This window comes from Paenibacillus algorifonticola, from assembly GCF_050481745.1.
GTDB classification, from domain to species: Bacteria; Bacillota; Bacilli; order Paenibacillales; family Paenibacillaceae; genus Pristimantibacillus; species Pristimantibacillus algorifonticola_A.
Genome location: NZ_JBCNGR010000042.1, coordinates 1 through 57,671 on the forward strand (window position 1 = coordinate 1; position 57,671 = coordinate 57,671).

At 50.3% G+C, this 57,671-nt stretch carries 51 protein-coding genes and 2 pseudogenes (1 of these 53 running past the window's edge); 13 read left to right on the forward strand and 40 right to left on the reverse strand.

From position 1 onward, the window contains the following. Nucleotides 1–81: 81 nt before the first annotated feature. The 4 genes from ABEW34_RS28070 to cymR are packed head-to-tail and all read right to left on the reverse strand — an operon-like array spanning nt 82 to nt 2,431. A complete protein-coding gene (locus ABEW34_RS28070) occupies nt 82–279 on the reverse strand; it encodes a hypothetical protein (RefSeq protein ID WP_046234401.1) in 198 nt (65 codons plus the stop codon). A gap of 3 nt (nt 280–282) precedes the next feature. After that, the gene (locus tag ABEW34_RS28075; protein WP_430163917.1) at nt 283–828 is read right to left on the reverse strand and encodes a PRC-barrel domain-containing protein; all 546 of its coding nucleotides are present in this window, start codon (nt 826–828) and stop codon (nt 283–285) included. A 15-nt stretch (nt 829–843) separates the two neighbouring features. After that, a complete protein-coding gene (locus ABEW34_RS28080; RefSeq protein WP_430163920.1) occupies nt 844–1,989 on the reverse strand; it encodes a cysteine desulfurase family protein in 1,146 nt (381 codons plus the stop codon). A gap of 22 nt (nt 1,990–2,011) precedes the next feature. Next, the gene (gene cymR, locus ABEW34_RS28085) at nt 2,012–2,431 is read right to left on the reverse strand and encodes a cysteine metabolism transcriptional regulator CymR (RefSeq protein WP_430163923.1); all 420 of its coding nucleotides are present in this window, start codon (nt 2,429–2,431) and stop codon (nt 2,012–2,014) included. Nucleotides 2,432–2,649: 218 nt separating this feature from the next. On the opposite strand from cymR, the gene mnmA reads away from it, so the two are divergent. Continuing rightward, entirely contained in the window at nt 2,650–3,786 is a 1,137-nt protein-coding gene (gene mnmA, locus ABEW34_RS28090) for a tRNA 2-thiouridine(34) synthase MnmA (RefSeq protein WP_430163925.1), read from the forward strand. Between the two features lie 157 nt (nt 3,787–3,943). Here the strand turns inward: mnmA and ABEW34_RS28095 are convergent, their stop codons facing one another. Then, complete coding sequence (locus tag ABEW34_RS28095) at nt 3,944–5,320, reverse strand: hemolysin family protein (RefSeq protein ID WP_430163928.1); 1,377 nt, start codon at nt 5,318–5,320, stop codon at nt 3,944–3,946. Between the two features lie 268 nt (nt 5,321–5,588). Between ABEW34_RS28095 and ABEW34_RS28100 the strand changes: the two genes are divergently transcribed. Both ABEW34_RS28100 and ABEW34_RS28105 read left to right on the forward strand, forming a co-directional pair. Then, on the forward strand, nt 5,589–6,203 hold the full coding sequence (locus ABEW34_RS28100; RefSeq protein WP_430163931.1) for a copper resistance CopC family protein: 615 nt from the start codon (nt 5,589–5,591) through the stop codon (nt 6,201–6,203). After that, nucleotides 6,200–7,285, forward strand: a complete 1,086-nt coding sequence (locus tag ABEW34_RS28105; RefSeq protein ID WP_430163933.1) for a copper resistance D family protein — start codon at nt 6,200–6,202, stop codon at nt 7,283–7,285. Before ABEW34_RS28100 ends, ABEW34_RS28105 begins: the two co-directional genes overlap by 4 nt. Before the next feature lie 96 nt (nt 7,286–7,381). Here the strand turns inward: ABEW34_RS28105 and ABEW34_RS28110 are convergent, their stop codons facing one another. The 7 genes and pseudogenes from ABEW34_RS28110 to ABEW34_RS28140 form a co-directional block, all read right to left on the reverse strand. Next, nucleotides 7,382–8,287, reverse strand: a complete 906-nt coding sequence (locus tag ABEW34_RS28110; RefSeq protein ID WP_430163936.1) for a fumarylacetoacetate hydrolase family protein — start codon at nt 8,285–8,287, stop codon at nt 7,382–7,384. Between the two features lie 27 nt (nt 8,288–8,314). Beyond that, nucleotides 8,315–8,878 (reverse strand): DUF4362 domain-containing protein, encoded by a 564-nt coding sequence (locus ABEW34_RS28115; RefSeq protein ID WP_430163939.1) that lies wholly within the window; start codon nt 8,876–8,878, stop codon nt 8,315–8,317. A gap of 64 nt (nt 8,879–8,942) precedes the next feature. Further along, nucleotides 8,943–9,238: pseudogene (locus tag ABEW34_RS28120) on the reverse strand (hypothetical protein); the annotation flags it as partial. Between the two features lie 848 nt (nt 9,239–10,086). Next, nucleotides 10,087–11,406, reverse strand: coding sequence for a replication-associated recombination protein A (locus tag ABEW34_RS28125; RefSeq protein ID WP_430163941.1), 1,320 nt, complete (start codon nt 11,404–11,406; stop codon nt 10,087–10,089). Between the two features lie 169 nt (nt 11,407–11,575). Continuing rightward, a pseudogene (locus ABEW34_RS28130) lies at nt 11,576–11,779 on the reverse strand (cupin domain-containing protein); the annotation flags it as partial. A gap of 436 nt (nt 11,780–12,215) precedes the next feature. Further along, nucleotides 12,216–14,765 (reverse strand): glycoside hydrolase family 95 protein, encoded by a 2,550-nt coding sequence (locus ABEW34_RS28135; RefSeq protein ID WP_430163944.1) that lies wholly within the window; start codon nt 14,763–14,765, stop codon nt 12,216–12,218. Between the two features lie 139 nt (nt 14,766–14,904). Continuing rightward, nucleotides 14,905–15,993, reverse strand: a complete 1,089-nt coding sequence (locus ABEW34_RS28140; protein ID WP_430163947.1) for a Gfo/Idh/MocA family protein — start codon at nt 15,991–15,993, stop codon at nt 14,905–14,907. Between the two features lie 310 nt (nt 15,994–16,303). Here ABEW34_RS28140 and ABEW34_RS28145 point away from each other — a divergent pair, with 310 nt between their 5' ends. Together ABEW34_RS28145 and ABEW34_RS28150 are read left to right on the forward strand one after the other, a co-directional pair. Next, a complete protein-coding gene (locus ABEW34_RS28145; protein WP_430163949.1) occupies nt 16,304–17,980 on the forward strand; it encodes a hypothetical protein in 1,677 nt (558 codons plus the stop codon). A gap of 285 nt (nt 17,981–18,265) precedes the next feature. After that, entirely contained in the window at nt 18,266–18,919 is a 654-nt protein-coding gene (locus ABEW34_RS28150; protein ID WP_430163951.1) for a FusB/FusC family EF-G-binding protein, read from the forward strand. Between the two features lie 176 nt (nt 18,920–19,095). Here ABEW34_RS28150 and ABEW34_RS28155 read toward each other — a convergent pair whose 3' ends face one another. From ABEW34_RS28155 to ABEW34_RS28175, 5 genes are all read right to left on the reverse strand, one after another. Then, nucleotides 19,096–20,463, reverse strand: coding sequence for an alpha-L-fucosidase (locus ABEW34_RS28155; RefSeq protein ID WP_430163953.1), 1,368 nt, complete (start codon nt 20,461–20,463; stop codon nt 19,096–19,098). A gap of 76 nt (nt 20,464–20,539) precedes the next feature. Beyond that, on the reverse strand, nt 20,540–21,382 hold the full coding sequence (locus tag ABEW34_RS28160) for an AraC family transcriptional regulator (protein WP_430163956.1): 843 nt from the start codon (nt 21,380–21,382) through the stop codon (nt 20,540–20,542). 74 nt (nt 21,383–21,456) lie between these two features. Beyond that, complete coding sequence (locus ABEW34_RS28165) at nt 21,457–22,278, reverse strand: carbohydrate ABC transporter permease (protein ID WP_430163958.1); 822 nt, start codon at nt 22,276–22,278, stop codon at nt 21,457–21,459. Then, a complete protein-coding gene (locus ABEW34_RS28170) occupies nt 22,275–23,150 on the reverse strand; it encodes a carbohydrate ABC transporter permease (protein ID WP_099521248.1) in 876 nt (291 codons plus the stop codon). The genes ABEW34_RS28165 and ABEW34_RS28170 overlap by 4 nt, the downstream gene beginning before the upstream one ends. 54 nt (nt 23,151–23,204) lie before the next feature. Continuing rightward, on the reverse strand, nt 23,205–24,611 hold the full coding sequence (locus ABEW34_RS28175) for an ABC transporter substrate-binding protein (protein ID WP_430163961.1): 1,407 nt from the start codon (nt 24,609–24,611) through the stop codon (nt 23,205–23,207). 184 nt (nt 24,612–24,795) lie between these two features. Between ABEW34_RS28175 and ABEW34_RS28180 the strand changes: the two genes are divergently transcribed. Further along, nucleotides 24,796–26,739 (forward strand): sensor histidine kinase, encoded by a 1,944-nt coding sequence (locus ABEW34_RS28180; RefSeq protein ID WP_430163964.1) that lies wholly within the window; start codon nt 24,796–24,798, stop codon nt 26,737–26,739. 24 nt (nt 26,740–26,763) lie between these two features. Continuing rightward, nucleotides 26,764–27,522, forward strand: coding sequence for a response regulator transcription factor (locus ABEW34_RS28185; RefSeq protein WP_430163967.1), 759 nt, complete (start codon nt 26,764–26,766; stop codon nt 27,520–27,522). 123 nt (nt 27,523–27,645) lie between these two features. Here the strand turns inward: ABEW34_RS28185 and ABEW34_RS28190 are convergent, their stop codons facing one another. The 4 genes from ABEW34_RS28190 to ABEW34_RS28205 all read right to left on the reverse strand — a co-directional run bounded on the left by ABEW34_RS28190 (nt 27,646) and on the right by ABEW34_RS28205 (nt 32,570). Beyond that, entirely contained in the window at nt 27,646–28,401 is a 756-nt protein-coding gene (locus tag ABEW34_RS28190; protein ID WP_430163970.1) for a tRNA threonylcarbamoyladenosine dehydratase, read from the reverse strand. 76 nt (nt 28,402–28,477) lie between these two features. Continuing rightward, nucleotides 28,478–30,289, reverse strand: a complete 1,812-nt coding sequence (gene aspS / locus ABEW34_RS28195; RefSeq protein WP_430163972.1) for an aspartate--tRNA ligase — start codon at nt 30,287–30,289, stop codon at nt 28,478–28,480. Between the two features lie 90 nt (nt 30,290–30,379). Further along, the gene (gene hisS, locus ABEW34_RS28200) at nt 30,380–31,630 is read right to left on the reverse strand and encodes a histidine--tRNA ligase (RefSeq protein ID WP_056039987.1); all 1,251 of its coding nucleotides are present in this window, start codon (nt 31,628–31,630) and stop codon (nt 30,380–30,382) included. Between the two features lie 697 nt (nt 31,631–32,327). Beyond that, a complete protein-coding gene (locus tag ABEW34_RS28205; RefSeq protein WP_430163975.1) occupies nt 32,328–32,570 on the reverse strand; it encodes a hypothetical protein in 243 nt (80 codons plus the stop codon). A gap of 226 nt (nt 32,571–32,796) precedes the next feature. Between ABEW34_RS28205 and ABEW34_RS28210 the strand changes: the two genes are divergently transcribed. The 4 genes from ABEW34_RS28210 (at nt 32,797) to ABEW34_RS28225 (ending at nt 35,445) form a co-directional block, all read left to right on the forward strand. Continuing rightward, nucleotides 32,797–33,351, forward strand: a complete 555-nt coding sequence (locus tag ABEW34_RS28210) for a M57 family metalloprotease (protein ID WP_430163978.1) — start codon at nt 32,797–32,799, stop codon at nt 33,349–33,351. A gap of 18 nt (nt 33,352–33,369) precedes the next feature. After that, nucleotides 33,370–34,050, forward strand: coding sequence for a hypothetical protein (locus ABEW34_RS28215; RefSeq protein ID WP_430163981.1), 681 nt, complete (start codon nt 33,370–33,372; stop codon nt 34,048–34,050). A gap of 154 nt (nt 34,051–34,204) precedes the next feature. Continuing rightward, nucleotides 34,205–34,795 (forward strand): TetR/AcrR family transcriptional regulator, encoded by a 591-nt coding sequence (locus tag ABEW34_RS28220; RefSeq protein ID WP_430163983.1) that lies wholly within the window; start codon nt 34,205–34,207, stop codon nt 34,793–34,795. Between the two features lie 110 nt (nt 34,796–34,905). Next, a complete protein-coding gene (locus ABEW34_RS28225) occupies nt 34,906–35,445 on the forward strand; it encodes an HXXEE domain-containing protein (RefSeq protein WP_430163985.1) in 540 nt (179 codons plus the stop codon). Between the two features lie 83 nt (nt 35,446–35,528). On the opposite strand, the gene dtd is transcribed toward ABEW34_RS28225, so the two are convergent. The 8 genes from dtd to ABEW34_RS28265 form a co-directional block, all read right to left on the reverse strand. Then, nucleotides 35,529–35,975 (reverse strand): D-aminoacyl-tRNA deacylase, encoded by a 447-nt coding sequence (gene dtd / locus ABEW34_RS28230; RefSeq protein ID WP_430163987.1) that lies wholly within the window; start codon nt 35,973–35,975, stop codon nt 35,529–35,531. A gap of 414 nt (nt 35,976–36,389) precedes the next feature. After that, nucleotides 36,390–38,570, reverse strand: coding sequence for a RelA/SpoT family protein (locus ABEW34_RS28235; RefSeq protein ID WP_430163989.1), 2,181 nt, complete (start codon nt 38,568–38,570; stop codon nt 36,390–36,392). A 240-nt stretch (nt 38,571–38,810) separates the two neighbouring features. Beyond that, complete coding sequence (locus ABEW34_RS28240) at nt 38,811–39,323, reverse strand: adenine phosphoribosyltransferase (RefSeq protein WP_430164048.1); 513 nt, start codon at nt 39,321–39,323, stop codon at nt 38,811–38,813. 55 nt (nt 39,324–39,378) lie between these two features. Continuing rightward, nucleotides 39,379–41,412 carry a single-stranded-DNA-specific exonuclease RecJ gene (gene recJ / locus ABEW34_RS28245; RefSeq protein ID WP_430163992.1) on the reverse strand — a complete coding sequence of 678 codons (2,034 nt, stop codon included), beginning with the start codon at nt 41,410–41,412 and terminating at the stop codon, nt 39,379–39,381. Between the two features lie 31 nt (nt 41,413–41,443). Beyond that, nucleotides 41,444–42,373, reverse strand: coding sequence for a cation diffusion facilitator family transporter (locus tag ABEW34_RS28250; RefSeq protein ID WP_430163994.1), 930 nt, complete (start codon nt 42,371–42,373; stop codon nt 41,444–41,446). A 20-nt stretch (nt 42,374–42,393) separates the two neighbouring features. Beyond that, complete coding sequence (gene secF / locus ABEW34_RS28255; RefSeq protein WP_430163997.1) at nt 42,394–43,314, reverse strand: protein translocase subunit SecF; 921 nt, start codon at nt 43,312–43,314, stop codon at nt 42,394–42,396. Further along, nucleotides 43,304–44,536, reverse strand: coding sequence for a protein translocase subunit SecD (gene secD / locus ABEW34_RS28260; RefSeq protein WP_430164000.1), 1,233 nt, complete (start codon nt 44,534–44,536; stop codon nt 43,304–43,306). Before secD ends, secF begins: the two co-directional genes overlap by 11 nt. A gap of 82 nt (nt 44,537–44,618) precedes the next feature. Then, nucleotides 44,619–44,858, reverse strand: coding sequence for a post-transcriptional regulator (locus ABEW34_RS28265; RefSeq protein WP_099521265.1), 240 nt, complete (start codon nt 44,856–44,858; stop codon nt 44,619–44,621). A 159-nt stretch (nt 44,859–45,017) separates the two neighbouring features. On the opposite strand from ABEW34_RS28265, the gene spoVB reads away from it, so the two are divergent. Next, entirely contained in the window at nt 45,018–46,583 is a 1,566-nt protein-coding gene (gene spoVB / locus ABEW34_RS28270) for a stage V sporulation protein B (protein WP_430164003.1), read from the forward strand. 81 nt (nt 46,584–46,664) lie between these two features. On the opposite strand, the gene ABEW34_RS28275 is transcribed toward spoVB, so the two are convergent. Together ABEW34_RS28275 and ABEW34_RS28280 are read right to left on the reverse strand one after the other, a co-directional pair. After that, complete coding sequence (locus ABEW34_RS28275; protein WP_430164051.1) at nt 46,665–47,429, reverse strand: DUF421 domain-containing protein; 765 nt, start codon at nt 47,427–47,429, stop codon at nt 46,665–46,667. A gap of 197 nt (nt 47,430–47,626) precedes the next feature. Further along, nucleotides 47,627–48,964, reverse strand: coding sequence for an SLC13 family permease (locus tag ABEW34_RS28280; protein ID WP_430164006.1), 1,338 nt, complete (start codon nt 48,962–48,964; stop codon nt 47,627–47,629). Nucleotides 48,965–49,197: 233 nt separating this feature from the next. On the opposite strand from ABEW34_RS28280, the gene ABEW34_RS28285 reads away from it, so the two are divergent. Further along, nucleotides 49,198–49,590: a TIGR04086 family membrane protein gene (locus tag ABEW34_RS28285; protein ID WP_430164008.1), complete on the forward strand. Its 393-nt coding sequence runs from the start codon at nt 49,198–49,200 to the stop codon at nt 49,588–49,590. A gap of 154 nt (nt 49,591–49,744) precedes the next feature. Here the strand turns inward: ABEW34_RS28285 and yajC are convergent, their stop codons facing one another. The 9 genes from yajC to ABEW34_RS28330 all read right to left on the reverse strand — a co-directional run. Continuing rightward, the gene (yajC, locus tag ABEW34_RS28290; RefSeq protein WP_056039968.1) at nt 49,745–50,065 is read right to left on the reverse strand and encodes a preprotein translocase subunit YajC; all 321 of its coding nucleotides are present in this window, start codon (nt 50,063–50,065) and stop codon (nt 49,745–49,747) included. A gap of 15 nt (nt 50,066–50,080) precedes the next feature. Then, nucleotides 50,081–51,217: a tRNA guanosine(34) transglycosylase Tgt gene (tgt, locus tag ABEW34_RS28295; RefSeq protein WP_430164054.1), complete on the reverse strand. Its 1,137-nt coding sequence runs from the start codon at nt 51,215–51,217 to the stop codon at nt 50,081–50,083. 38 nt (nt 51,218–51,255) lie between these two features. After that, a complete protein-coding gene (queA, locus tag ABEW34_RS28300; RefSeq protein WP_430164011.1) occupies nt 51,256–52,302 on the reverse strand; it encodes a tRNA preQ1(34) S-adenosylmethionine ribosyltransferase-isomerase QueA in 1,047 nt (348 codons plus the stop codon). Between the two features lie 10 nt (nt 52,303–52,312). Continuing rightward, nucleotides 52,313–54,409, reverse strand: a complete 2,097-nt coding sequence (locus ABEW34_RS28305; protein ID WP_430164014.1) for a SpoIID/LytB domain-containing protein — start codon at nt 54,407–54,409, stop codon at nt 52,313–52,315. Nucleotide 54,410: 1 nt separating this feature from the next. Beyond that, the gene (locus ABEW34_RS28310) at nt 54,411–54,878 is read right to left on the reverse strand and encodes a thiol-disulfide oxidoreductase DCC family protein (RefSeq protein ID WP_430164016.1); all 468 of its coding nucleotides are present in this window, start codon (nt 54,876–54,878) and stop codon (nt 54,411–54,413) included. A 1-nt stretch (nt 54,879) separates the two neighbouring features. Further along, nucleotides 54,880–55,884 (reverse strand): Holliday junction branch migration DNA helicase RuvB, encoded by a 1,005-nt coding sequence (gene ruvB / locus ABEW34_RS28315; protein ID WP_430164019.1) that lies wholly within the window; start codon nt 55,882–55,884, stop codon nt 54,880–54,882. A gap of 20 nt (nt 55,885–55,904) precedes the next feature. Beyond that, a complete protein-coding gene (gene ruvA / locus ABEW34_RS28320; protein WP_430164022.1) occupies nt 55,905–56,543 on the reverse strand; it encodes a Holliday junction branch migration protein RuvA in 639 nt (212 codons plus the stop codon). Beyond that, complete coding sequence (gene ruvC, locus ABEW34_RS28325; RefSeq protein WP_046229358.1) at nt 56,540–57,043, reverse strand: crossover junction endodeoxyribonuclease RuvC; 504 nt, start codon at nt 57,041–57,043, stop codon at nt 56,540–56,542. Before ruvC ends, ruvA begins: the two co-directional genes overlap by 4 nt. Nucleotides 57,044–57,221: 178 nt before the next feature. Further along, nucleotides 57,222–57,671: the 3' portion of a BofC C-terminal domain-containing protein gene (locus ABEW34_RS28330; protein ID WP_430164025.1), read on the reverse strand. It continues 264 nt past the right edge of the window; 450 of the gene's 714 nt are visible here — the last part of the coding sequence; its start codon lies beyond the right edge, outside the window — the gene reads right to left on this strand; the stop codon is at nt 57,222–57,224.

Below are 57,671 nucleotides of genomic sequence, written 5' to 3' on the forward strand. Positions count from 1 at the left end.
TTGCTATTTTTAATTTTATTATCTTTTATTTTATTTAATTTTAGGTCTATACCTTCGCGTAATTAAACGATTCAACTTACGTTAAGTGGCATGGATTTGTGGCATTTCATCTTCAAAAAACAGATCATCAAGTGAACTAAGCGTCCCGTCTTCCTCCACTTGGTACACGGACATTTTCTCTCCGTTGACGGTCAGTTCAATGAAGCAGCCCCAGCAATAAAATTGATGGGAGCCTATTTTTCCTATATCTTTCGAATTGCAGTTGGGACATCTCATCATCTTTCATTTCTCCCTATTCTCCGAATTGGAAGCTGCGACAGGCTCCAATTCTGCTTCACTGACAGCAGGAACGATAATCGCGTCTTCCCCGAGCAGCACGGCATCTGAATCCTCGGGAGCCTTAAGCCACTTGCGCCCTTCCATCAGATCCGATATAAATCCGTCCGTAAGCTCAAAGCCTACTATTGGTGTACCCATAAATGGATGAAAATAAACGTCCGATACTTGTCCAAGCATCACGCCGTGTATAGTCACCATAGGCATACCCTTGAGCTGAACTTTACTGGTGCAAAACGTTCTGCCCAGCTGCTCAAGCTTTGTTTTCTGCACAGCTGCTTGGTCGGAAATAATAATCGCGTCTACGCCGCATGTCAGCACCGCATTCCAGTTCACCGTCTTGACGACACTTGCGAACCAGCCGCTGCTTTCGAGCACGAGACCTGTAACGTTCCAGTGGGAGTCAAAAATCGCATCCTTGATCGTACCTTCGCGCTTGCCGGAATGTATGACCAGCACGGGCAGACCGATCAATTGCTGTAGTTTAATCACGGCCGGGGAAGCCTCCTAGGCGTTATTACGGATGCGCTGCACAATCGTTGCAACTTTTTGCGCTGCGGCACCCAGTTCCTCCTTAGTATTCCCCAAACCGAAGCTGAATCTTACGGCGGAAGCCAGCCTTTCCTCCGGCAGCTTCATTGCCCGCAGAACATGGGAACGCTCCAGCGCCCCTGATGTGCAGGCCGAACCGCTTGCCGCTGCAATGCCTGCCATATCGAGATTCATCAGCATCGTCTCGGTATCGATCCCGATAAAGCTGATGTTGACGATATGCGGAAGTGTCTGTTTCGCCGCGCCATTGATGACGATATTTATATCCACATTTTTCCTAAGCAGCTCTATCCATTCCATACGAAGCTCGCCCAGAAAATGTTGCTTGTTTTGCGCTTCGTTCACACAAATTTCAACAGCTTTAGCGAAGCCGACAATGCCGGCGACATTTTCAGTACCCGCACGGCGCTTGCGCTCCTGTGATCCGCCCTGCGTGGTCGCCTCAAATGGAGTGCCAGCAGCGATATATAACGCGCCAACCCCTTGCGGGCCATTGATCTTGTGGGCGGAAAAGCTCATCAAATCGACCGGCAGCTCATTCAGCTCATAATGGGCAGTCCCCAAAGCCTGTACAGCATCAACATGAAAAATAACGCCTTGCTCATGTGCCAGGCGCCCGATGTCTTCAATCGGCTGCAAACTTCCTACCTCATTATTGCCGTGCATAATGCTAATAAGCGCCGTATTCGGCTTTATAGCCGCAGCAACATCAGCAGGCGATACTTGCCCATGCTCATCAACAGGCAGCAGCGTCAGCTCGAAGCCTTCGCGCTCAAGCGCTTCGCAGGGATGCAGCACCGCATGGTGCTCAGCTTCTGATGTAATGATGTGGTTTTTGCCTTGCAGCGCCAGCGCGCGAACAACACCTTTAATCGCCATATTGTTGCTCTCCGTGCCGCCTGACGTAAATACAAGCTCAGCAGGCTTGCAGCCGATAGCGGCAGCGATCTGGTCGCGGGAGCGGTTAATATGCTGCCGCGCCGCGCGTCCGAAGGCATGCATGCTCGATGCATTGCCTCCCGGACTCTGCATCACTTCCAGCATCGCGCGCGCGACTTCTGGATGCATTGGCGTCGTGGCGGCATGATCGAAATAGTGCATAGCTTGTCTAGCTCCTTCTATATTAAATGTAGAACATATAGCTGTCCGCTTTGCCTGGGTCCTGGAAGCTGACCAAGTCCTTAAGCGTAGTCGAGTCTAGTACGGAGGCGATGCTGTCGCGAATTCGCAGCCACAGATCACGCTTCGCCGGGTCATCCTCTTCGGTAAAATCAACTGGAGATATCGGGCCTTCCAACACGCGGATCACATCTCCGGCAGTGATATGCTCAGGCTCCTTGGACAAAATGTAGCCGCCATAGGCGCCGCGTATGCTCTTTACAAGTCCGGCGTTGCGAAGCGGTGCAACGAGCTGCTCCAAATAATGCTCGGACAAGCTGTTGCGTTCAGCTATGCTTTTCAAAGAGATCGGGCCTTCGCCAAATTTTCCTGCAAGCTCCATCATTATCGTGAGGCCGTAACGGCCTTTAGTTGATATTTTCATAAAAGGGCACCTCGTTTTCATTAGTTGTATTGCCTTAAGCAGCCATGACTGGGTTTAAATCATGGTATTCCCATATAGCTTATATGTTAGCATATAGTGCAAGGAACATGCGAGAAAAGCTTGTCATTCTTCGCAAAAAAGTTTTTTGTGCTGCGATAAATGTATGCTACAATGAGAGATACTCGTTTTAGAGTTTGAATACAAGGCGGTGTAAGCAAATGGCAAAATCCAAACAAGAAACCAGAGTCGTTGTCGGCATGTCCGGCGGTGTAGACTCTTCTGTAACCGCACTGCTGCTGAAGCAGGAAGGTTATGATGTTGTCGGCATTTTCATGAAAAACTGGGATGATACCGATGAATTTGGTCACTGCACAGCAGAGGAAGACGCGGAAGATGTTCGCCGCGTATGCGACCAGATCGGCATTCCGTATTATACGGTTAATTTTGAGAAGCAATATTTTGATAAAGTATTCACTTATTTTCTCGATGAATACAAGCGCGGCCGTACGCCGAATCCCGACGTCATGTGCAACCGGGAAATCAAGTTCGGTGATTTTCTCAAAAAAGCAAATGAGCTGGGCGCCGATTATTTGGCGACAGGGCATTACGCGCGCGTAGAACGTACGCCGGATGGCGAGACGAAGCTGCTGCGCGGCGTGGACAGCAACAAGGATCAGACTTATTTCCTCAGTGCGCTGAACCAGAAGCAGCTCGCGAAGGCGATGTTCCCGATTGGGCATCTGCCGAAGCCAGAGGTTAGACGGCTTGCCGAGGAGGCAGGCTTGTACACCGCGAAGAAAAAAGACAGCACGGGCGTCTGCTTCATCGGCGAGCGCAACTTCAAGGAATTTCTGAGCGGCTATTTGCCAGCCCAGAAGGGTGACATGGTTGACATTCGCAGCGGAGAAATCAAAGGCAAGCATGACGGCCTGATGTATTATACGCTCGGGCAGCGCCAAGGCCTTGGCATTGGCGGCTCCGGCAATGGCGAGCCGTGGTTCGTTGCGGACAAGGACCTTGAGCGCAACATTCTGTATGTGGTGCAAGGCGAGCAGCATCCGAGCATGTATTCGACTGGGCTAATTGCCAGCGGCATGAACTGGATCGCGCCAGCGCAGCCGGAAGCTCCTTTTCGCTGCACAGCCAAGTTCCGCTACCGCCAAGCCGACCAAGGCGTTATCGTGACACCTCGCGCCGACGGAACGGCACATATTGCGTTCGACCAGCCGCAGAAGGCAATTACGCCTGGCCAAGCCGTCGTTCTTTATGATGGCGATGTTTGCCTTGCAGGTGGAACCATCGATATCGTCGAGAAGATTGAAGCTGACGAAGCCGCATTCCTCGCCGCTCGTTAAGCATTATTCAGCTTGCATGGCTAGATGTATTTGACATAACAACTACAGCATGAAGCAAGAAAATCAGATTAAGGCAGTAAGCTACGGCAAGGAACCTTTTCACCGATGGGCATCGTCCAGAGGAGGAGGAGGTTCTTTTTTTATACGTGCAGCGCCCTTAGGTTCCTGTTCCTGTCCCTTTGCCATCAGCATTACCAGCGTCGCCCTTCATCCCCTCATTCTCCTTGTCTGTAGGTGAAGCAGCGAGCCGGCTCACGCGAATACGGGAAATGCGGTAATGATCCGTCTCTTCGATGACGAGCTCGAAATGGTCGGCTACTTTTACACGGTTGCCTTTGCGGGGCAGGTTTTCCAACTGGGAATACATCCAGCCGCCAATCGTATCAAAGTTGTCACAGCTAATATTCGTTCCGAGGCAGCTGTTTACCTCCTCAATTTGCATCATTCCGCTAATCGAGTGGCTTCCTTCCCCAAGCGGTTCAATCATCGCCCGTTCCTCGTCAAACTCATCCTGAATTTCACCGACGATTTCCTCCATAATGTCTTCCAGCGTCACGATGCCTGAAGTCCCGCCATATTCATCTATTAAAATCGCAATTTGCGATTTGCTCTCCTGCATTTGGCCCAGCAGCTCCCGAATGAATATCGACTCCGGCACCGTCATAATCGGGCGTAAAATCTGACGGATGTCGGTCAGCGTATGCTGCGCATCCTTCCATAAATCTTTAATATGGACAAAGCCGATAATATCGTCCTTGTCGCTTTCACAGACGGGATACCGCGTGTGCATTTCGGCAAGCGCCATCTGTTTATTTTCCTCAAGCGATAGCTGGGCATACAAGCAGATGACCTCCCGGCGGGGAATCATAATTTCTCTCGCATGCGTTTCTGTAAATTTGAAAATATTATCAACAAGCAGCAGCTCCGTATGATGAATGAGTCCGCAACGCTTGCTTTCCTTGAGCAGCAGCCGAATATCCTGACTGGAGTACGCATGGACGGAGCCAGCTCCCATCCGGACATCGCCATCCTTAACTAGCCAACTGGACAATATGTCCAGCAGCCGCGCCATCGGATACACCACTTTATGAAAATAAAACAAAGGTGCGGCTGCGGCCGCAACGACCCGCTCCGCACGGAGTCCTGCCAGCGCCTTTGGAACAAGTCCGCCGCAAACGCTGTGCAGCAGAGCAGCCAGCAGCAAAGCGGCTGCTACAGCGCCCACTTCCACTACGATTGGAGCGATGGGGACTCGCCCACTCACTCCACCAAACCATGAACCAAAGAACAGGCGGAATGCCGGAATACCCATCCAGCCCATTCCAAGCGATGCGACGGTTAACCCAAGCTGGCATGCGTTTAAATAAGTACGAGGCTCGCGCAGCATGGCGGCAGAAACAGCAGCTCTTTGCCCGGCATGCAGCTTGTGCAGCTGATCGGAACGTAAACGCAGCATAGCCGCCTCCGCCGCGGCGAAAAAACCATTAGCCAGCAATAACCCTGCAAACAGCACAACCTGAATCGTTTCACCCAATGCGGCTTCGCCTGCCCTGCCCCAGAAAATGCTCCGGTGACGGTAGGCGCACCCCCTCGTCCATCTCTCGCCGTTTTTAGTGACGGTAATTATGTGTATTCGTCGTAGTCCGTACATTATTCAGCATAGACCTAGCGTTTTTTTGCAAAAGTTCATAAAGTCGCCTATAATTTGCCGCATGGGAGGCCATATGTCACACCCCTATATCTGATATAATGCTATCAGCTTGCTACAACATATTAAGCTTTGGCTTACAAGGAGGAACAACATGAAACGAATCATTTTAATTATGCTGGCTGTTATTTGGCTAATTCCGGGTGCAGCTTTCGCCCATTCCAAAATCGAGCAGGCTTCACCTGCCGTAGACGAGACGGTAACCGCATCACCTGCTCAAATTTCGCTTTCCTTCAATACCGATATTGAGAAGCTGAGCACATTTAAGCTCTTGAACGCGGCCGGCGAGCAAATCGCCACCGATGAAGTTGTTGTAGATGGGAAAACGATGAGCGGTGCGCTTCCAACAGCACTGGAGAATGGAATATACACGGTAAAATGGGCGATTATTGGCGCTGACAGCCATGCGATTGAGGGCGACTACAGCTTTACAGTCAATGCGCCGGAAGCTGTTGCAAGCGAGCAGCCTGCATCGGCATCCCCTTCACCTGAAAGCTCGTCAACACCTGATGCAGCGGCAACTGAGTCACCTGCCCTTGAAACGGCAAGTCCTGCGGCAAGCGCTGCAGCAAGCCCTGCGCCAACATCAGACGCCGCCACCCAAACGGAGGGAAAAGCTAGCAGCTCCACAACGAGCGTTATCATCATTGTCGTCGTCATTCTCCTCATTGCCGTGATCGCTGCCGCTGTGAGAAGACGTAATAAATGATTTATTTGAGCGAGACGCTTCTATATGTATGCTTTGCGTTGTTAATGGGCGCATTTACTTTGCGTCTCGTGCCGGAGGGCAAGCGTCCGCAGGTTATTGTCCCTGATCGCTTGCTGCTTGCCTGCGCGCTCGCTATTCCTGTGCTTTCGTTTGTCCCGCTTGATCAAACGGCACGCACTTTCGCAGCAGATTTTGAACTCAGCTATGGGCAAATGATGAAAAGCCTGCTGCTTGATGCCGTAGCAGGCAAAGCCTTGATCTGGACATTGCTCAGCTCCCTCGGCCTGTCGATCCTGCTCGGAATGAAGTCCTTCCGGCAGGACCGCCATATGCCGAAGGTTGGGCTGTTCATAACATTGCTGCTTGCTGTATGGCTAGGTTATGCCAGCCACGCCTCGTCGCTGTATGGGCTGAAAGGGATCGTTATTCACAGCGCCCACTTTATAGCCGTCACGATTTGGCTTGGCATTGTTATTACGACTAGCTGGTTTTCGAAGGACGAGAACCATTGGGAAGCATTTTTATCCTGGTTTTCTACGCTCGCCTTCGGTTGTTTTTTCGTAACCATTTCAGCAGGCATTACATTGATGACCTTTACGACGCCCGAATACGTAAACGCCTGGATGCTGCCGTATGGGCAAATGCTGTTGATCAAGCATTTATTGCTGCTGCCGCTGCTGCTGCTGGCGTATTCGAACAGCTTTGGCTACAAAAACAAGCTCAAGCATAACGCTGCTTTCCGCCCGCTCCTTTGGTTTAAGGCAGAAAGCATCGTCGCATTGCTGATTTTTATCGCCACAAGCGTGCTGGGCCAGCAGGCTCCTCCGCATGAGGTGAAAGAAACGCTGCAAATAACAGCACCTTCTTCTCTGTTCACAACGATTTATAAAGGCAGCTTCAGCCCTGATATTACGCTTCATTTTTCACTTGGGCTTGATAGCCTGCTGCTGCTTGCATCAGCTGTTGTGATGATTGTCGGCTTTTTCCGGATGTACCGCAGCGAACAGCTGATGCCTGCTTTTGCTATGGGGCTGCTGGCTGCTGCCTTTGGTTACGGCGCACTCATGTTTGCGATTGCCTGAAGCATTGGATTGGAAAAGCACTTATAGAATTTATAGCAAAAAAGCAAGGACGCTGGCGGCATTAGCCTGGGCATCCTTGCTTTTTTATTGCGCTCATTATTGTTCCCGAACCATAAGACTCGTCAAGCTGCCGAGCTTTTCAATTTCGATTGTAACGCGGTCGCCTGCCTTGAGGAAGCTTTGCTTGTCCACCGGATAACCGAGCATGACGCCTTCAGGCGTACCCGTCAAGATGACATCACCCGGCAACAGCGTCATATGGCGCGAAACATAGCTTACGATTTCCTTGCAGCTGAAAATCATATCGCTCGTGTTCGAATGCTGGCGCACCTCGCCGTTGACGATACATTTCATGTCCAGCTCATTCGGATTTCCGACCTCGTCTGCTGTTACGAGATAAGGGCCGAGCGGCGCAAATTTGTCGCATGTTTTGCCCAGCAGCCACTGGCCTGTCCGCATTTGCAAATCACGAGCCGACAAATCGTTGGCAGCGCAGTAGCCGAATACGTAGCTGAGCGCTTCCTCCTCCGTCACATGCTTCGCTTCTTTGCCAATAACAATCGCTAGCTCCGCCTCATAATCCACCTTCTCGGAGGCAATAGGAAGCGGCACTGCTTCTCCATGGGCAGCGAGCGTATTGTTGAATTTGCTGAACAAAATCGGCACCTCGGGAATGGCCGCATTGGATTCCTCCGCATGCTTGCGGTAATTGAGGCCGATGCAAAGGATTTTGCCAGGGCTTGTCACAGCAGGGGCATACGTCAGCTCCGCTTCATTGAGAAATACCTCTCCCAGATCAGCTGCACGGCTAATCGCTTCGCCCACCAGACGCTGAAGGGCTTCAACGGCTTCCGCCCCGCCTTCAATGACCTGATGGATATTTTGCGGTACGGAGGCACTGCCTTTACAAGCTGCGCTGGCAGCAGCCACATCGAGAATGCCTTGCTCCGTCTTTACTCCCAAACGCTCTGCACCTTGCTCCGTAAGTGTTAACAGCTTCATAGGTTTATACAGCTCCTTAGTTTGGTGTTATTTTGTGGTATCCGGATCGACGGCCCAGAAAAAGGTATCCGCCGTTTCGTCTTGGTCGCACCCGCGTAAAGTGTAGACCTCATCCCCACGATCCGTCTGCTTCGTTCCTATTCCTTCGCAGATCGTGCTTGGCCTGCCTAAATCGTTGCCAAACGCATCCATTCCATTGTCAAAGGTATACAGGATCGCATCCCCATTATAAACCAACTCATAAAAAATAGGATCGCCTTCTATCGTATACTTCGTAAGCCGAACCTTGCCCGACTGCTTAAGCGCTATATTTTCTATAAAAGCATCCCATTTGTCCAAATTGTAATAACGTCCATGAACATTTACAACGTCGCCATTGTCAGCCGCCTGCTCCGCTAGATAAGGCGCTTCGACTTTTGGAAATACGCTTTCCAAAGCGCCGCTCGTTTCCGTTATAGCTGCTGGGTCCGCTTCCTTTACGATTGGTGCAGGCTCCGTAACTGGCAAGTGCCCTAATTGCACCTGATTGTTGCTGCTGCAGCCTGCGAGCAAAGCAATTGCTGCAACTAAGCTTGCGTATTTCAACATCATGCCCACCTCCTGCCCTTCAGACGAAGGCTGGCGGAAGAAGGTTGCCATTCTGTCCCTCTAACGGCTATTTCTTCCCCTTCGGACGTTTCCGCAGCTCCTGGTTTTGCCGGATTTTATCCTCCATGCCCTGCTCGGTTGCCTGATAAAAGCTCATTTCACGCAGCTTGTCAGGCAAATATTGCTGCTGGACATATTCTGGCCAGCCGATTTTGTGATAGGCGTCCATCGCCGTTACCGCCTGCACCATCGCTTGCGGATTCGCAAGCCCAATGTCCTCGCTGCAAGCGACGATCAGCCGATAAACATCATCGGGTCCATGCCAAGCTTCTCCACACGCTTAAATATGAATCGATACAAACTTACTAAATGAGCATTGATTTCTCGAATTCAAATCTTATCATCCAAACTATTATGTAAAAAGATATCCCTAATCAGCATTGGACAAGGGATGTCTAGGAAGTCCGAAAAAGAAAAATGAAAAGGAATCTTGAAACTGAAACTAATGAAAGTATACCTCATTGGAAAAAGATGCAACACTGAACCTGTGTTTTTGTACTAAAGAATAATTGAAGTGCTGTGATTCCCGAAATCTATTTACATAGAAAAATATGGGTTCATGAATTCGCCATGGGCTAAATCATAGCTTTGCTTTCCAACTGCCTAAAACCTTTTTTAAATACAGTGAAATAAAAAAATGAATGATGGATAGTGAAGAGCACATAATAGAAATGGCTATATTCAAAAAGATACTCGAATAACTAGTAATAAAAGATATGACCACTATATTCAGGACATAAAGTATAGACGCTAATGGAGCTATTGCCCCTGCTTTTTTCACTATTAATAGCAATAGTTGTACGAGTATAGAGTGAAACATAAGAAAAAAACCAGGTAAAAAAAACAATATGGTTGAAATATCAGTAAAAAGCACGAACTCATTGTCATTGTAATTGGGGTAAAAAGACAACATCCATAAAGAAGCTAAAAAAGAAACAAACAACCAGATATAATAAATTTTTAATCACCTCAATATAATAAGCAACGACGGATTGTAATATGAAGTGCAACATATAAAAATGACCCATAACCGATTCGTGTGTAGAATGAAGCTACCACACTACCCCTACACAGGCGAATCAGCCATGAGCCCCCAACATCCTAACACAAGAGAGTGAAGTCAGCTAGAGTTTTACCTTGTTGTCGCTCCCCTATTTCTTCCCCTTGGGACGTTTCCGCTGCTCCTGGTTTTGCCGGATTTTATCCTCCATGCCCTGCTCCGATGCCTGGTAAAAGCTCATTTCCCGCAGCTTGTCCGGCAAATATTGTTGCTGCACATAGTGCCCCGGATAATCATGCGGGTACTTGTAGCCCTCATGACCAAGCTGCGCCGAGCCTTTATAATGGGTATCGCGCAAATGCAGCGGCACCTCGGCTGCGCCCAGCCCCTCCATCATCGTCATCGCTTTGCCGATGGCCATCGCCGTCGCATTCGATTTCGGGCTTTCTACCGCGAACAAAATCGCTTGCGACACATTGTATTTGGCCTCCGGCCAGCCGATTTTGTGATAGGCATCCATCGCCGTTACCGCCTGCACCATCGCTTGCGGATTCGCAAGGCCAATGTCCTCGCTGCAAGCGACGATCAGCCGGCGGATAAACGTCATCGGGTCCATGCCAAGCTTCTCTACCGCGTACAAAAACCAGAACAGCGCTGCATCGCTGGAGCCGCGAACGCTTTTATGAAACGCAGACAGCACATCGTATTGCGTCGATTGATCCGCTTTGACCGCGCGATTGCGAATTGATTCCTGCGCAACCTCCAGCGTAATATGTACCGAGCCGTCCGGCTCAGATGGCGTCGTTACCGCGGCCAGCTCCAGCGCGTTCAAGGCGCGGCGAATGTCGCCGCCTGCCATATTCGCAATATGCGCCAGCGCCTCCTCGTCGCAGTGCAGCTCCATAAAGCCCAGCCCGCGTCCCTTATCGGCCAGCGCCCGCTTCATCGACTCCAGCGCATGCTGCGGGCCAAGCGGCTCCAATTGAAACAGCGTCGAGCGCGACAGAAGCGCCCCATTTACATGGTGGAACGGATTTTCCGTCGTTGCGCCAATAAAAATAATGATTCCCTGCTCAACCGCCGGCAGCAGCGCATCTTGTCTTGCCGTATTGAAGCGATGCACCTCATCAAGGAACAAAATGGTTTTTTTGCCATACATCGTCTTGCTCAGACGGGCTTGCTCGATAACTTCGCGCACATCCTTCACCGAAGCGTCAACGGCGTTCAGCTTGACGAACTCGCCCGCTGTCCGCTTGGAAATAATGTTGGCCAGCGTCGTCTTGCCGCAGCCCGGCGGGCCGTACAGCAAAATGGACGATACCTGATCCCCTTCTATCGCCCGGCGCAGCAGCTTGTCCTCTCCAATGATATGCTCTTGCCCAATATATTCATCCAGCGTCTGCGGCCGCATCCGGTCGGCTAGCAGCCTCGCCCGCGGCGTCTCCGCTTCCTGATAAGAAAATAAATCCATATGCTCACAACCTTCTTCCCTATTCCTATCGATCATAGCATATTCGCTTTTTATTGCGCCAGTTGGTTCCTTTAATGAGAGTATGGCCCCTTGCATATGCAGGCTTCAATTATAGCCAGTCGCGGACAAACCGAACAAGCTGGCGTTTCACATTGGATTAATCAGCTATAATCCTATCGCCTATTTCCTTAGTAGCTGTACCTGATAAAACGAAGAAAAATTGCCAAGCAGTTTGATGATAATGCTTTACTTCCGAAGTATTTGCCGGCATTCGTTCATGAATAATGCTTAAATCTTGGTTTTTAACTAACTGCCAGCCATCACAACGCTCTCCCCAACTATAATGCTCAGCTGTTTTTTTGCTTACTTTCATTGTAGTATCTCCTGTCATAAAATGCTGTTGATCTTTGCCGCTCGAAAAAAGCTGGCTTCTCTGAATATATGAATCATTATACGAATTAAAGAATAAAAATTCATTTTTTTTGCACGAATATATATTGTCCCTGCACGGCTACTGGAAAATAGATAGGATTGGCTGTACCTGCAGCTTATATCATGTTTTTCTATAAAAAAAGACGCACACAGCGGTCCGCTGCGTACGTCTTTGCTAGGGCGTATATGGGTATTGCATGTGTGCTAGTGCATTTGTGCTAGTGCATTTGTGCTAGTGCATGTATGCAAACGTAAGCGCGCCAGCTACTTAAAATAATGAGGACAATAGCGGCTTTCCTGTCCGCGTACGGTCTGAAATTGGAGCAAAAGCCAGATTAGCGGAATCTGTGTCCTTCAAAAAAGGAAGGAGTATCCACTTATTCAAGATGAATTCGATACATGTTCCCCTGCTCAGCCTGAAAATAATAATGCAGCGGCGTACGCTCCTCCACCTCCGGCATGCCCTCTTCGCCCTGCGGCTCAATCCGCAGCGCAACCCCGGCATACAGCACACATGGGCCGCTGCGGTGGGCAAGCAGCTCTGCCGCTTGCAGCCTGCCATCACGCCAGGCGATGGCGACCTCGAAGCCGCCGCGGGCGCGGAGGCCGCTGACTCTGCCGGTTGACCAAGCGTCCGGCAGTGCGGGCAGCAGCTGCAGCCTGCCCGCATGCGACTGCACGAGCAGCTCGGCCATTCCAGCTGTTACGCCAAAGTTGCCGTCAATCTGAAAGGGCGGATGCGCATCGAACAAATTCGCATAAACGCCGCCCCGCTCAAAATCCATTACTCCATCATCCGGGATGAGCGTGAGCATCCGCTTAATTAACGCATACGCCCGATTGCCCTCTCCGAACCTTGCCCATAGATTGACCTTCCAGCCGAGGCTCCAGCCTGTTCCCCCGTCGCCCCGCCGATCCAAGGCGATGCGGGCGGCTTCATAAAGCTCCGGCGTGCTTTCCGCTGTCCAGCCATCGCCCGGATAGACTGCATAAAGATTCGATACGTGACGATGGAAACGATCCTCGTCCTCGTAGTCCTGGGACCACTCTTGCAGTTGGCCATGCTTGCCAATGCTTGCCGGCAACAGCTTAGGCAGAGCAGCCTCCAATTGCTGCAAAAAAAGCCGTTCCTTTACCGATTCCAAATTCCATTTCAGATCCGGTTCCGGTTTCGGTTCCTGTTCCTGCTCCAGTCCCTGTTCCAGTCTCGGTTCCAGTTCCGAATCCTCTACCGATTCGGGCTCCAGTCCCTGTTCCGATTCAAAGCAGCTTGCCCTTTGGACTGCCCCAGAAGCACATAATTGCTCATGGGCCGCCAAACAATGCTCAAACAGCTCGCGAATGAGGCTCATATCCATCGTTGAAGCAACACTCAGCGCTGGCGTTCGTCCGTCCTCCAGCCGGAAGCGGTGCTCCGGCGAGGTGGAGGGGGAAGTGACGAGCATGCCCTGCTCGTTTTCGACCAGCCAATCCAAATAAAACTGGGCCGCACCCTTCATAACCGGAAAAGCTCGCTGTGCTAAGAAGTCGATATCCCCGCCAAAAAGGTAATGCTCCCATAAATGCTGGCAGAGCCAAGCGGCACTCATCGGCCAGTTCGCCCAGAGCGGATTGCCATGCCCGTAATCGCCTGGAGGCGCGGATTGCCGCCAAATATCCGAATTATGATGGGCGGTCCAGCCCCGAGAGCCATAATTAACCGCTGCGGTTGCCTGTCCCGTTACGGACAAATCGGCAATAAAGTCCAGCAGCGGCTCATGGCATTCGGCCAAATGGCACAGCTCCGCAGGCCAATAATTCATTTGCGTATTAATATTGAGCGTATAATTGCTGCTCCAGATCGGCCGGGCATCCTGATTCCATATGCCTTGCAAATTCGTCGGCTGCGTCCCTGATCTGGAGCCTGCGATCATTAAATAACGTCCGTAATGAAACAGCAGCTCTACGAGATGGGGGTCAGTTGCGCCATATTCGGCGATTCTTTGATCCGTCGGAAAGTTTTCGGGCAAGCTGGAGCCTTCTAGCTGAAAAGCAACTCTGCCAAATAACGTGCGATGATCGTCACCATGCGCACGGAGCAGCGTTTCGAATGGCTTCTCCACAGCCGTTGTCAAATAGGTGCCCGCCGTCAGCTCAGCATCTTTGCCCTCTGTCCCTGGGCAGCGGTCATAGCCATTAAAACTGGTTGCCGCTGAGACATACAGCGTCGCCGTTGTCGCCCCTTCCACATGAAGCCCATCTGCATCCGCCGACCACGAGCCCCCAGTGACCCGAATGCCTAGGAGCGCCGCAAAACGCATAGCCCTCGTCGTATCCGGCTGCCCATATCTAATCGGCTCATCCGTCTCATAATAATTCGGATAAACCTGCTCCGGACAATAACCGGTAAGCAGCAAACCGTCACGTACAGGAGCGGTGCGGCTGCGCAGCGGACTGCTGAGACTTGCCTTTAAGCTCAGCTTCCCGGGCTCGCTTGCGGTCAGATGGATGACGATTACCTGATCGGGATGCGAAGCGAATACTTCCCGTGTATAAACAACTTTGCCAATTCGATATACCGTTCTCGCAATGCCGTTTGCCATATCCAGCTCGCGCCTATATTCTTCCGTCAATTGCCCGTGATAAAAGCGAAGCTGAACATCGCCTAACGGCATATAGCTTTGCGTATAAGGCCCCATTGTCGAAGCTTTGCTTATTCGCTCAGCCTCCTCGTAATCGCCCTCTTTGATGCAGCGGCGTATGTCCGCCCAAGCCCCCAACGCTAACGGATTATTCCAATCCTGCGGACTTCCCGACCAAAGCGTATCCTCATTCAGCTGAATGCGTTCCGCTTCAACGCCGCCAAAAACCATCCCGCCAAGCCGACCGTTTCCGACGGGAAGCGCCTCCGTCCAAATGCTTGCCGACTTGTCATACGTCAGCTTCATGCTGCAACCTCCCATGCTGTTTTTTCCGATTTCTTTCCCGCCTCTGCCTCTGCCTCTACCTGCTTTTATGCTTTTCTTTTTTTCTGCTTTTCTAATTTCCCAGCTGTATCTGGCCCCCAATATGAAGCCTGAAAGCTTGCTAAACAATACCGTATTCATCCTTTATATCCTGAATGCGTACAAGCTGACCGCCGCCGCTTGCGCTGCGTTCCATTGCTGCCATCAGGGCAAGCGTGTGTATCGCCTCTGAAGCATCCGGAAGCGGAAGCTCGCCGCTGTCTAAACTATCCGCAAAATATTCAATATAGTTTTGGTACTCGCCTGCATGATGGCTTTTGCCTTCAAAGCGGAAATAGTAGTCATGCTTATCTTCAAAAGAATAAGAGGCTGTGCCCTGCTCAGCAAAATGCGTATGGTAGCTTAAATTCGGGTATTCCGCACGCGAAATGCCATTCGTACCGCGCAGCACGCAGCTTATAGATGGTTCGACCGCCTGCCCTAGAGTTGGCATTGTATAATTACCGGAAATTTGCGCCATTCGCCCTTGCCCATCCCGCAGCAGAAAACGCATCGAATCCCAAGTGTCGACGGTGCCGTTGACGCTTTCGCCGCTAGCATCTATGCTGCGGCCGAAACCCACAACCTCCGTTACGCCGGGCAAATACCAGCGAACGAGATCAACAGCGTGGATCATAAAGCCGTACATCCAGCTAAAGCCTTTTTGACGGCTCCAATCTTTTTCAAGAAACCAGCGTCCGTCGGTTATATATTGCGCCTCCACCATTTGAAGTGCGCCATGCCGCTCCTGCTCGAAATCGCTGCGCTGATGAAGCATCGGCTCGAAAAACCGCGAGCTTTGCCCTACAAATAAACGCTTGTTTGTCCCTTTCATGATGGCCAGCAGCTCCTGCGCGCCCTCCAAGGAAGGAAGCAGCGGCTTCGTGCAAATGACATGCTTCCCCGCCTCCAATGCTTGGCGGATATGCGTCAAATGCAGCTGGTCCGGCGTATAAATCGCAATGACGTCAATTAAGGGATTTTCCAATAAATCGCTATATTTGGTTGTCCAGCCTTGAAAGCCGAATTCCTTCGCCCGCTGCTGGCAAAGCTCCATATTTAAATCACATACCGCCACCAGCTCATACCGCTCGCTCGCCAGCGCCGCCGACATAATGCTGCGTCCTTCCCCAAGCCCAATTACACCTAACCGATAACGCTGTTTAGTCATCTCATTCACGCATCCTTTGCTTTTTGTAAAATGGTAAAAGGCTGCTGATGGCGTGTACGCTGCAGCTCCCGCTTCTTCTCAAGTATAGCGAAGCGCCTTGCAGCTTACTTGTCTGGACAAGGACGTTTATTTGCGATTTTGTTCAAAAATCCTTCTTCCGCCTCCCTCCAGCCTGGGCCATCCCCCTTCCTACGCTTTATGAACAAGATTGCAAACCAGCCTGCCTTTTTAGCAAAGAATGCGTTTCCTCCGCCATGTTAAAATGGAGCCAGCAAAAATTCCGACATCCAAGCAAAGGAGAATTGGGCTCATGAAATTCGGCATGCAAGGAACGGTCATCGGCTGGCAGGACCCTTGGGCGCAGACGGCTTCAGAGCTTTATATGCGCACGGGAACAGGACAAATCTATCCTTCACAGGACCCTCCGCCAGGAAGGCAGGCTTTTATGGAGCAGCTTAAGCAGCTGCAGGCTGATTTTTACGTGCATCATGTGTTTCCCGGCCTTGAGGGCCAGCAGGAGCTGCTCGCTGACATGATTGCCTATGGAATGGAGCTTTGCCTCGGCAATGAATATGGCAACATTAACGGTCCGTGGGAAGAGGGAACGAACCGCTACGACATTACAGACGACCAAATCCGGCTGGCAGCGGCAAGCGGACTGCTCATTGGGCTGCTCTACGATGAGCCTGAGCATTTGCAGATCAATGCGGCGCAGTATCGCAAGGATGGCTGGTTCCCGCATTGGAGCAGCCCAGCAGGGGAGCAGGAAAATGTCGCTGTTTTACGGGAAGCCTTGACCGCCGCGGTTGGGAAGCGCGATGCCCATGTCCGCTCTATTGTGAGCGAGGTACAAGTGAAAAGCCCCTCACCTGGCACTTATAATGTACCCCTCGTTTCCGAGCAGGTATTTCCCGTGTTGTTCCACGCTCAGGCGAGGGGAGGAATGGCCCTTTGCCCCAAAATAATGAAGGAGTCGTTTCAATCGCTCCAGCTCGCCACGGCACTAGGTGCAGCCAAGCAATATAATCGCCCGTTATGGCTGTGCGCCGATTTATGGGGACCGGATGCCGGCAAATGGCCGATCCGCACGCCGGGCTTTCCCGGCCACTCGCCAGAGGAGTTCGCCTCCGCGCTCCAAATGGGCTATTTTATGAGTCCTACCCATTTATTTGTTGAAAATGTTGATGCGCTGATGCAATTTGACGGGTGCAGCTTTCAGCAAACTGCGTTTGGAGACGTCTGGCAGCAGTTCAGGCAGGATTTTGTCCCTGCCCACCCGCTGTCCTACAGCCACTTGGATGCCAGCGCCGACATTGCCTTCATCCACTCCGACGACAGCAACTACGGTCAAAATGAGCGTCCCTTCGGCAGCTTGGCTGCTGCCATGCCGCAGGAAAGCCAGAGCATTTTTCACGTTTGGCATTTACTCAGCCACCGCACCATTCCGGCCCATGGCAGCTGTATGCACATTCCCGGCTATTCGTTCCCGCGCCATCGCTTGAAGGCTGCTATCGCTGAAGAGCACTTCCCGCTATGGGAGGGAGCGCTGCTTCCGCTAGCAGAAGCCGCTGCAAATATGGATGGAGCCGCTTCGGTTCATCCACTATTTTTCCCGCTCAACAATGTGCTCGTTTACGATGAATTCGCGGCCGAGCCGCAGCTTGCCGGCGCCAAGCTCATTATCGCGGCCGGAAGCTCGCTGTCCTCCGGCACGCTTCGCGCCATGAGGCGGCGCGCCGAGCTCGCAGGCGCAGTCGTCATTGTTGCGCAGTGGCTGCTGCCCGAAGGGTGGAAGCAGCGCTGCACCTTCCCCGGCGGTGGCGTCTGGCTGCCGACGACTGACTTTCTCAGCGAGGAGACGGCGGAGCTTGCCCGCCCGTTTCTCGGACGGCCCGATTGCTGGGTTCAGCGGTTCGGGAATAAGGAGGTTCATTTTCACAAAGGGGATCAAGGCGGATTTACACTGGATTTCGAGCTTAATGGGTAGCGCAAAGCAGCTTGAAAGCATGCTGTGGATGGGATTTGCTATTGAGAAGCGGGGCTATTTTGACTATAATAAACGGTAATTCAATGAAAAGGAGGTCGGTATGGATGGCAATTAGAGATTGCCGGATTGGCACAGCCCACTGCAGAGCTGGTTTTGGAAGCGATACTTTGCATGGGCGCACTCATAACGGATACGTTATCGCCTAGCCACGCTTATGTCGTTTCTAATACTTGGCTTTGCACCTTATTTTCTGCATGATCAAAACAAATAAGGGGCTGAACCTAAATGAGTAAACCATTTATTAGAAACCATCAATATAATGTGATTAAAAAACAAGCCGGCATTTTGCAGCATGCGCTTGGCACAGTTGCAGATCTGAAAATTTTGGAGTCCGTTAAATATACGACCGAATCTAAAATTATGGAAATGTTCCCGGACGCAGCAGCCGAGCAGAAGCAAATGCTTGAAGCCATCTCGGCGCTGCGGACGAAAGAGGATTTTGCCAAGTATTTGCGGGAATTGGAAGGCTATTTAACCGAGTTTCCGGCCATTACGCCCAAGCAAATCCAGAAGCTTTTTCCGAAAAATAAAAAGCTCAAGCTGCCCGATCTAGCCGCTATCGACTATCGCTATGTCACTTATTTAAGCTGGATCGATATCGCGAGCAACAAGCTGTTTATCGTTTATCCGGTAAATGGTCAGTTCGTTGGCGTCGAAGGACGCTACAACCCGACGAACAAGAAAAACTATTGCTTTGTGTGCAATCGGTTTGAGGAGCTTGCTTTATTTTCAGCCATAACGAAAAAAAGGCCAGCGGGCGCATCCCCCGACTACTACAAAGCTGTCGGAAACTACATGTGCGCCAAAAGCCATGACTGCAACAACAATATTACCGATACGACCGCACTTGAAAAATTTATTGAGGCGGTAATTGGGTAAGTAGCGAAATGGTGCTGCGCTGTTTGACATGAACACAGCAGACAGTGTCCGCCCATATAACGGCTTCAAAGCGCATACCGATACGCAATCGGTATGCGTTTTTTGTTTGAAAGCGGAATCGTAAAAGCCGCTGACGGTGAATACCTATGCAGGCATCCTGCCAGCGGCCGATGTGATTATTTTAAAAACAGTTCAATGACCGGAACGGTGACGCTCGGTTTTTTCACTGGCAGCTCCAATGTAAGCGTATCGGCAGCCCGCCCTTCGTTAAAGGCGCCTGCCTCCATCGTCATTTCCTGCTCGCCCTGGACCATCCGGATTTCCGAAGCATCATGGAGCAGCTGGGCATAGACGATTTTGCCTGAGAAGCCGTATAGGTGCAAATGCTTGAATGGCCAGCTGAAAAGATGCAAGTACAGCCGATTCGTTGCAGGGTTATACGTAAAACGGCAATCCTGCGGACAAGCATATTCCTCCGGTGCTGCCGTACAGCCATAGATAGAACGGTTGTGCCGCCGCATCCAGGCGCCAATTCCCTTCAAGCGGTCTACCGCGCGTTCATCGAATTCGCCTCGCCCTGTCGGCCCGACATTCAGCAGCAAATTGCCGCCTTTGCTTACCGTATCAATCATCATTTGTACGAGCATATCGATGCTTTTCCACGATTCCTCGTCGCGGTAATAGCCCCATGAGCCGCTGAACGTATGGCATGCTTCCCAGACGACACGCTGCCCATTCACTTTAATCCACTCCCGCGGCTGATATTGCTCCGGCGTCGTAATATCCCCCGCTATTTGCAGGCGGTCATTGAGCATAATATTCGGCTGCAGCTCACGAATCATGCGGACTAGCCGCTCGCTTTGCCATGCCTCCTTGCCTTTGCCCTCAAAGCCCGCTTCGGCGGCAATGGAGAAATCGTAGAACAGCACATCAACCTTGCCATATTCGCTGAGCAGCTCCCTCGTCTGGCCGAACAGAAACTCTACATATTTGGCAAAATCCCGCTCCTTGCTTTGCTCCAGAAACGCTTCATTGTAGCGCAGCGGATGCTTCACATCGACCGTATAATGCGGATGATGCCAGTCGAGCAGCGAATAATACAAGCCCGTGCGAATATCGCGCTCGCGAAAAGCGTCCAGCATCGGCCGCAGCAAATCCCGCTTGGCTGGACTATTCACCGCATTATAGGCCGTCAGCTTCGAGTCCCACAGGCAGAAGCCTTCATGATGCTTGGCGGTGACGACCATATATTTCATGCCCGCTTCCGCGGCAAGATCAGCCCATAGCTGCGGATCATATAAATCCGGATCAAAATGCTTGAAATATTTTTCATATTGCTCATTGCTGAGAAACTCTCTGGACTGCATCCACTCATGCCTAGCGCCAAGCGAATACAGCCCCCAGTGGATATACATGCCGAATCGGTCATGGGTGAACCACTTTGCGCGCTGTGCGCTGTCAAGCTCCAATTGTGAAGGCACACCCCCGCTTGCTTGTATTCCTTCTATGTCCTCAGTTCCCTTGTTCTCAGTTCCCTTCGCCATTACTTATACTCCTCCCTTAGCAACTTATATGCCTTGTACGCAATCCCTGCTAGCTGTTTCTACTTTTATCTAGCCGCTACATCGCCTGCTTCGCCACTCTGCGAAATTCCCGCGGTGAAACCTCGCTGTATTGCTTGAAATGCTTGTTGAAGTAATGAATGGAATTGTAGCCGCACTCAAAGGCAATGTCCGTAATCGACTTGCTCGTCGTCCTCAGCAGATGCATCGCAATTTGCAGCCGCAGCCGATGAATAAATTGATTAGGCGTGACGCCGACCGCCTGCTTGAAATGAGTATAAAAATACGTTTTCCCCCGGCCATACAATTCAATTAAATCCCGGACATCAATGTCCTCGGTAATGTGGCGCAAAATATGCTCCACTGCCGACACGACGCCTTCGTCCACCTCTGCCCGCTCGCCTTCCCCAGTCGAGCAGGCGACCGCATAGCGAAACACATGAACCAAAATATCGATAAACCGCATCAATTGCGCGGCCTCCCAGCCCGGCTCCTTCCTCACCTGCTCCTCATAGGCGGCCTTGGCAGCAGCCTGAATGCCCTTGGCATAGGCAGAGCTGGCCGGAATAAGCGGGCAAGCTCCATCGGTATAGAATGGATACAGCAGACGATAGCCATTTGGAATCATTCGGACGATGGATGGCGAGAACAGCACCATAATCCATTCAATCGGCTTGTCTGCCTCCTTCGCCAAATTATAGTGCGGGGCATAAGGCCGAAACAGAAACACGTCCCCGGCATCTCCGGTGTATTCCCGATCCAAGAGCTGAAAGCGGGACTTATTGTGCAGGAGCACATTAATTTCGAGAAAATCATGCATATGCAGCTCATGCTTTACGACACTATCGATGCGGTGCTCGATTTTCAGCTCCCTTTCCAGCTTCAGATCATGGAAAAACATAGCTCCCCCTCCTACAGCCTCTCATAGCCTGCTTGCCTCCTCTAGCTGTCAACCGAGCCATGGCACAGCTTATATCAGCCTTTTACCGAGCCGGAGGTCATGCCGGAAATGATATATTTTTGACCGAGCAAATAGATGATGATGACGGGCAATGTTGTCAGCACAATATCAGCGGAAACGAGGTTCCAATTCACCGAAAAACGGCCAAAGAAATTATAAACGGCAAGCGTCATCGGCCACATATTCGAGTCATTCAAATAATAGAGCGGCAGTACAAAATCATTCCACGCGCCCATAAAATTCAAGATGCCGACCGTAACAATAACGGGCGTCAGCAGCGGAGCTACGATGGAATAAAACAGGCGCATCGGCGAGCAGCCATCTACAATGCCCGCTTCATCCAGCTCCCTTGGCACCGAGCCAACGAAGCCATAAATAAGAAAGACACTGAAAGGAATTGACATAACGGCAAGCAAAATGACCATGCCGAGCTGCGTATTAATCAAATGGGTGAACTGCATCACCTTCGTCAATGTCACAAAATTAATCGGCATCGCAATGCCCAAAATTACGAAGAAGTACATAAACCGGTTAAACCGCGACTGATTGCGGGCAAAAATATAAGCGGCAATCGCAGCGAGCGCGATGCCCAGCACCGTTGAACCGACCGCATACAGCAGGCTGTTCAAAAAAGATTGCAGCAGCTTGCCCTGCTCCACAACGATGGCGTAATTGCTCCAAATCAGCTGCTTGGGCAGCGCAATGCTCATGGAGCTTGCCCCCATCTGATCTTTCAGCGAGTTGACAATGATCAAATACAGCGGTAGAAAAGTAAACAGGCTGAGCAGCCAAGCGATGCCGTTGCGCGCCAGCTTTTGAATGAATTTCGGGGTCATTGGTCACGCCCCTCCTCTCTGGCCATCAAGCGGATGACAAAATAACCGACAATCGTCATGAATAGAAAGAGCAGCGAGGACAGCGCGGTGCCAACCCCATAACGGCCCATCGAAAATTCTTTGAAAATGGCTGTATAAAGCACATCTGTTGCATAGCCCGGCCCGCCGTTCGTCAAAACGTAAACCGCCTCGAACACTTTCAGGCCATGCAGCAAGTTCAGCACCGTCGTCACGACAAGCGCCGGCATGAGCAGCGGGAGCGTCACATACTTGAATTTATGCCAGCTGTTCGCCCCGTCGATTTCGGCTGCTTCATAATAGCTTCGCGATATCGACTGCAAGCCCGCCAGCAAAATAATCATAATGTAGCCAGCGCCCTTCCACGTATCGACGCCGATAATCGATTTGAACGCCCAGTTCGCATCGACTAGCCATTTTTGCGCCATAAAATCCAGCCCCATCCATCTGAGCGCTTCATTCAGCAGCCCCGTCGCCGGATTCAAAATCGATTTAAAGATCAGGCCGACGACGAGCATCGGCACGATGGAAGGCATAAAAATCATCACCCGATGAAAGCCTTTAAGCTTGATGCCTTCATTCAGAATAAGGGCGAACAGCAGTCCAATAGCCGTTTTTAAAATAACGGTCGATGCGGTAAAATTCAACGTATTGATAATGTAGCTGACATAATTTTCACCGGACGAAAACAGCGTCTTGAAATTGTCCAATCCGATGAAGGTAATCGTATCCGAATAGCTGTTCCAATCCGTCAGCGAATAATAGAAGCCCATCAGCCCTGGTACGACGAAAAAGATAAAATAAACGCCGACTGTGCCCAAAGCAAAGTAAAACGGATAAATTTTATTTCTCATGCAGCATTCATCCCCACTCACTCGTTTGTCGTCTATAGCGGTGGCATCCGCCTCCTATTTAGCCCATGCCGGATCTTTCGCCACAACCGCCATATCGGCACGGCGCTTGTCGATGCTTTTCAGCACATCCTCCGGCTGTATCGCGTTGCCCAGCATCGCAACCAAATCCTTGCCCATATCCATCCACTGCGGGTTGACATAGTTCACGTAATCCTGAATATCCGTACCTTTTTTCGTATACGTCGCCATCAGCTTCTTCTGCTCTTCATTGTATTTATCTTTCAGCCCTGGGAAGTTCAAATTGGAAATCGTTGAATCATTGTCAAGCATATACTGCAGGTTTTCCGGCTGCGCCAAATACGCGAGGTATTGCTTCGCTTCTTCAATATGCTTCGAGCCGGAATAAATAAATTTGCTTGGGCCGCCTGGATTGATGTAATAAATTTGATTGTCCGCGAGCGGAATGACAAAATAACCGAATTGATCCGCTTTGACATTAGGGTCTGCCTTCTCGATATCGTTGACGATGCTTTGGGCTGCCAGGGTCATTGCATATATGCCGCTCGCCATTTTCACAGCCGAATCCGCCCCTGTATCTGAAAAAGCATTGTCGCCCATAAAACCAAGGTCATACATTTCCTTAAACTGTGTTAGAGCCAGCTTCATCGTCGGATCGTCCACAAACTTCTTCTTATTCGCGTTCAAATCATCGTATAAGCCCGGCGTTACTTCATCGTAGCGCGGTCCCGGCTCGGCGAACCAAAGGACATGATGCCAGCCGTCAGCAATCGGCTCATACAGCGGTGTAATGCCGGCATCCATCAGCTTCTGGGACAGCGACTTGAACTCCTCGTACGTTTTTGGAATAGTGAGGCCATGCTCTTCAAAAATCTTTTTATTGTACGCTATAACGAAGCTGCTGCCGGTATCCCAAATGGTCTGGGCGTAAACTTTGCCGTTCAGCGTCAACTGCTCAATGCTAAGCGGATCCTCGCGCTTCACCCATTCTTCTCCGCTTAAATCAACGGCATTTTTCTCGACATTATAGTTGAGGCTGATTTCGCTTTTGCCGCTTTGTCCGCCAAACAGGTCGGTAGCCTCGCCAGCGTTCAGCTTTGTTTTGAGCACATTGAAATATTGATCAGAAGGAACAATTTGATAATCGATTCGAATGCCCGTCTCGGCTTCAAATTTTTTGGCGAGCTGCATTTCCGCATCCTTTATCCAGCCTTGGCTGGCCAAGTAGGTAAGCGTAATATTTTGCTTCGTCCCTCCCGTATTGCCTGTGCCGCTGTTCGCGCTGCCTGCCGGGGATGATGCATTTCCGCCAGAGCCCGTATTGCCGCCCCCACAGCCCGCAACTATAATCGCAACCAAAGCAATAACCGTTAACAGCCACATCGATTTTTTCATCATATCGCTCCCCTTTAATGTTGAACGCTCAGTTGTATGCGTTTTCATTTCCTGCTTCCCCATTATAGATTTCTGATTTTTGAAGTGCCATGGATAAAACAGGGGCGTTTTATGCACTTATTTTACCACTCGCCAAATAATTATGAAGCGCTTACAAAAAGTCTTTGACAAAATGCCCCCCTAGCAGCAAAATGAAAGCAACAACGGTGCGCGTGAACGGCTGGAGGTAGTGATGCTTACTAAATTCAAAACGATTCAAGCTGTTCTGTTCTCCACCTACTCTCTTATTATTTTCATCGTGTTTACCGTACTAGTCGTATGGCTTTGCCTTTGGTCCTCTGATCTGCTCAAGCAAAATGCAACCGATTCGCTTGCCAGCATGGGCCGCTCGATGCAAGAGCATATTGATTCGGAAATTCAAAAAATGAATGATGTTTCGCTCAATGTGATGTACTCCAATTTGGTCAAAAATCATTTCAAGCGTTACACCTCGGAGATGCTCGATCAAACACAGACGGGAGATGGTAATGATACGGATACCGATAGGGAGAGCGATAGGGAGAGCGATAAACAAAAGTTAGGCCTTTCCGGCGGCATGGGCAGCGGATCGTTTCAGAGCGTCTCTAAAAGCCAATCGGTTGAAAATGCCAAGGCGCTGGCTGAAATTTTGACTGCGGCTATCGGCCCTTCGCGCCCGGTGGAGCAGCTGTATTTGTATGATTTTAAAAACAAAATGTATGGCAATGGCTTTGACAATGGCGAACGTACCTATAATCCGGCGACCAAGCCCTGGTTTAAAGCGGTTATAGCGATGCAAAATGGCAAAATCATCACGCTGCCCGTGCCCGATGAGGAAATGTCCCGTTATATTTCATCTAGCGACATGCAATATTCGGTCTCGCTGTTCCGCCAGTTTTATGACAATTACAATGATCCAACTGGCATTGTTGAAGTGAAGCAATATTACAACCGGATTTTTAGCAGCATCCTTGCTTTTACGGGGGATAATCCTTATGGTGCGCAGGTGCTCGTATACAATGACAATGGCGATATCATTTATCCCCTGCAGGCGGATAAGCGGCACTACGCGGCTTACACCAGCTTGACGGCAGGCAAAACCAATTCGCAGAAGCAGGGCAAGGCCAGCTATTTATCATTCATTAATCCAAATACACAGGCAAAGGAGCTATTGTCGCTGCACCGCTCTGAGCTGACGGGCTGGAATACGCTCATTATCGTGCCAGAGAGCAAGCTGCTCGCACCTGTATTCGCCTTCGCCAAGCAGACTGTCCTCGTCGCCTTTGTCATTTTGTTGTTTGCGATTATGCTTTCCTATGCGGCATCCAAACGGATTACGTATCCGATTTTGAAAATCCACCGTTCGATCCGCGGCATGCGGCTGGAGGATCTCGGAACCGGCAGAGTAGCCTCCCAGACGCTCGGCAGCGGACTCAATGAGCTTGATCAGCTGCATATTTCCTTTGTGCGCATGAGCTCGCGGCTGAAGGAATCAATGGACGATTTGCTGCTTTCCCAGTCGCAGGAAATGCAGGCGAAGCTCATTGCGCTGCAATCGCAGATGAATCCCCATTTCCTGTACAACACGCTCGCTACCATTCATGCGATGGCCGAAGAAAATATGAACGAGCAAATTGTTGCAATGACCGAAAACATGTCCGACTTCCTGCGCTATTTCTCAACCGACGCAGCCATTGTGAGCTTGCAGGATGAACTGCTGCATACAGGAAAATTTCTGGAAATTAACCAGATTCGCTTTGGCCAGAAGCTCCACTATGTTATGGAGGTGGATGAGCGCATGCGGGAGCTGCGCATCCCTAAGCTGGTCGTGCAGCCGCTTGTTGAAAATGCGCTGAAGTTCGGGACACAGCATGAGCCGCCATGGCAAATTCGCATTTCCGGCAAAATCGGAGGCGAGGACTGGCAGCTGGAGGTGGCAGATAACGGCCCTGGCTTTTCGGAAGAAAGCTTGGCGCATTTATTTGCGCGTATTCGCGAGGTTGATGAGACACATGCCGTGCCCGTGCTCAAGCTGGGCGGCATGGGGCTGCTGAACATTTATATTCGAATGAAGCTCACTTATGGAGATGCAGCTGTATTTCAGATTCACAATCGCCCCGAAGGCGGGGCGGCTATTAGAATCGGCGGCAAACTATAGCTAGGCAAAGGGGGGCATTCGCTTATGGCTCAAGCAAACGTCATTAAAGTCGTTGTTGCCGAAGACGAGGATATCATCCGGGGTACGCTGGTGCGCAAGCTCGAAGGCTTGGATGAGGCCATTCAAATTGTTGGCTCCGCCCAAGATGGCAAAGAGGCGCTCGAGTTTGTGAACCGGGAGCAGCCGGATTTGCTCATTACCGACATCCGAATGCCTGTCATGGATGGCATTGAGCTCATTCAGTCTATCCACCGCTATTATCCGCGCATGCGCAAAATCATTACGAGCGGCTTCGCTGATTTTGAATACGCACGGCAAGCGATTCAGTACAATGTCATTGAATATTTGCTGAAGCCGATTGCGACCACTGAGCTTTCGCGGGTATACAGTCGCGTAAAGACGCTAATTGAGGCGGAACGTACTGATTTTAAAACCCAGATGAAAAGCCTTCAGCCAAGCGGAGCGGATACGGAGGAATTGGTGCAAATGGTGCAAAGCTTTATGCGCGAGCATTACAGCGAGGATCTCAGCCTGGAGCAAATTGCCCGCTGCTTCAATTTTACCCCGTCCTACTTGAGCAAAATTTTTATTAAGCATACGGATGAGCCCCCTTCCCGCTACTTGATGTCGCTGCGCATCAACGAAGCGAAATATTTGCTTCGCAATCACTCCCATCTCTCCGTCAAGGAGGTCGGTGAGCAGGTCGGCTATAGCGACCAATTTTATTTCAGCCGCATCTTCAAGCAAATGACGGGCTTTACACCGAAGGAGTTCCAGAAATAAGCATATAAGCCCATTTATAAGTGCAAAACTTATAAATGCTTAGAATTCCAACCCAAAAAACCAGAGCCGATAATATGCCTAGGCATATCCGCTCTGGTTTTTTGGGCTGTAAGCCGCGTTTATTTATACCGTAATATCTGCCTTCGCCAGCAGATCCTGCACGACGACGCTAACCATGATCAGCCCCGCTACAGGAGGAACAAATGCGTTGCTCGCTGGCGGCTGCTGGGCCTTGCGGATTTCCGGCGCGTTCTCGGGCACGATGCGCTGCGTCACATCTTGACGCGGCTTCTTCGGCGTCTCCGAGGAAAACACAACCTTCACGCCTTTATTAATGCCTTCCTTGCGCAGTCTCTGGCGGACAACGCGGGCAATCGGATCGGTGTGGGTTTTGGAAATATCGACAACTTCGAATTTCGTCGGGTCCATTTTGTTAGCGGCGCCCATGCTCGAGATAATCGGGATTTTGCGCTCCAGGCACTGCTTGATCAAATGGATTTTGTACGAAATGGTATCGGAAGCATCAATGACATAATCAATCGGGTATTCAAAAAATTTCTCATACGTCTCTTCCGTATAAAACATGCGCAGAGAAACCGCGTCGCATTCCGGGTTTATGAGCTTAATGCGGTCGCGCATCAAGTCGGCCTTCGGCTGGCCAACGGTCGTCGTAAGCGCATGGATTTGGCGGTTGACGTTCGTAATATCGACAACGTCTTTATCGACCAAAATAATACGGCCTATACCTGTACGGGCCAGCGCCTCAGCAGCAATGCCGCCGACGCCGCCGATGCCGAGCACCGCTACCGTACTTCCTTTCATTAGCTCAAGGCCTTCCGGCCCAATTGCCAGCTCCGTGCGTGAAAATTGGTGCAGCATCTAAAATCGCCGTCCCTTCCGTTATCTATTCCAAGCATCTACATAGGAAGGCGGGCTGTTTCGCCCGCCCATTCCATTAAGCTTGAGGTGCTTCTGGTGATGCTCCTGCTGGGGCAGGCTGTTTCGCAGGCTTAGGCACTGTACGGATATGAAGCTGCTCCAATTGGGACAGCTCAACTTCGGACGGCGCATTGCACAGCAGATCGGTTGCGTTCGCTGTTTTCGGGAATGCAATCGTTTCACGCAGGTTCGTGCGGCCAGCCAGCAGCATGATGAGACGGTCGAAGCCGAACGCGATGCCGCCATGTGGAGGCGTACCAAATTCAAACGCATCCAGCAGGTATCCGAAGTTCTGTTGTGCGGTCTCCGGGGACAAGCCAAGCGCATTGAACATTTTTTCCTGAACTTCACGCTTGTAAATACGCATCGAACCGCCGCCTACTTCATAGCCGTTCAGAACGATATCATAAGCTTGAGCACGGATTTTGCCTGGATCTGTATCAAACAGGTGCAGGTCATCCTCGTGCGGACGTGTGAACGGATGATGCTCGGCTACATAACGCTGTGCATCCTCATCCCAGCCAAGCAGCGGGAAGTCTACAACCCATACGAATTTAAATTTAGTGTCGTCGATCAGACCAAGCTCGCGGCCCACTTTCAGGCGCAGGTTGCCCATGACATCAACAACGACTTTTTTCTTGTCAGCAGAGAAAGTGAGCAGGTCGCCATCTTCTACTTGCAAACGCTCAGTCAATGCCGCGATTTCCTCTGGTTTGAGGAACTTCACGATTGGACCGCGCCATTCGCCATCCTTCACCGTAATCCAAGCCAAGCCTTTACCGCCATAACGGGCAGCGAACGGCTGCAAATCGTCAAGCTCTTTACGGCTCCAGCCGCCACAGCCTTTGGCATTGAACGCCTTCACGACGCCGCCGGATGCTGCTACGCTTGCGAATACCTTCACTTCGCTTGTCGCCACAATATCAGTAATATCTTGAATTTCCATGCCGAAGCGCAGGTCAGGCTTATCGGAGCCATATTTATTGATGGCATCTTCATACGTAATGCGCTGGAACGGAAGCGCAAGCTCTACCCCTACCGTCTCGCGGAACAATCTTGCAGCAAGCTGCTCCATCATGCCCAGCAATTGATCCTGCGACAGGAAGGAGGTTTCGATATCGACTTGTGTAAACTCAGGCTGACGGTCTGCGCGTAGATCCTCATCGCGGAAGCAGCGAGCGATTTGATAATAACGCTCAATGCCGCCGACCATTAGCAATTGCTTGAAAATTTGCGGCGATTGCGGCAGGGCAAAAAATTCGCCTTCATGCACGCGGCTCGGCACCAAATAATCGCGCGCACCTTCTGGTGAGCTCTTGGTCAAAATTGGCGTTTCAACGTCAATAAAGCCTTCTCCATCAAGGAAGTCGCGGAAAATTTTCGCTGCTTTCGAACGGAGCAGCAATGTTTTTTGCATTTCCGGACGACGCAGGTCGAGGTAACGGTATTTCAAACGCAGCGACTCGTCAACTTCGACGCCGTCTTCGATTGGGAATGGCGGTGTTTTTGCCGCGTTCATAATTTCGATTTTTTCAACGCGCACTTCAATTTCGCCTGTTTCCAGGTTCGCGTTTACCGTCTCAGGGTCACGCTCAACGACTGTGCCTTGAACAGCGAGCACGAACTCGTTGCGGGCACGGTCAGCAATCGCCAGCGCATCGCCGGAAAAATCAGGGTTAAATACCGTTTGAACGATTCCTGTACGGTCGCGAAGATCAATAAACAATACGCCGCCCAGGTCACGACGACGCTGTACCCAGCCGTTCAATATGACCGTTTGTCCAATATCGCTTTTGGTTAATTTTCCACATGGATGTGTTTTCAACATAATGGTTATGCTCCTTTTATTTAAAAGATTTAGTGAACGAAGGAGCTGCGAGGAAATTACCCGGTGCGGTATTTTATTTCGTCGCAGTCTCTAAGCCTGAATCGCTGCTGCCAGCTCGCTGATGGCTACGGTGCGCTGCTCGCCGCTTTCCATATTTTTCAGCGCAATTTCGCCGCGCTCCAGCTCGTCATCGCCAAGTATAGCGGTAAAACGTGCCTTGAAGCGGTCCGCAGACTTCATCTGCGCCTTCATCTTGCGGTCCGTGTAATCACGGTCGGCACGCAAGCCTGCTGCACGCAGCTCATGTACGATCTTAGTCGCCTCACGCTCTGCTGCCTCGCCAAGGCTGATGACGTAAACGTCGACCTGGCTCGCTTCCTTAATGCCTTCCGTCTTCTGGTGCTCAAGCAGCAAAATCGTCCGCTCCAGACCAAGGCCAAGACCAACGCCCGGCTGATCCGGCCCGCCGATTTCGGCAACGAGCCCATTGTAGCGGCCGCCGCCGCCAATCGTATCGATGGCACCGATGCCCTCCGCTTTATACTCAAAAGCGGTATGCGTGTAATAATCAAGCCCGCGCACCAGCTTCGAATTGACTTCGAACGGAATATTCATCGCCGTCAAATACGCTTTAACCTTTTCAAAATGCGTGGTGCATTCTTCATCGAGACTGTCCAAAATCGACGGAGCGCCTTCAAAATGCTTCTGGTCGACTTTGCAGTCCAGCACACGCAGCGGATTGCGGTCCATCCGCGACTGGCAATCTTTGCACAGCAGCTCGCGCTTCGGTTCAAGGAAGGCAAGCAGCCGCTCGCGGAAGGCAAGCCTTACTTCCGGCGTTCCGACAGAATTGATTTCGACGCGCACCCCTTTAAGGCCAACCTCGGTATAAAACGTATAGCCCAAAGCGATAACCTCAGCGTCAAGTGCCGGATTAACCGAGCCCATCGCCTCAACGCCGAATTGGTGAAACTGGCGGTAACGCCCGGCTTGCTGACGCTCATAGCGGAACATAGGGCCGATATAATACAGCTTCGTCAGATCAGGCTCACCATACAGTTTATTTTCAACGAAGGCCCGAACGACCCCGGCCGTACCCTCTGGACGTAGCGTCACGCTGCGATTGCCGCGATCCGTGAACGTATACATCTCTTTCTCCACGACGTCCGTCGTTTCGCCTACGCCGCGCTGAAACAGCTCGGTCGCTTCGAAGATCGGCGTGCGAATTTCGCGAAAATTAAAACGGCGGCAAATTTCGCGTGCCTTTTGCTCAACGAACTGCCAGCTGTCGATTGAGCTCGGCAGCATATCCTGCGTGCCTGGTAATTTTTGAAATGCCATGTCATTTTCCTCCTAACCTGCTGCTAAAAAACATGAGAACAAGTAAAATGGTGCTCGTCAAACCAAAAAACTCCCGCCCCTGAACAGCAAATATTGCTGTCAGGGACGAGAGTATAGCTCCCGTGGTACCACCCACATTCCGAGGCAGCTGCCAGAAGGCAGAAGCTCGCTTGAAGACGGTTAACGCCCGTCACCCGCAGTACGGCTACTGAAACAATCGCTTGCCTGGGGCTTGTCCCCAGCAGGCTTACGTTCACCGTCTGTTCTCCGGAAAGTCTGTTCATCCCGCCATTATAAGAATGCTTGCAGCCTAAGGCATTCCTCTCTGCATATATGCGCATGGATTAATTTGTTCCATCATGAAATCATTATAGTGAATGGTGCTGATGCTTCATTTTACTTGGGCGTGGTCAGAAAGTCAAGCTGCGATTCAGCTCTATTCAGCCCGATTGTATAGGAACAGCGGCAAGAACGTCAGAAAGCAGAAAAAAACCTGCAATCACATTGCAGGTCCAAAAGTAAATTATATTTTAAAAAAGGGGGTCGAGATCTATTATAGGCTTGCGATGTTAAAATAGCGTTATCGTTTGATTACAGTAACATTACAGTTTAGAAAGCGTTTTATTTCCGGCTATTTCGACCTTACTCCCGCTTTTCCGCCAGCATATGCGAGCTTCTGCTTCCACCATGCTCTTTATTACGTGTCCTTTAAGTCGCTTCGCTTGCCTGCTGCAGATGGAAACCCTGCCCATTCCTCTGCCGCTTCCATGTCTTCCTCCAGCTGTGATAGCCTGATTGCTTCATGCCGATCAGCATGGAGCAGCTTGCGGCTAATCCGCTCCAACCCTTGCTCCTTGCGGGATTGATGCATGCGTTCATTCGCCTCCGGTACAAAATAAACAGGCCTCCGGCCGCGGCCAATCGCTGCCGAATGCGCCAAGCGAGCCCATTCTCTCCCCTATTGTATCCAGAAGGCATCCGCCCAAATCTTCATTTTGAAGCTATTGCTGTCTTTCCAATCCAGTGAAAAAATGCATAAAACCTTTCCCTTCACATTTTTTTGAAAATACATCCAAAAATTGAAACATATCCTGTTTTTCGATCGTCATTAGGCTACGAGCTTGAGTGGCATGCAGCAAAAAATCAAAAAAAGGGAGAAATAAAATATGCGAAAAAAATCGTTATTAATCGCCACAACCTTCATACTGTTGGCTCTTCTTTTTACGTCATCTGCGTTCGCCTATACTTTTACCGGGCACAAATGGCCCAAATCCGCCAATCATTCTTACAACATTTATGTGAAATACGCTACTACAAATACGGCTTATAAAGCTGCGTTTGATTCAGCAGCCGCTGATTGGAATAGTGCCCAAAGCAAAATTAAATTTAATCTTTCGGCGCTCAATACTTCAACCTTAAGCAAGGTTGGCACCCAAAATGTCGATGATCCTTCGATGTTTGGCGTATGCATTACTTATGTGAGTCCGGGTACAACTTCAACTAGTTACTTTACCGCTGATATCAATATAGGAAATCCGGCTGTAGCCAATCAATCCAATACGAGAAGAAGCGCTGCGGGACATGAATTAGGCCATGCGCTCGGTCTCGGTCATACTCCTCTCCTTGTAAAGGCTATTATGAACTCAAGCAGAGATCGCGAGACCATCTACACACCTCAAACCGATGATAAAAACGGCCTAAATGCACTTTACCCACTATAAATTAAGGGAGGGTTTAAAATGACCGTAAAATTTAATTTCAGGATGATCCTAATGGCAGGGCTATGCTTAGCACTTATGGCTGGGGTACTGCTATTTACAGCGAAGGAGAAGTATTCGCCCGGAACGTTTCATGTAAATTATTCTCCCGATTATGCCGTAAGCGGGGATGTTGCAGGGTTAGTTCATAATTCCGATTACGTCGTATCCGGCCACTACGAGAAGTTTATAGAAAATTGGGACATGGGGGAGAGTCATCTTAGCGAAGTATATTCGTTTGTGGTGGATGAATCTTTGCTGGGCGATGTCAAAGGCACGATTAATGTCTCTATTCCCCATACCGTCTTGTTAAAACATACGTTATACGATGTGGATTATGAAGCCACGCTCAATTTGCCCAACTACAGCAAACCTGATTTTGATAAAACGTATGTGCTGTTTTTGAAAAAAGCACAGACGAAAGATGTATTCGGCCCGTCTTCCGTACCTTTTCAAGTAGAAGTGGATTTTGCTGGCAACGTTGCATTGAAAGTGAATACAGAACACAAAGAACTGGCTTTAACGACTAAACAAAGTGGCACCATTCATTTTCAGACTGAGCAGATCGAACTAGCCCCTATCGATAAAATAACCGGTTTAACTAATGAAGAACTATTTGCAGAAATTAAAGCACAAGTCGCCGCGAAGGCGGGAAGCAAGTAGAGGTCGGAGTTGCCTAGAAGCCCCTCACTTACTCGTTTTTACGAGTGTGCGGGGCTTCTTTTAGTTGACATGTAGAACAACTATAACGTAATCTAAACACAGATTAAAACATAGATTTAAACAATGTTTGAATTTCAATTTTATGGAGGAGACTATGACAAAAGAAAAAATTTTCGAAATCGCCGTAGCGCTTATCCAGTCGGAGGGCATCAAAGGAATAACTACGCGCAAAATAGCCGACCTAGCGGGTACCAATGTCGCGTCTGTCAATTATCATTTTGGTTCAAAGGATAAGTTAATCAATGAAGTATTAAGAAGGCATCTTGAATCGTTTCATGTTACTTTCAATCTGTTGGATGATACGGAGGCTCCTCCGCTTGTACGACTAAAAAAATTTTTGCTGGCGTATGCGTCATTATTGCTGGAACACCCAGAACTAGCTAAAAGCCTGCTTTCCCAAGAACAGCTCTTTGAATCTCACAGTCAATTTCTGGAGTCCATGAAAAACCAGGGTATTGAGAAGCTAATCCATACTGTTAGCGAAATCGTTGGACGAACAGAGCAGGAGAGAATTATGCCCATCATTATCCAAATGTTTGCGGCCATTTTCTTCCCGACCGTCATAAAAAGCAATGCCAATCCATCGTTAACCGCAGCTATGTTAAAAACAGAGCAGTCCATCGAGCAGCAAGTTGATTTATTTTTGGAGTTTTACTTTTACAAATTTAGAGGAAAGGAATCATGAGGTTTTTCAGAAGACATTGGTATAACGTCGGGTTAGTTGTCGCGCTGGCTTCGATTGTTTATTTGATTTTTGCTTGGAACGACATGGACATTTTGCAAAAGGTATTATTCATGAATTTTATCGTTATTTTACTCCATCAATTTGAGGAATATGGTTGGCCTGGCGGTGAACCCGCAATTCTGAACAGGGTATTAAAATCCAGCCCAACGCCAAGCCATTATCCGCTTAATCAAAATACGGCAATGGTTACAAATGTACTCGTAAGCTACTTGTTCTATTTGCTGCCTATCTTTTTTCCTGAGACGCTTTGGCTCGGTTTGCCACCGATTTTATTTGGTTTAGCCCAGTTTGTTGTCCATGGAATCGTGATACCTAAGAAGCTAGGTCAATTTTACAATCCTGGATTGGCTGCGGTTGTGTTGGGGCATATTCCTTTGGCTCTTTATTATATCTATCATATCCACTCCACTGGTGTTGTTACAGCAAGGGACTGGCTTTTTGCTATTCTATACTTGGCCCTGTTCATAGTAGTCATCATGAGCAAAATGACCTTTTCATGGCTTGCCGACAAAGCATCTCCTTATGCTTTCGATGATGAGGAAATGAAAAAATTCAATGTTGGAGAAAAGCTTGCCCGTCTTAAAAAATAAACCAGCAATGGCCCATTTCATAGCAATTTTGCAGAACGTAAAAAGGCAGCCGAATAGGTTGGCTGCCTTTTTTGTCTATAGATCTATTCCTTGCTGTCCAAAATCAAGGTAACAGGACCCCAATTGACGAGTGACACGTCCATCATAGCGCCAAAACGTCCCGTCTCCACTTGCAGTCCATGCTGCTGGCGAAGATAGGCATTAAACTGCTCGTAGAGCGGCTCTGCCTGCTCTGGGCGCGCAGCAGCCATAAAGTTCGGTCTCCGACCTTTGCGGCTGTCTCCATACAACGTAAACTGCGATACCGACAAAATAGCGCCACCCTTATCGACGATGGATAAATTCATTTTTCCGGCCTCATCCTCAAAAATGCGCAGGCCCGCGATTTTATCGGCCATCCATTTGATGTCTGCTTCTGTATCTTCATGGGTAATCCCAACAAGCAGCACGTATCCGAAGTTGATTGCTCCTGTTATTTCCCCTTCGACGGTCACACTCGCCTGCTTGCTTCTCTGAATGACAACCTTCATGCTTTCCATCCTCTCTCTCTAAAAAAGAAGAAGGCGGCAAAATACGCCGCCATCTCTATGCTAATGCTTCCGACTATGCTATTGCTTCCCACTTAGTTTAAGAAGCGAGCGTATTAAATGTTTTCCCGTTTAACTGCCCTATTAAGTTTTAATCAGGGCAGGGGGTTCATGACTTTGTATCTTTAGCTTGTTGCCTACTGGCAATAGCTAAACTTGCTTTTAAAACCTTTTCGGGGAAAAGGAGGGGAGAGTGAAGTGAAAGGTTTGGGATAGAGGAGCGCAGCGTTCGCTTTTGATCCTGAATTTCTACCGTGCAACGGTAAATTCGATGAAATTCAGGAGCAATGGCGACCGAAACCCAAACCTTTCACGCAGCGTCCCCCGTCCTTCCCCATCAAGGCCTTTACAGCAAAATCAGCTATTCATAATCCTTTGGACGGAATAAATATCCTGCACCCGTTTAATCTTCTCCACCACAGATGAGAGATGCTCAACGTTCTTAATCAGCACGGTCATATGAATCATGACCATTTTATTTTTCACGGAACGACCGGTCACTGCAGAAATATTCGTCTTGCTGCCAGATACGACCTGCAGCACTTCATTGAGCAGACCATTGCGGTCATGGCCGGTAATTTCAATATCGACGCTGTAATTGGCCTCGACCGATTCTTCCCACTCCACCTCAATGACGCGATCAGCTTCCTCTCCGTCCATGCCGAACGGAATGTTCTGGCAATCCATGCGATGCACCGAGACGCCGCGTCCACGCGTAATGTAGCCAATAATAGCGTCGCCTGGCACTGGATTGCAGCAGCGGGCAAAGCGAACAAGCAAATTATCGATGCCTCGCACCGTAACGCCATGGTGCTGACGATTTTTACGGCTGCCTCCCGATTTCGCATCTTTATCCGTACCGAGCTCAATCGTATTGTTTTTCTCGGCTTCCTTGCGCAGCTTCTCCGTTAGACGGGTACAAATCTGCGCAGCGGTCACGCCGCCAAAGTTAACGCCGGACAGCATGTCCTCCACATCGTTAAAAGAAAACTTCGACGCAACCTCCTGCAGCTTGTCCTCGGTCAGCCAAGCTGACGGCTCTAGACCCAGACGCTTAAGCTCACGCTCAACGGCCTCGCGGCCCTTCGCCACATTTTCCTCGCGCTGCTCCTTCTTGAACCACTGCCTGATTTTACTGCGGGCATGCGACGATTGTGCGATTTTCACCCAATCCTGGCTCGGTCCATACGAATGCTTGGAGGTGAGAATTTCAATAATATCGCCGGTTTTGAGCTTACAATCAAGCGGCACAATACGGCCGTTAACCTTGGCGCCAATCGTGCGGTTGCCAACCTCCGTGTGAATGCGGTAAGCAAAATCCAGCGGCACAGAGCCGGCTGGCAGCTCAATGACCTCACCGCTCGGCGTAAATACAAATACGAGATCGGAGAAGAAATCCATTTTCAGCGATTCCATAAACTCCGATGCGTCGCGTGCGTCATTTTGCAGCTCCAATATTTCGCGGAACCAAGACATTTTATCTTCAAAATTGCGGTTTGGCACGACCGTACCTTCCTTGTACGCCCAATGCGCCGCAATCCCGTATTCTGATGTACGATGCATATCCCAAGTCCGAATTTGCACTTCAGTCGGCTCGCCATTGGGCCCTACCACCGTTGTATGCAGCGACTGGTACATATTCGCCTTCGGCATCGCGATATAATCCTTGAACCGTCCCGGCATCGGCTTCCACAGCGTATGGATAATGCCGAGCGTCGCATAACAATCCTTAATGTTCTCAACGATGATCCGAATCGCCATGAGATCATAAATTTCATTAAACTGCTTGTTGCGGTCGGTCATCTTTTTGTAAATGCTGTACAAATGCTTCGGGCGCCCGGAAATATCGCCTTCAATGCCCATCTCGCCAAGCTTCTCTTCAATGCGGTCAATGACATCGGCAATAAACTGCTCGCGCTCCGCCCGTTTTTTCTTCATCAAGTTGGCGATGCGATAATATTGCTGCGGATTCAAATACCGAAGCGCAATATCCTCCATCTCCCACTTAATGGCCGAAATACCAAGCCGATGCGCGATGGGGCAAAAAATTTCCAGCGTCTCATACGCGATCCGCCGCTGCGCCTCCTCCGACTGGAATTTCAGCGTCCGCATATTGTGCAGGCGATCGGCGAGCTTAATCAAAATAACGCGAATATCCTGCGCCATCGCCACAAACATTTTTCGATAATTTTCGTTTTGCTGCTCTTCCTTGGAACGAAAACGGATTTTCTCCAGCTTCGTCAGTCCGTCAACCAGCATTGCGCAGGTTTCGCCGAATTTCGCCCGAACCGTCTCCAAATCGACTGTCGTATCTTCAACCACGTCATGCAGTAAAGCTGTAATAATGGACAGCACATCCATCTGCATATCCACTAATATATCTGCTACGGCAATCGGATGTAAAATGTAAGGTTCGCCTGATTTCCGCACTTGTCCATGATGAGCCTGATCTGCAAAATGATAGGCTTCCCTTATGCGTAATAAGTCCTGTTCCTTCATATAGGCCGATGCCTTTTCAATTAACTGCTCTATGCCCATGAACATCCCTTTCCGAAATGAGCCCTGCTTAGGCTCCCCTTCGCGCATTTTCCGAGTTTTCTAATATTATGCCTGTAAGCATAGCATGACGTCAACTACGCTGTCGATTGAAGTGTCGATTTAAGTCATGGAAATTTAAATTTTTCAACCGTAATGCGGACTTTATAGTGCGAAAGCCAACCAGCAGCGGCTGGTTGGCTTAAACGTTCAGACAATTTTATTTCATCCTTCACAAAATGGCTAGTAAGTAACGAGAGAAACGACTTCCATATCGCCAAGCTTCTCGCGGCCTGTCAAATAAGACAGCTCGATAAGAAAGGCCGAACCAACAATTTCCCCGCCAAGCTGGCGAATCAAATTAATGGAAGTTGCGATCGTGCCGCCTGTTGCAAGCAGATCATCAGCAATCAGTACGCGCTGCCCCGGCTGGATGGAGTCTGTATGCATAGCGAGTACATCTTTGCCATACTCCAGGTCATAGCTTGCTTCAATGGTTTCGCCGGGCAGCTTGCCGCTTTTGCGAATAGGCGCAAAGCCTACGCCGAGTGCAAGGGCAAGCGGAGCGCCAATAACGAAGCCGCGCGCTTCTGGTCCGGCAACGACATCGATCTTCAAATGCTCAACCGCTTTGCGCATTTCTTCAATGGCAGCTCGGTATGCCGGGCCATCCTTCAGCAAAGTAGTAATATCCTTGAAGCGAATGCCTGGCTGTGGGAAATCGGGAATGACCCGAATGTAATCTTTAAAATTAATTTGTGACACGCTCATCAATTATTCGTCCCTTCTGTCTGTCGCCAATCTGGTGCTGTCAAACCAATATTTTAGCTGCAAAGAGTGGAGATTGCAATTGTTCTGCTTTACTTTTTGCCTCCTGATAGGCAGTCGCTGTACTTAACTCCCGCTTCTCTGGCGCTTCTGCAACGATCGCCAAACCATCCTCGATGCGGATAAACGAAAGCTCGATAAACACGCGCAGCATAACCTCGGTCATTTCCTGCGGCCAGCCGCTCAGCTCCGCCAAGCGCTTCGCAAGCCCTTCAAGCGGTGCCTGCTTCATTCTACGCAGCAGTTGATACACTTGACCGAAATGCTCACGCTCAGGAAACTTTGCATACGCGCCGCCGCTGAACAGGTCATGTATATGTAGCTGCGGCTTGCGCTGACCGTTCCATTCATTGATGGACAGCTCGCCTACCAGATCGACAGGACTGCTCGCCAGCAGCCGGTCGGCAATAGCTCCCATGCTGAAGCCTACCGCTTCCAGTACAGCTTGCCCGCTTTTCACGGTCAGCTTAAGATGCTTCGCTTCCTTGCCCATCGTTCGCTTGTCTGCAAGCGCTGCTCCCTGAAAGAGCAAGCGTGGCGATGGATTGCCGGCCCCGAACGGCTCCAGCTGTGCTAGCTCATTAATCGTTTGCAGATTAGCTTCTTCAACCCTGCACTCTAGATCAATGCCCGTTTTTGGAATCCAATCCTGCTCGCTGAGCCATTCCAAAGCAAGCTTCCCCAGCTGGCGTTCAAACTCAGCCAGCTGGTCACGATGCAGGCTCATGCCTGCCGCCGCCTGATGGCCCCCGTAATGGTCCAGCAGCTCATCGCAGGCGGTAAGTGCTGCATGCAGGTCGTAGCCGTCAATGGAGCGCGCAGAGCCCTTGCACATGCCGCTCTCCCCATCAATACCGAGAATAATTACAGGCTTGTAATGGCGCTCCAGCAGCTTGGAAGCCACAATGCCGATAACGCCAACATTCCAGCCTTCTCCTGCCAGTACAATAACCGCCGGTTCCGCCTCGCCCGCATTTGCAGCCTGCGCTCGCTTCTGTGCCCACTGCTCCTCCGCTTCCTTGACGATGCCTTCCACGATGCGCTGCCGCTCGCGGTTGAGCATATCGAGCGAAGTTGCTGCCAATATAGCCTCGTCGTAGTTGTCGCTTATAAGCAGCTCGACAGCGCGCCGCGCATGATCGAGCCGACCAGCGGCATTAATGCGCGGCGCCATCCCGAAAGCGACGGTAGTAGAAGTAACCGCCGGAAGCTCGATGCCCGTCGACTCAGCCAGCGCTAGAAATCCGGTATTCGTCGTCTGGCGAAGCCTTTCCAGCCCGCTTTTGACTAAAATCCGGTTTTCGCCAGTTAAAGGCATTAAATCAGCTATCGTTCCCAGACAGACAATGTCTGTCAGCTCCATTGGCGGGCGTTCCAGCAGCGCTTGCGCCAGTTTGAATGCGACGCCTACGCCTGCCAGCCCTTCAAAAGGATAAGTGCAATCATGCCGCTTTGGGTTAACGACGGCGCAGGCATCCGGAATACGTGCCGGAGGCTCGTGATGGTCGGTGACAACGACATCAAGCCCAAGCTCCTTGGCGTAGGCAATTTCATCGTAGGCGCTAATGCCGGTGTCGACCGTCACAATTAAGCGGACGCCCTCAGCAGCCGCCTTCTCCAGCGCCACCTTGTTTAACCCATAACCTTCTAGTGCCCGATGAGGAATATAATAATCAAAATGAAGGCCGAGCTCGCGAAACACATGTACGAGCAGTGAAGTGCTGGATACGCCGTCGGCATCATAATCGCCATAAATACGTATCTTTTCGCCAGCTGAGGCCGCCTCCCGAATACGGGTGACAGCCTCCCTCATATCTTTCAGCAAATACGGGTCATGCAAATGCTCAGAGCCGCCTCTTAAAAACTGCTCCGCCTGTGCGATCTCCTTGTAGCCGCGCTGCACCAAAAGCTTGGCGGCAAGCGGCGACAGGCTAAGAGCTGTCGAAAGCTCCTTCGCCGCCGCTTCTGCCTGCTCGTCCCAAGGTGCAAGATTCCAACGTGTTTTTGCTTGAATCACGCCGACTTCAACTCCTTTCTGCCGCGCTGCGCTATTGCAGCAGCGTAGGCATATGTTCCTGATTCGGATCGTGATTGGATTTATAAGGATAACCTGGGTCATAAGGCTCGACATGAATCGTGGCGTCCGTAAGGTGGGTAAAGCGTGTCAACAGCAGTCGTTTCACCCTTTTCGCCACTTCATGCCCTTCAAGCACAGTCACGCGCGGATTAACGCTAATAACCGCCTCCGCAACGACGTAATGGCCCCGCTCTCGAGCGTGCAGCGACTGTACGGTGACGACGCCTTCCACCCGTTGAACGAGCTGCATGAGCTCCTCGGTATTTTCGCTATATACTTCTGCGGCAGCTTCCTCTCTATGAGGGGAAGGCACAATAATGCGATAGCCGCCGTTCATGACGATAACCGAAATGACGATTGCAGCTGCCGAGTCAAAATAATAAAGCACCGGAAGCGAAATCAGCTTGCCCAACCACGCGGCTCCCGCACCAATGAACACAGCAAGTGTCGCATACAAGCTGCTGCCATGCTCCCTCTGTTTCCAAATGAGCTCCTTCATGAGCAGGCAGCCGGCCAAAACGACAAGCGCACTCCAATGAGGCGGCTTGCTAATGCCCTCCGCGATGTCCCGAACAGCCGAAATGCCAATTTCCAAGCCAATAAGGAGCAAGGCTGCTGCTAAAACGACATTCATGACGGTTTCTGTCTTCCGTGTTTCCTTATGCTTTATGGCAGCAGCGCTGCCGGAAGGGGCTTCGCCGCCACTTTCACTACGCTGCGAAACGACCTTTTCCGCAAAAATAGCCGCCGCTTCAGCTGCCGATCGGCAACCATCCGCAAGCAATGCTTTGCTGCCGGACAGCCAGCCTGCTGCCCCTTTCAACAACGCCAACGCCGCATTACCCCAAATTCCTGACCAGCTGGCCGGCTCTGCTTTTGTATATCGTTGGTTCATTGTCATGACTGCCTCCTCCTACGCTGTTAGACCGCAGTCTTGGCAGGCTGCTTTGCTTTAGGCTTTTGTTTGCTTTTAAGAAGAAGCCAGAGCGGGCTCGCAATACAGATCGACGAGTATGCACCGCTTGTCAGACCGATAATTTTCGCCAAGGCGAACAGCTTGATCGACTCGCTTCCGAAAAGGAATAAACAAACCGCGATAACGAGTACGGCCAACACCGTATAAATGTTCCGCGCCATCGTCTGCCAGAGGCTCTGATTGACCATATCTGCGAGTTGATCACGCGTTTTCAGCTTGCCAAAACGAAGATTTTCACGAATCCGGTCGAAAATAACGATTTTATCATTAATCGAATAACCGATTGTCGTCAATACTGCGGCGATAAACGGCAGATCGACTTCCAGACGGAAAATGGAAAACACAGCGACAACGACAAAAGCGTCATACAAAATCGCAATGTTCGCTGCTAGCGCAAAGCGCCATTCGAAACGGATCATCACATATATCATAATCGCAATACTCGCAATGATAACCGCATAAATCGTCTTGAAGCCAAGCTCGCGCGCCATATCCGGGGATACAACACTGACCTCTGCCGATACTTGATCGCCAAATTTGGCTTTAAACGCATTTTGAATTTCTGTCACTTTCGCTTGCTCCAATACTTCGTCAAAACGGGCAGAAACGCGATCTCCGTTCGTGCCACCAACCGTCGGTGTAACGTTCGTAATGCCAGTTGTGGCCAAAACTTCCTTCGCTTCCGCCTGGGTAAGGGCTTTGCCGACTACGATATCCATATTCGTACCCGCTTTAAAATCGACGCCATAGTTCAGGTTGAACAGGAAAAGCGAAATAATCCCTATAACGGTTAAAATGATGGAAGCCATGAAAAACTTTTTGCTATGCTTGATAAAGTCAAAATGCACCGTTGTTTTAAAGTTCACGGATGTCCGCCTCCTTCACGCCGAAATAGCTAGGTTTAGTAAACAGGTTGCTGCGAATCAGCAAATGAATCAGCAGGCGGGAGAAGAAGATGTTTGTAACGATACTGACCAAAATACTCAAAATCATCGTCAGTGCAAAACCTCTGATTGCACCGTTTCCGATGTAATAAAGCACGCCGCAAGAGATCATGTTTGTAATGTTCGCATCCATAATCGTACGGAACGAGTTTTTGGAACCCGCTTTAAGCGAGGAAAGCAAGCTTTTGCCGCTGCGGATTTCCTCTTTAATCCGTTCGTACATAATGATATTTGCGTCAACCGCCATCCCGATTCCAAGTACAAATGCGGCAATGCCCGGGAGCGTCAACGTAACATTCAGCATCTCGAATACGAGGACCAGCAACCAAGTAAATGTAATGACCGTAATACCTGCTACAACGCCCGGAATACGGAACAAAATAATCAGGAACACCAAAATAATCGCCGAGCCGATAAGGCCGGCACGAACGGTGTCTTCAAGCGACTGTTGTCCAAGTTTTGCGCCCACGCTTTGCGTGTATTTCTCAGTCAGCTTAAGCGGGAGTGCTCCCAAATTAATCGTGTCTTTCAAGTTATTGGCTTCATCAAGCGTGAAGTTGCCGCTAATTTGCGCGCTTCCGCCACTGATGGGCTGGTTGACGTTCGGATTCGACAGCATTTCATCATCGAGATAAATCGCAAGCGTCTTGCCAGTCAGTCTTCTCGTAACATCTTCAAATTTCTTCGCATCTTTCAGCTTAATCGAAACGACCGGATTATTCAGCGAATCATATTCGACCGTAGCTGCATTTTGCACAAAATCATCACCTTGAAGCTCTACCGTGCCATCTGGCGCTTTGAACGTCAAATTAACCGGCTTCTTGATGATGTCTCTTACTTCATCCTCATTGGTCACGCCAGCAAGCCTGACGCGAATGCGGTTCGTTCCTTCTGTCGTAATCTCCGGCTCGGAAATACCGATCTTGTCGGCACGAGCCTCAAGGCTTTTCGCCGTATCCTTCAGCAAAGTAGGCGTTACTTTATCGCCGGCCGTAAGCGGTTCTGCTTCATAAAGCACCTCGAATCCGCCCTTCAAATCAAGGCCTAGCCGAATGCCGTTTACCAGCGATGGGCTCGTCCAAGCGATCACGCCAAACATGATGACAACGATCCCAAGGAAGGCAAATAATCTTTTCCCGTTCATATTTCCTAAGTCCCCCTTATGATCTCAATATTCCTATTATACTTGCGAGCAATTTTCGAGTCAAAAAAAAGAAACCATTCCCTTAGAAATGGGTTCCCCGGTAGGCGCTAATCGTCAAAAAGTTCATAAAGCTCGTCACCTTCAGCGATAAAATGTCGTTGACCAGCTTGTGCAGCTCCGGCTGCCCGCTTTTTTTATAACCCGCGCTTACGCATGCCCAAATGTCTTTGCCACTTGCATGTTCATAGCCAATAAGCTGAAACTCCTCTGCCTTGCTGTTGCACAGCTGTTCAATTACCTGAGCCAGGTCCTGTTCCTCCATAGCCGCGCCTCCCGTACTTTTTGCCTTGATTGCTACTATTCGCTGCCCCTTGCACATATTCCTGCACATAAAGCGATGTTCATTATCCATTCATGATTCGGACATGCCGTGCATAACTATGATACTGCAACAATACGGCTAATGGAATGAGGGGCGAGTATGACCAAGCAAACGTTTATAAAAGGGGCCATGATTTTACTTGCAGCAGGCGTCATCAATCGAATTCTCGGCTTCGTCCCGCGCATCGCGCTGCCGCGCATTATAGGCGCCGAAGGCGTGGGGCTGTACCAGCTGAGCTATCCATTTTTGGCCGTCATGCTGACAATTATTACCGGCGGCATTCCGCTCGCCGTTGCCAAATGGATTGCCGAAGCCCAGTCAAACGGAGATGAGGGAAGGGTCCGCCATATTTTTCGCAGTGCTCTGCTGCTTACGATTTTTCTTGCCATCACGCTGACCAGCCTGCTGCTGCTGTTCTCGCCTTGGATAACCGCGCATTTGCTGCCGGACAAGCGTGTGCAGCGCACATTTCTGTTCATGACTCCGATGCTTCTGATCGTCGGGATTTCATCTGTATTTCGCGGCTACTTTCAGGGCAAGCAAAATATGATTCCCTCCGCCGCATCCCAAATTGTGGAGACGGTGCTGCGGATTATTTTCTCGCTTGGCTTCGCGATGCTTCTCATGCCCAAAGGGCTGGAATGGGCAGCGGCTGGTGCCATGCTTGGCGTCGTGGTCGGAGAAATCGGCGGCCTTGCCGTCCTGCTGTGGAAATATGCGAGGGAAAAAAGGACTCCCGCTATGCTGGCTGAGGCAAGCAAGCCAACTACAGCTGCTGATAGGGGACCCATTATGGGCAAGCTGCTTAGCCTGTCCATACCCGTAACAGCCAGCCGCCTTGTCGGCTCGCTCTCCTATTTGCTCGAATCCATTTTCACCGCTCGCAGTCTTGCTACGGCTGGTATTGCTACAGGCATTGCTACGGCGCAATACGGGGCGCTGCAAGGAATGGTCATACCGCTCATCCTGCTGCCAACCGCTTTGACCTATTCCCTCGCCTCTTCGCTTATTCCGTCGCTTGCTGAAGCCGCGTCACGCGGCGATATGGCTACGATTCATAAGCGCTTGCACCAATCGATGAGGCTGGCGCTAGTCGCCGGAGCACCTTTCGTCGTCATTCTTGGCCTATTCGCCGAGCCGATCTGCCGGATGCTGTACAACCACAGCGAAATTGCTCCGATGCTGCAGCTGCTTGCTCCTGTCGGCCTTTTTATTTATTTGCAGGCTCCACTGCAGGCGACTCTTCAGGCACTCGATAAACCGGGCAAAGCGCTTATGAACACGTTTATAGGGGCTGCTATTAAGCTGGTCCTCATTATTTATCTCGCCTCCAAGCCCGAATTCGGCATATATGGCGCTTTAATTGCAATTAATTTGAATATCGTGCTAGTCACTGCGCTGCATGGCATTAGCGTCCTCAAGCTGATTGGCTTCCGGATGAAGCTGCGCGATTTTATGAAGGTCATCTCTGCTATGGTGGTGATGGGGGCCGCAGCACGCTTCGTTATGAATCGTGAGCCGCTGGCTGCGGAATGGGTGAATTTGCTTGTTGCCTGTGCATCCGGGGCAATTGTATATTTGGCACTCATGGTATGGACAAACATTATTGACCGGCATGATCTCACCCGCTTGCCCAAAATCGGCCATTGGTTTTCAAGAACCTAGACCAAAACCTGCGATCATGTCTTAATAAATTCGTACCGTTAAAAAAAGCCGCGAGCGGTTTGGGATATATTTGCTCCCAAACTACTTTCGTGGCTTTTTCGTTTTATCCAAAAACAGCTTGCCTTTATGGTCTATTGTACAAAGGAATACTTCCTTAAAGTCGGTTACCCCTTCATCCTGCAGCACATTTTTCAACCAAAAACGGGTTTTCTCCAGCTTCTCCAAGTTTTCATCCTGTACTTTGCCATCCATAATAAGCGGAATAGGCAAAATCTCAAAACGATATTTTGGGGGAATGACTTTAGCATTTTGCTGCATAGACAGCTTGCCCGCCAAATCCGAATGATGCTCAGCCCTACTGCCTTCTTCCGCCTGCTGCTGCAGCTCGCGTTCACCCCTGCTCAATTGCTCCTCCACATTCAAACGCTCTTCCGCTATCTCTTCCGGGGATCCTTCTGTACTTTTAGGAATGACCGACAGCTTGCCGCTCGTTTCCAAAATCGCAAATTCCACATCCGAGATTCTGGTAATTTGATTTTCTCTAAGCTGGAGCATAAAATCATCCAGATTATAGCGCTGCTTGCGCATGACATCGCGATTCAACTTACCCTTCGCCATAATAATGCTTGGCTTCCCGTCAAATAGCTGCCGCAGCTTGCGATTTTTAAGCGCCACAAAAGCCATTCCCACCTGCACTAGCATTAAAATAACCATCGGCACAATGCCTTCCCACATCGTTCGATCCAAATCCTCTATAACGATCACAGCTATTTCGGCAATCATAACCGAGATAACGAGGTCAAAAACCGACAGCTTTCCGATTTCCCGTTTTCCCATAAACCGCATGATGAGAAATACGATGAAATAAATCAATATGGTACGCAGCACAAGGGTCAGAAATTCCAAGTGATCCCGCCTCCTTCATCGCTCGCGCCTGCTGCATTTTGGCCTGAGCGGTCTGTACACGTATTCTCACCTGCCGCCATCTCCCTCATACGAAATGGTCAGGCACGAATTTATGGTAAAGGCGGGAAAACATAAAATTAAGGGATCAGAATAAAATACACATATGCCGAAGAGACGAGCAGCGACATAAGCGCGATTGGCGCACCTACTTTAAGAAAGGCTCTAAAATGAAAGCTTTTGCCTTCCTGCAGAGCAAGGCCTGCGGCAATTACGTTTGCGGAAGCACCAATGAGCGTACCGTTGCTGCCGAGATTTGCGCCAAGCGACAGCGACCACCACAGCGGCTCCATTTGACCCGCGCTCAGTCCCAGCTCAGCACCCATCGCTTGAATAACTGGAACCATTGCCGCTACAAACGGCACATTATCCATCGTAGCGGAGGCTACACCGGAAATCCACAATAGCAGCAATGACGCTATATCAACATTTCCGGAAGTCATTTGCAGCACAATCAAAGCGATTTGGTTTGTCCAATTCGTTGCTGAAAGTCCCGCTACCATAATAAATAAGCCAATAAAAAATAATATCGTACCCCAATCCACCATGCGGAAGGCAATTTCTGCTTCCTTGCGCTTCAAACCTATGACCATAAGCAGGGCCGCACTGCCAAGCGCGATAGCCGCCGGCTCTATGCCTAATGCCGAATGGAGTGTAAAGGCAATAATGGTTAGCAAAAATACGATGACCGATTTGATCATCAGCGGGCGATTTTTAATGTAGGAGCTGGCGGAAAGCTTCATCAGCTCGCTAACTTCTTTGCTTTTATGCGTAGGCTTAAAATGCTTGCGGTAAACAAACAAAAACAAGCCAATTGTAACAAGCAAAATAAACAACGATACGGGTCCTAAATGGACGATAAAGGCATTAAACGTCAACTGCTTGTTGGCAGCGCCAATAATCATATTAACCGGGTCACCGATTAAAGTAGCTGCACCACCAATGTTGGAAGCCGCAATTTCTGCAAAAATAAACGGGTAGGGATTCAGCTTCAGTAATTTCGTAATCGACATCGTTACCGGAATAACGAGCAGCATAATCGTTACGTTGTCCAAAAATGCTGAGCTAATGCCGGTTAAGGCAATGAGCAGGATAAATATTTTCCACGAGCTACCTTTGACCCCCTGGGCCAGCTTAATCGCTATGTATGGGATGATGCCTGCCCGGTTCAAAATGCCGACAAGCAGCATCATGCCAATGAGCAGCATAATAACATGCCAGCCGACCGCCTCCGTAAATGCATACCGCAAATCCAATATGCCCAGCACCAATATGAGAAATGCGCCTGCAAGCGCCGCCACTGCCCGATTGATTTTATCCGTAATGACAAAGGCATAGGTTACCAAAAAAATAACTGCTACCGCGATAACCTGCCAAGCCGCCGGATTGTAAAGCATTCCTGCTGCCTTGGTTTCCATCTCGCTTCACCCTTTCTTAAAATATAAGCATTTATAAGTTTTCTCTTATAAATGGGCTTATATTTCCCGGACTGAAACGCGCCGCGCCGCCAAAGGACGGCGATAGCCGTTTCACCTTATCCCTCACATTATACGTAATTGAATAGAATTTCGTCCACCCTCCCGCTTGCCTGTACTATTCCGCAGAGCCTGGCCATATGGTTTAAGTAAAAGGAATTTAAAGGAGGAAAACGATGAATCCCATTAAACATGTTCCGCGGCCTCCCCAGATCGCTTCCCCTATACTGGCGGGTCTCCTGTATGCCATCATTTGGCTTGCTTTAGGTGCATTGCTGCTCTCGCTTTTGCTGCATTTTGGAAATATGAAGGAAAGCAGCCTGCCTGCCTTTGCAACGTGTATTCACGGCATGTCCGCTTTTGCGGGCGGATTAACGTCCGGCAAGCGATCCGGCATGAAGGGCTGGTATCAGGGCGGTTTGCTTGGACTGCTCTATGGCTTGACCATATTGTTAATTGGCTTTCTGGCTGCCGATGCCGGATTTTCTCTGCATACCGCCCTTGTACTTGGCATTACTTTGCTGCTTGGTGCTTTTGGGGGCGTTATTGGCGTCAATCTTAAAAAGTAATTCGGCAGCCGGCATCATTTTCAGACGGCATAGAAGCGCTAACGGGGAAAAATAGAAGCGGCTTAGCCTAATGAAGGCTTCTACATACTCATATAAAAAAGCCTGCGCCTAGAAGGATTAACCTTCAAGGCGCAGGCTTTTTGGAGCTATTCAACTAATCTTTCGAAATCGTAGGCGCACTGCTAACGACCGAGCTAATAGCGCTGCGTTCAAACGTCAGCTTAACCGTATCATTGACGCGAAGTACGACTGTGTCATCCGTCAATTCCGTGATTGTACCGTGCATACCGCCGATTGTTGAAATTTTATCGCCTTTTTTCAATTGCGACAACAGCGCTGTACGCTGCTTTTGTTTCTTCTGTTGCGGACGAATAAGCAAGAAATAGAACACAGCAAACATAAGTAGTATTGGCCATGCCATGCCCCAAATGCTATTCGCTGGCGCTCCAGCTGCATCTGCTAACCATAGTGACATTGAAATCCCCCCTTTCTAAAATCCCTTATCGTTATCCCGCAACCCATAGCTGTCAAAAAACTCATCGCGAAAATCAAGGAGCCGATCTTCGGTAATCGCCTGACGCACATCCCTCATGAGTTGAAGCAGGAAATGTAGATTATGATAAGTCGTCAATCTCATACCGAATGTTTCATCGGCCTTCATCAAATGGCGAATATACGCGCGTGAATAATTCGTGCATGTGTAGCAAGAGCATTTCGGATCAAGTGGACCAAAATCCTCTGCATACTTGGCATTGCGAATAACGAGTCTTCCCTCGCTTGTCATCGTTGTTCCGTTGCGTGCAATTCTCGTAGGAAGCACACAGTCGAACATATCAATGCCGCGAATGGAGCCTTCCAGCAGCGCATCGGGCGAACCAACTCCCATTAAATACCTTGGCTTGCCGGTTGGAAGCAGCGGTACCGTATACTCAAGTGCTTGATACATCAAGTGTTTCGGCTCACCGACACTTAGTCCTCCAATAGCATACCCCGGGAAATCCATGGAAGTCAAATCTTTCGCGCTCTGGATGCGCAGGTCCTCGTACATGCCTCCTTGAACGATTGCAAACAGCCCTTGATCATGAGGACGCGCATGGGATTCGAGGCAGCGCTCCGCCCAGCGTGTCGTGCGCTCAAGCGACTGTTTCACATAAGCATGCTCAGCTGGGTATGGCGGGCATTCGTCAAATGCCATCATAATATCCGAGCCGAGCGCATTTTGAATTTCCATTGCCTTCTCCGGCGACAAAAACATCTTATCCCCATTCAGATGGGAGCGGAACTGGACGCCTTCTTCCGTAATTTTACGCATCTCGCTCAAGCTGAACACCTGAAAACCGCCGCTGTCAGTCAAAATCGGACGGTCCCAGTTCATAAACTTATGCAATCCGCCTGCACGCTTAATCAAATCATGTCCGGGGCGCAAAAACAGATGGTACGTGTTGCTCAAAATAATATGGGCATCCATCGTTTTCAGCTCTTCCGGGCTCATCGTCTTTACCGTCGCCTGGGTTCCCACCGGCATAAAAGCTGGCGTCTCAATAACGCCATGGGGCGTATGGACGCGGCCAAGCCGCGCTCCAGACTGCTTGCACACTTTTAACAATTCATAGGTTACAGCCACAATTCACGCTTCCTGTCTTCTTTAATTTTGTCGCTCTACTATTAATAAATAAACATCGCATCGCCGAAGCTAAAAAAGCGGTATTCCTCACGAATCGCTTCCGCATAAGCACCCATAACCGCATCGCGCCCAGCAAGCGCGCTGACGAGCATAACCAGCGTCGACTTGGGCAAATGGAAATTGGTTAGCAGCGCATTAACCAGCTTGAAGGAGTAGCCCGGAAAAATAAAAATATCAGTCCAGCCGCTGCATGCCTGGATCGCTTCCTTCTCAAAGCGCGCCGCAACGGTTTCCAGCGTCCTTGCAGAGGTTGTCCCTACAGCAACGATGCGTGCGCCCTCAGCCTTCGCCTGATTCAGCAGCGCCGCGGTCTCCTCGCTAAGCTCGTAATATTCTGAATGCATGACATGCTCTTCCACTACGTCTACCGACATCGGCCGAAACGTTCCGAGCCCTACATGCAGCGTCACATAAGCAATGCGCACACCTTTATCCGCAAGCTGCTGCAAAAAGTCTGCTGTAAAATGCAATCCAGCCGTCGGGGCTGCCGCCGAGCCATCATGCTTGGCATAAACGGTCTGGTAGCGCTCACGCTCCTTCAGACGTTCCCGAATGTAAGGCGGGAGCGGCATTTCGCCAAGCCGCTCCAGCAGCTCCTGAAAAATGCCCGTATAGGCAAACCGGATCGTACGGCCGCCCATATCGCCTTCCTCTTCGACAAAAGCACGAAGCAAGGGCTCTCCGCTGCCGTCATCGCCAAACCATACCTCAGCGCCGATCTTCATGCGTTTGGCCGGCTTCGCGAGCGCCTCCCAGCGGTCACCTTCCAGCTGCTTGAGCAGCAGCAGCTCGATCTTCGCCCCCGTATCCGCCTTTGCGCCAATTAAACGAGCAGGCAGTACCCTGGTGTCATTAAGCACCAGCACATCGCCGGCATGCAAATGCTGTGCCAGATCGGTGAAGCTTTCATGATTCACCGCGCCATTGCTGCGATCCAGCGTTAAAAGCCTCGATGAAGTGCGCTGCTGCAGCGGGGTCTGAGCAATTAAATGCTCCGGCAGTTCAAAATCAAACATTTCTACGTTCATCTGTCAGTCATCATTCCTTAGCGATAGTTACATCATTATAATAGTATTTCAGAATATAAGAGTAGTCATACCCTTGCTCGGCAAGGCCAAGCGCCCCATACTGGGACAAACCGATGCCATGACCGAAGCCTGTACCGATGAAACGGAAGCTCGGCGTCTTCGTCGCTTCACGAACCTTGCCTTTGCTGCCCATAATATATAGCTTGGCATCCATTTGCTTCACTTCGCCGCCTGCCCCAATCGTGTAGATCGCACCTGCACTCTCAGGCTTTGTTGTCGTTTTCTTATTCGCTCCAAGTACGTTCACGCGTGCTGTCTCGTCAATTTGGAACAAGGTGCTCGGCAGGCTTCCCAGCGCCGTCCGCAGCATATCCGGATATTTGACCTCCAGCTTTTTGCCATTCGCCAGCATTTCCGTAGCGCGACCCGATTGTCCTGTCTTGCTCACTTGGAGCGAAGTAATTGGACCGGCTATCGTGGTGACGCTCTTGAGTGAAGCAACCAGCTCCTCTGAGCTGAAAGGGCCTCGTACCCAAGACATCGGACCCGATTGCACCGATTTTTCCAAGACGACTACCTTTGCACCCGAATTGACTTCGCCAACCAACGGCACATCATCTTGGATGAGTGGTATTTTCCGCACCTTTACGCCGTCCGTATTCACCTTCATCAGCTTAATTCCTGCGGGATTCGTTTCGCTTGTTGCCGTAAGCAAATCTTCGCGAATATAACCGGTCAAGCCGCTTGGGAGCACGACGCGGTACCAGCTGTACAGCCCTTTTTCCGCCGAGCTGTCCGTTGGACTTTTGACACTTGTTAAATAAGGAACGGCATTGCCCCATACTTCCTTCGCATCCGCTGTAGCCCCGCCGCCATTGGAGGAATAAAGCGCCTCAACCAGCTTGCCTTTATAGAGCACAACCTCGCCTTGCGTCGCGTCTACCGCTTGAATCGTGGATTGCTTCTCCGTGCTTGTTCCCGCATAGGCTTGGCTGCTCACACTATCGACTACATGGGCGATTTGAAAGCCCGTGCCTTGATAGAGCGCATACGTTCTAGCGGCTACTGCCTGAGCCTTCAAAGCCTCCTGTGGCCAAGTCGCAACCATTTCCGCGCCTACAACCGAATACAAATACTGCTCAAACGGAAGTTCATTTACGACTGCAAGCTTGCCATTAAAATCACTGAACTCAAACGCACCGCGATACGTACGGCTGTAACGCTCCGTCAGCTTTATCGTTTCTTTGCCTGCCGGCTCGACCCATACTTTGGCACTTGTTACAGGGAACGTATACATCGTAAGCGGACTTCCCGACTTGCCTGTCAGCGTATGGTCGTTCTTCAGCAGCAAATAAGGCGATTTGGCGTCAGCCTGCAGCAGGCTGACGCCAGATGCTCCAGTCGCCACCTTGATGAGGTCTAGATCAGCACTGCTGGCAGCAGCACCTACCATCACCGAATAACGCAGTCCGCTTGCTGGCTTGCGCACAGCGATATACGTATCAATTCCCGCTGCCTCAAATGATGACGATGCCTTAACAGCCTCAGCTTTAGAAGCATAGCCTGTGCTTTCCAGATGAAGCGGCCCCTGCAGCTCCGGCTGGGAACCGCTGGACAGTTTCGTTATCTCGCTGTCTGACTTCCATTTGCTTAGCGCTGTTTTCGCTTCTTCAACGGTTTTGTAAGTACCTTCTGTTACTTGATACACCGTCTTGCTTTTCTTCGTTAAGGAAGTAATAAAACCGCTGCCCTTCGCCGTCTGCACTCTTTTATAAGCGCTAAGAGCCGTGTCGAAGCTGGTCGTTTCCAGCACTTTGACCTTATAATCGTCCTTGGCAAAGCGGGCCTGTGCATTTCCTGCCTCCAGCAGCCATTCCTCCGTGCCGGACGGCTGCTTCATGCCAATGGACAAGCCGCCCGCCGAGCTGAGAGTAGCCGCAGCCGTATTCACCTGATATTTCCCCGGAAATTGCAAAAATATAGCGACTCTTATCGAATCAAGCTGAGGTACGGCTCCTTGAGAAGGCTGTACATGCCACATCGAAATGAGCAATAGCCCAGCTAAAGTTAGAAGCGACAGCCGTCTGATTGAAAAGCGGGCTTTCATCTCACCTTCCCCTTTCTGGATGATTATTGTTCTGCCTTGGCGGCTTCCATTCGCAGCCATCCACCGAGCAGCTTTGCTCTGTTCTGCCAAACCATTCGTAACGTCGGCCCGCAATAATGCGATAAATAGCATCTGCTATTCGCCGCATGCCTGGTATCCTGTACAACAGGGCGAGTGCTCCCAGCCCTTTAACCGTGCGCAGCACGCGTATAACGCCGTCTGCGCCGGCATATAACATGCCATTGCTGTCCGCAACATGCATTTTCTCATAAAGCTGCTGCGTGCTCACCTTCTGAATACCGGGAACGCTCACCGTTCCCGGCTCTTCCAATTGCTGAATTTGTACAAATTGCAAATGGGCCCGCGACGGAAGCTCCTTGAGCCTTGCAACCGTCGCGATACAGAGATTGCACTCGCCATCATAGACGACAAACAGCTTTTCTGCTGAATGCTTCCCCGAGCCAGCCATTCTAATTTCTCTCCGGGTAAGGAATGCCTAAATGGCGATACGCCTGCTCGGTCGCCATACGTCCGCGCGGCGTACGCTGGAGAAAGCCAATCTGCATTAAATATGGCTCATACACATCTTCTATCGTCTGGCTTTCCTCGCCAATTGTAGCCGCGATTGTATCCAGGCCTACTGGACGCCCGGCAAATGTCGTCATCATCGCATGCAGCATTTTATGGTCGATGCTGTCCAGTCCCATCGGATCAACCTGCAGAAGCTCCAGCGCAGAGCTTGCTATTTCATCTGTTATAATGCCATCGCCACGCACCTGGGCAAAATCCCTTACCCGCTTGAGCAGGCGGTTGGCAATCCGCGGTGTTCCACGAGAGCGCAGCGCAATTTCCTGAGACGCTTCGCCTACGATGGAAATATCGAAAATTTCCGCCGAGCGCGAAATAATATAAGCAAGCTCATCAACCGTATAAAACTCCAGCCGACTGATGACGCCGAAGCGATCCCTCAGCGGAGCGGAAAGCAGCCCCGCCCTTGTCGTCGCGCCAATTAATGTAAAAGGCGGCAAATCAAGCCGTACGGATCTTGCGCTTGGGCCTTTGCCAATCATAATGTCGAGCGCGTAATCCTCCATTGCCGGGTAAAGCACTTCCTCCACTGTACGGTGCAGCCTATGGATTTCATCGATAAACAGCACATCGCCCTCCTGCAAATTCGTCAGCAGGGCAGCGAGATCGCCTGGGCGCTCAATAGCTGGTCCCGATGTCGTTCGCAGGTTTACGCCAAGCTCATTGGCGATAATGTTCGACAGCGTTGTTTTTCCAAGTCCGGGCGGCCCGTAAAGCAATACATGATCGAGCGCTTCCTTGCGAAGCTTTGCCGCGTCTATGTATACTTTCAGATTTTCCTTCGCCTTCGATTGACCGATATATTCAGCCAAATAACGAGGACGCAGACTTAGCTCCACCGCCTGATCATCCATCATAAGGTTGGCGGAAATAATTCTTTCGTCCATCCGTGCTCAGCTCCTTTTCGTCAACCTTTAAACAGCTGCTGCAAAGCGCGCTTCATGAGGGAATCGACCGTCTCCTCTGGAATTACCGTCTGCTGCAAGCCATGCCAAGCCCGGTCCAGCTCCGCAGCTGTATAACCGAGCGCCGCAAGCGCCTCGCGCGCTTCTTCCCAAGCCGTTCCTGCTCCCTGGCCGCTGCCGCTTTGGAATAAATCGGGCTCCAGGTAAGCGCCCGCCGCCGACAGCACTGCCGCATCGCTTGCGATGCCTGCAAGCTTGTCCTTCAGATCCAAAATCATCCGCTGCGCCGTCTTCTTGCCAATGCCCGGAAGCTTCGTAAGAAACGTAATGTTTTCCTGCTGAATGGCAGCAATAACCGTTTCCGGCTTGCCCCCTGCGAGTATGCCCAGCGCCACGCGCGGACCAATACCCGATACTTCCAGCAGCTTGCGGAACAGCGTCTGTTCCTCGCGCGTTGCAAACCCGTACAGCAAAATCGCATCCTCGCGTACGGAATGATGAATATATAGGGTTGCAGGCTCTTCCTTTTTCGCTAACGCATAGGGATTTGGCGTAAACACCCGGTAACCGACATCTCGTACATCCAGCACCACATACTCCAGCTCAACATGGGACACTATACCTCGTAAAAAATCAATCATGATCGTCCCGCCTCGTTTATTTTTTGGACTAAAACTGCCGAATGGGCATGGCAAATGGCCACTGCCAGCGCATCCGCCACATCATCGGGCTTCGGAATAGCCGATAAATTCAGGAACATCTTGACCATCTCCTGCACTTGGCGCTTCTCCGCCTTGCCATAGCCTACAACAGCCTGCTTAACTTGCAGCGGCGTATATTCCGCAACCGGAAGCCCGCGCTGCGCCGCCGCCAAAATAATAACACCCCGCGCTTGACCTACCGCGAACGCCGTTGATACGTTCCGGTTGAAGAACAGCTTCTCCACCGCAACCGAATCGGGCTTATACTTATCCATTAGGGCAACAGCCGAATCATAAATTTGAATGAGCCGCTCCTCGGGCGGCGTATGCGCCTCCGTCTGAATACAGCCATACTGAACGGGCTTAAGCTTATGACCCTGTTTATCGATGAAACCAAAACCCGCTATCGCAATACCGGGATCTATGCCAAGAACGCGCAAACCGCCAACTCCTTATTCCTGCCGTTTATTTCTCCTATTATACCAAAAGACAGATAGGATGAGAACATGCGTTTGAGGAAAGTGTCGAGGAACCTTCGCTTTTCTTTGCACCATCATTCATTATACAACAAGAAGAGGACGTCCTCTATAAGAACGTCCTCTTAACTGCTATTTTCATCTAATAAGCTAATCGTTTAGCGGATTTGCCATGTCCCAGCTCATAGTCGCTAAACGTAGACAGCACGCTGTTAAATTCATCGATGTCATTAATTTTAATCCCATGCGTCAGCAGCTCTACTTTATCGCGGGGCAAGCTGCTTTCCAAATAACGAATATCCAGTTGAAAAAAAGTTCTCAGCACCTTCTCCTGCTGGGGAGCCCCCTCAAACAGCGATAAATTCCCCTGCCTGTCCACGCCCATATACGCTTCATTCTGACAATGCTTCGAAAACTCATCCACCGTCTGCTCCACCAGCACCCGGTTCTTCGTTTTATCGAAGGTGGCATGCCACCCGCTATTTGCCTCCAGAAGCCGGATTAGCTGGAGGGAGGTCATGCGGCCAAGCGGCCTGCTTTCCTCACCGCATAAATAGTAGCGGCGCAGCATGACGCTGACTGGCTCCTGCTG

Excerpts from the sequence above, each read along its gene's own strand:
- ABEW34_RS28145 (WP_430163949.1), top strand. The coding sequence starts at position 16,304 with ATGAAATTCGGCATGCAAGGAACGGTCATCGGCTGGCAGGACCCTTGG.
- yajC (WP_056039968.1), bottom strand. The coding sequence starts at position 50,065 with ATGTCACTATGGTTAGCAGATGCAGCTGGAGCGCCAGCGAATAGCATT.
- ABEW34_RS28160 (WP_430163956.1), bottom strand. The coding sequence starts at position 21,382 with ATGTTTTTCCATGATCTGAAGCTGGAAAGGGAGCTGAAAATCGAGCAC.
- ABEW34_RS28225 (WP_430163985.1), top strand. The coding sequence starts at position 34,906 with ATGAATTTTATCGTTATTTTACTCCATCAATTTGAGGAATATGGTTGG.
- ABEW34_RS28115 (WP_430163939.1), bottom strand. The coding sequence starts at position 8,878 with ATGATGTTGAAATACGCAAGCTTAGTTGCAGCAATTGCTTTGCTCGCA.
- ABEW34_RS28080 (WP_430163920.1), bottom strand. The coding sequence starts at position 1,989 with ATGCACTATTTCGATCATGCCGCCACGACGCCAATGCATCCAGAAGTC.
- spoVB (WP_430164003.1), top strand. The coding sequence starts at position 45,018 with ATGACCAAGCAAACGTTTATAAAAGGGGCCATGATTTTACTTGCAGCA.
- ABEW34_RS28220 (WP_430163983.1), top strand. The coding sequence starts at position 34,205 with ATGACAAAAGAAAAAATTTTCGAAATCGCCGTAGCGCTTATCCAGTCG.
- secD (WP_430164000.1), bottom strand. The coding sequence starts at position 44,536 with ATGAACGGGAAAAGATTATTTGCCTTCCTTGGGATCGTTGTCATCATG.
- ruvB (WP_430164019.1), bottom strand. The coding sequence starts at position 55,884 with ATGGACGAAAGAATTATTTCCGCCAACCTTATGATGGATGATCAGGCG.
- ABEW34_RS28165 (WP_430163958.1), bottom strand. The coding sequence starts at position 22,278 with ATGACCCCGAAATTCATTCAAAAGCTGGCGCGCAACGGCATCGCTTGG.
- ABEW34_RS28150 (WP_430163951.1), top strand. The coding sequence starts at position 18,266 with ATGAGTAAACCATTTATTAGAAACCATCAATATAATGTGATTAAAAAA.
- cymR (WP_430163923.1), bottom strand. The coding sequence starts at position 2,431 with ATGAAAATATCAACTAAAGGCCGTTACGGCCTCACGATAATGATGGAG.
- ABEW34_RS28135 (WP_430163944.1), bottom strand. The coding sequence starts at position 14,765 with ATGAAGCTGACGTATGACAAGTCGGCAAGCATTTGGACGGAGGCGCTT.
- ABEW34_RS28100 (WP_430163931.1), top strand. The coding sequence starts at position 5,589 with ATGAAACGAATCATTTTAATTATGCTGGCTGTTATTTGGCTAATTCCG.
- ABEW34_RS28140 (WP_430163947.1), bottom strand. The coding sequence starts at position 15,993 with ATGACTAAACAGCGTTATCGGTTAGGTGTAATTGGGCTTGGGGAAGGA.
- ABEW34_RS28180 (WP_430163964.1), top strand. The coding sequence starts at position 24,796 with ATGCTTACTAAATTCAAAACGATTCAAGCTGTTCTGTTCTCCACCTAC.
- ABEW34_RS28155 (WP_430163953.1), bottom strand. The coding sequence starts at position 20,463 with ATGGCGAAGGGAACTGAGAACAAGGGAACTGAGGACATAGAAGGAATA.
- ABEW34_RS28185 (WP_430163967.1), top strand. The coding sequence starts at position 26,764 with ATGGCTCAAGCAAACGTCATTAAAGTCGTTGTTGCCGAAGACGAGGAT.
- ABEW34_RS28310 (WP_430164016.1), bottom strand. The coding sequence starts at position 54,878 with ATGGCTGGCTCGGGGAAGCATTCAGCAGAAAAGCTGTTTGTCGTCTAT.
- ABEW34_RS28275 (WP_430164051.1), bottom strand. The coding sequence starts at position 47,429 with ATGCGGTTTATGGGAAAACGGGAAATCGGAAAGCTGTCGGTTTTTGAC.
- ABEW34_RS28285 (WP_430164008.1), top strand. The coding sequence starts at position 49,198 with ATGAATCCCATTAAACATGTTCCGCGGCCTCCCCAGATCGCTTCCCCT.
- ruvA (WP_430164022.1), bottom strand. The coding sequence starts at position 56,543 with ATGATTGATTTTTTACGAGGTATAGTGTCCCATGTTGAGCTGGAGTAT.
- ABEW34_RS28070 (WP_046234401.1), bottom strand. The coding sequence starts at position 279 with ATGATGAGATGTCCCAACTGCAATTCGAAAGATATAGGAAAAATAGGC.
- ABEW34_RS28170 (WP_099521248.1), bottom strand. The coding sequence starts at position 23,150 with ATGAGAAATAAAATTTATCCGTTTTACTTTGCTTTGGGCACAGTCGGC.
- hisS (WP_056039987.1), bottom strand. The coding sequence starts at position 31,630 with ATGGCATTTCAAAAATTACCAGGCACGCAGGATATGCTGCCGAGCTCA.
- ABEW34_RS28250 (WP_430163994.1), bottom strand. The coding sequence starts at position 42,373 with ATGACAATGAACCAACGATATACAAAAGCAGAGCCGGCCAGCTGGTCA.
- ABEW34_RS28305 (WP_430164014.1), bottom strand. The coding sequence starts at position 54,409 with ATGAAAGCCCGCTTTTCAATCAGACGGCTGTCGCTTCTAACTTTAGCT.
- ABEW34_RS28215 (WP_430163981.1), top strand. The coding sequence starts at position 33,370 with ATGACCGTAAAATTTAATTTCAGGATGATCCTAATGGCAGGGCTATGC.
- ABEW34_RS28235 (WP_430163989.1), bottom strand. The coding sequence starts at position 38,570 with ATGGGCATAGAGCAGTTAATTGAAAAGGCATCGGCCTATATGAAGGAA.
- ABEW34_RS28210 (WP_430163978.1), top strand. The coding sequence starts at position 32,797 with ATGCGAAAAAAATCGTTATTAATCGCCACAACCTTCATACTGTTGGCT.
- ABEW34_RS28190 (WP_430163970.1), bottom strand. The coding sequence starts at position 28,401 with ATGCTGCACCAATTTTCACGCACGGAGCTGGCAATTGGGCCGGAAGGC.
- ABEW34_RS28125 (WP_430163941.1), bottom strand. The coding sequence starts at position 11,406 with ATGGATTTATTTTCTTATCAGGAAGCGGAGACGCCGCGGGCGAGGCTG.
- mnmA (WP_430163925.1), top strand. The coding sequence starts at position 2,650 with ATGGCAAAATCCAAACAAGAAACCAGAGTCGTTGTCGGCATGTCCGGC.
- ABEW34_RS28110 (WP_430163936.1), bottom strand. The coding sequence starts at position 8,287 with ATGAAGCTGTTAACACTTACGGAGCAAGGTGCAGAGCGTTTGGGAGTA.
- queA (WP_430164011.1), bottom strand. The coding sequence starts at position 52,302 with ATGAACGTAGAAATGTTTGATTTTGAACTGCCGGAGCATTTAATTGCT.
- ABEW34_RS28175 (WP_430163961.1), bottom strand. The coding sequence starts at position 24,611 with ATGAAAACGCATACAACTGAGCGTTCAACATTAAAGGGGAGCGATATG.
- aspS (WP_430163972.1), bottom strand. The coding sequence starts at position 30,289 with ATGTTGAAAACACATCCATGTGGAAAATTAACCAAAAGCGATATTGGA.
- ABEW34_RS28265 (WP_099521265.1), bottom strand. The coding sequence starts at position 44,858 with ATGGAGGAACAGGACCTGGCTCAGGTAATTGAACAGCTGTGCAACAGC.
- dtd (WP_430163987.1), bottom strand. The coding sequence starts at position 35,975 with ATGAAGGTTGTCATTCAGAGAAGCAAGCAGGCGAGTGTGACCGTCGAA.
- ABEW34_RS28280 (WP_430164006.1), bottom strand. The coding sequence starts at position 48,964 with ATGGAAACCAAGGCAGCAGGAATGCTTTACAATCCGGCGGCTTGGCAG.
- ABEW34_RS28105 (WP_430163933.1), top strand. The coding sequence starts at position 6,200 with ATGATTTATTTGAGCGAGACGCTTCTATATGTATGCTTTGCGTTGTTA.